Annotated in this window: 49 protein-coding genes and 2 pseudogenes; 26 read left to right on the plus strand and 25 right to left on the minus strand. The window is 66.5% G+C overall.

From position 1 onward, the window contains the following. Positions 1 to 77: 77 nt before the first annotated feature. Entirely contained in the window at positions 78 to 1289 is a 1212-nt protein-coding gene (chrA, locus tag ACV22W_RS26090) for a chromate efflux transporter (RefSeq protein WP_448022450.1), read from the minus strand. Positions 1290 to 1389: 100 nt separating this feature from the next. Further along, entirely contained in the window at positions 1390 to 2097 is a 708-nt protein-coding gene (locus tag ACV22W_RS26095; RefSeq protein ID WP_448022497.1) for a Crp/Fnr family transcriptional regulator, read from the minus strand. 81 nt (positions 2098 to 2178) lie between these two features. On the opposite strand from ACV22W_RS26095, the gene ACV22W_RS26100 reads away from it, so the two are divergent. Beyond that, a complete protein-coding gene (locus ACV22W_RS26100; RefSeq protein ID WP_448022451.1) occupies positions 2179 to 2703 on the plus strand; it encodes an Mpo1 family 2-hydroxy fatty acid dioxygenase in 525 nt (174 codons plus the stop codon). Positions 2704 to 2877: 174 nt separating this feature from the next. Beyond that, the gene (locus ACV22W_RS26105) at positions 2878 to 3492 is read left to right on the plus strand and encodes a class I SAM-dependent methyltransferase (RefSeq protein ID WP_448022452.1); all 615 of its coding nucleotides are present in this window, start codon (positions 2878 to 2880) and stop codon (positions 3490 to 3492) included. A gap of 15 nt (positions 3493 to 3507) precedes the next feature. Here ACV22W_RS26105 and ACV22W_RS26110 read toward each other — a convergent pair whose 3' ends face one another. Together ACV22W_RS26110 and mdtD are read right to left on the minus strand one after the other, a co-directional pair. Continuing rightward, on the minus strand, positions 3508 to 4782 hold the full coding sequence (locus tag ACV22W_RS26110; RefSeq protein ID WP_448022453.1) for an EAL domain-containing protein: 1275 nt from the start codon (positions 4780 to 4782) through the stop codon (positions 3508 to 3510). 183 nt (positions 4783 to 4965) lie between these two features. Continuing rightward, the gene (gene mdtD, locus ACV22W_RS26115) at positions 4966 to 6405 is read right to left on the minus strand and encodes a multidrug transporter subunit MdtD (RefSeq protein WP_448022454.1); all 1440 of its coding nucleotides are present in this window, start codon (positions 6403 to 6405) and stop codon (positions 4966 to 4968) included. Positions 6406 to 6600: 195 nt separating this feature from the next. Between mdtD and ACV22W_RS26120 the strand changes: the two genes are divergently transcribed. Continuing rightward, on the plus strand, positions 6601 to 6924 hold the full coding sequence (locus ACV22W_RS26120; RefSeq protein ID WP_448022455.1) for a DUF2917 domain-containing protein: 324 nt from the start codon (positions 6601 to 6603) through the stop codon (positions 6922 to 6924). On the opposite strand, the gene ACV22W_RS26125 is transcribed toward ACV22W_RS26120, so the two are convergent. Further along, entirely contained in the window at positions 6897 to 8129 is a 1233-nt protein-coding gene (locus tag ACV22W_RS26125) for a citrate/2-methylcitrate synthase (protein WP_448022456.1), read from the minus strand. The genes ACV22W_RS26120 and ACV22W_RS26125 overlap by 28 nt on opposite strands. A 139-nt stretch (positions 8130 to 8268) precedes the next feature. Between ACV22W_RS26125 and ACV22W_RS26130 the strand changes: the two genes are divergently transcribed. Beyond that, positions 8269 to 9660 carry a CoA transferase gene (locus ACV22W_RS26130; protein ID WP_448022457.1) on the plus strand — a complete coding sequence of 464 codons (1392 nt, stop codon included), beginning with the start codon at positions 8269 to 8271 and terminating at the stop codon, positions 9658 to 9660. Positions 9661 to 9681: 21 nt separating this feature from the next. On the opposite strand, the gene ACV22W_RS26135 is transcribed toward ACV22W_RS26130, so the two are convergent. After that, on the minus strand, positions 9682 to 10428 hold the full coding sequence (locus ACV22W_RS26135; protein ID WP_059528318.1) for a GntR family transcriptional regulator: 747 nt from the start codon (positions 10426 to 10428) through the stop codon (positions 9682 to 9684). Positions 10429 to 10596: 168 nt separating this feature from the next. Between ACV22W_RS26135 and ACV22W_RS26140 the strand changes: the two genes are divergently transcribed. Next, positions 10597 to 11442, plus strand: a complete 846-nt coding sequence (locus tag ACV22W_RS26140; RefSeq protein ID WP_448022458.1) for an aldo/keto reductase — start codon at positions 10597 to 10599, stop codon at positions 11440 to 11442. Between the two features lie 26 nt (positions 11443 to 11468). Here ACV22W_RS26140 and ACV22W_RS26145 read toward each other — a convergent pair whose 3' ends face one another. The 6 genes from ACV22W_RS26145 to ACV22W_RS26170 all read right to left on the minus strand — a co-directional run bounded on the left by ACV22W_RS26145 (position 11469) and on the right by ACV22W_RS26170 (position 18478). After that, the gene (locus tag ACV22W_RS26145; protein ID WP_448022459.1) at positions 11469 to 12923 is read right to left on the minus strand and encodes a hypothetical protein; all 1455 of its coding nucleotides are present in this window, start codon (positions 12921 to 12923) and stop codon (positions 11469 to 11471) included. A gap of 290 nt (positions 12924 to 13213) precedes the next feature. After that, entirely contained in the window at positions 13214 to 14224 is a 1011-nt protein-coding gene (locus ACV22W_RS26150) for a HoxN/HupN/NixA family nickel/cobalt transporter (protein WP_448022460.1), read from the minus strand. Between the two features lie 184 nt (positions 14225 to 14408). Further along, a complete protein-coding gene (fusA, locus tag ACV22W_RS26155; RefSeq protein WP_448022461.1) occupies positions 14409 to 16520 on the minus strand; it encodes an elongation factor G in 2112 nt (703 codons plus the stop codon). 225 nt (positions 16521 to 16745) lie between these two features. After that, positions 16746 to 17246, minus strand: coding sequence for a DUF192 domain-containing protein (locus ACV22W_RS26160; protein ID WP_059465624.1), 501 nt, complete (start codon positions 17244 to 17246; stop codon positions 16746 to 16748). 159 nt (positions 17247 to 17405) lie between these two features. Next, positions 17406 to 17618, minus strand: a complete 213-nt coding sequence (locus tag ACV22W_RS26165) for a hypothetical protein (RefSeq protein ID WP_006398520.1) — start codon at positions 17616 to 17618, stop codon at positions 17406 to 17408. A gap of 281 nt (positions 17619 to 17899) precedes the next feature. Beyond that, positions 17900 to 18478 (minus strand): pseudouridine synthase, encoded by a 579-nt coding sequence (locus ACV22W_RS26170; RefSeq protein WP_448022462.1) that lies wholly within the window; start codon positions 18476 to 18478, stop codon positions 17900 to 17902. 272 nt (positions 18479 to 18750) lie between these two features. On the opposite strand from ACV22W_RS26170, the gene icd reads away from it, so the two are divergent. Both icd and ACV22W_RS26180 read left to right on the plus strand, forming a co-directional pair. Continuing rightward, a complete protein-coding gene (gene icd / locus ACV22W_RS26175) occupies positions 18751 to 20007 on the plus strand; it encodes an NADP-dependent isocitrate dehydrogenase (RefSeq protein ID WP_044845581.1) in 1257 nt (418 codons plus the stop codon). 280 nt (positions 20008 to 20287) lie between these two features. Next, entirely contained in the window at positions 20288 to 22516 is a 2229-nt protein-coding gene (locus tag ACV22W_RS26180; RefSeq protein ID WP_448022463.1) for an NADP-dependent isocitrate dehydrogenase, read from the plus strand. A 128-nt stretch (positions 22517 to 22644) separates the two neighbouring features. Here the strand turns inward: ACV22W_RS26180 and ACV22W_RS26185 are convergent, their stop codons facing one another. Continuing rightward, positions 22645 to 22869: a hypothetical protein gene (locus tag ACV22W_RS26185; protein WP_006490888.1), complete on the minus strand. Its 225-nt coding sequence runs from the start codon at positions 22867 to 22869 to the stop codon at positions 22645 to 22647. 704 nt (positions 22870 to 23573) lie between these two features. Between ACV22W_RS26185 and ACV22W_RS26190 the strand changes: the two genes are divergently transcribed. Continuing rightward, the gene (locus tag ACV22W_RS26190) at positions 23574 to 25172 is read left to right on the plus strand and encodes a multicopper oxidase family protein (protein ID WP_448022464.1); all 1599 of its coding nucleotides are present in this window, start codon (positions 23574 to 23576) and stop codon (positions 25170 to 25172) included. A 179-nt stretch (positions 25173 to 25351) separates the two neighbouring features. Here ACV22W_RS26190 and ACV22W_RS26195 read toward each other — a convergent pair whose 3' ends face one another. Then, entirely contained in the window at positions 25352 to 25555 is a 204-nt protein-coding gene (locus ACV22W_RS26195; RefSeq protein WP_004196460.1) for a cold-shock protein, read from the minus strand. A gap of 547 nt (positions 25556 to 26102) precedes the next feature. On the opposite strand from ACV22W_RS26195, the gene clpS reads away from it, so the two are divergent. The 4 genes and pseudogenes from clpS to ACV22W_RS26215 all read left to right on the plus strand — a co-directional run bounded on the left by clpS (position 26103) and on the right by ACV22W_RS26215 (position 31109). Then, entirely contained in the window at positions 26103 to 26417 is a 315-nt protein-coding gene (gene clpS, locus ACV22W_RS26200) for an ATP-dependent Clp protease adapter ClpS (RefSeq protein WP_006398529.1), read from the plus strand. After that, a complete protein-coding gene (gene clpA, locus ACV22W_RS26205) occupies positions 26414 to 28714 on the plus strand; it encodes an ATP-dependent Clp protease ATP-binding subunit ClpA (RefSeq protein ID WP_124621538.1) in 2301 nt (766 codons plus the stop codon). Before clpS ends, clpA begins: the two co-directional genes overlap by 4 nt. A gap of 103 nt (positions 28715 to 28817) precedes the next feature. Then, positions 28818 to 30197, plus strand: coding sequence for an amino acid permease (locus tag ACV22W_RS26210; protein WP_448022465.1), 1380 nt, complete (start codon positions 28818 to 28820; stop codon positions 30195 to 30197). Positions 30198 to 30337: 140 nt separating this feature from the next. Further along, positions 30338 to 31109, plus strand: a pseudogene (locus ACV22W_RS26215) (COG4705 family protein). Positions 31110 to 31164: 55 nt separating this feature from the next. Here the strand turns inward: ACV22W_RS26215 and dut are convergent. From dut to ACV22W_RS26240, 5 genes are all read right to left on the minus strand, one after another. Next, positions 31165 to 31611, minus strand: a complete 447-nt coding sequence (gene dut, locus ACV22W_RS26220) for a dUTP diphosphatase (RefSeq protein WP_448022466.1) — start codon at positions 31609 to 31611, stop codon at positions 31165 to 31167. Between the two features lie 55 nt (positions 31612 to 31666). Beyond that, the gene (gene coaBC, locus ACV22W_RS26225; protein ID WP_448022467.1) at positions 31667 to 32878 is read right to left on the minus strand and encodes a bifunctional phosphopantothenoylcysteine decarboxylase/phosphopantothenate--cysteine ligase CoaBC; all 1212 of its coding nucleotides are present in this window, start codon (positions 32876 to 32878) and stop codon (positions 31667 to 31669) included. A gap of 67 nt (positions 32879 to 32945) precedes the next feature. Beyond that, positions 32946 to 33446, minus strand: coding sequence for a signal peptidase II (gene lspA / locus ACV22W_RS26230; protein ID WP_059527727.1), 501 nt, complete (start codon positions 33444 to 33446; stop codon positions 32946 to 32948). A gap of 2 nt (positions 33447 to 33448) precedes the next feature. Then, positions 33449 to 36286: an isoleucine--tRNA ligase gene (ileS, locus tag ACV22W_RS26235; protein WP_448022468.1), complete on the minus strand. Its 2838-nt coding sequence runs from the start codon at positions 36284 to 36286 to the stop codon at positions 33449 to 33451. A 102-nt stretch (positions 36287 to 36388) separates the two neighbouring features. Next, positions 36389 to 37381: a bifunctional riboflavin kinase/FAD synthetase gene (locus ACV22W_RS26240; protein ID WP_059527721.1), complete on the minus strand. Its 993-nt coding sequence runs from the start codon at positions 37379 to 37381 to the stop codon at positions 36389 to 36391. A 122-nt stretch (positions 37382 to 37503) separates the two neighbouring features. On the opposite strand from ACV22W_RS26240, the gene purN reads away from it, so the two are divergent. From purN to nadC, 6 genes are all read left to right on the plus strand, one after another. Next, positions 37504 to 38166 carry a phosphoribosylglycinamide formyltransferase gene (gene purN / locus ACV22W_RS26245; protein ID WP_448022469.1) on the plus strand — a complete coding sequence of 221 codons (663 nt, stop codon included), beginning with the start codon at positions 37504 to 37506 and terminating at the stop codon, positions 38164 to 38166. After that, on the plus strand, positions 38163 to 39425 hold the full coding sequence (locus tag ACV22W_RS26250) for an RsmB/NOP family class I SAM-dependent RNA methyltransferase (protein ID WP_223964995.1): 1263 nt from the start codon (positions 38163 to 38165) through the stop codon (positions 39423 to 39425). Before purN ends, ACV22W_RS26250 begins: the two co-directional genes overlap by 4 nt. A gap of 18 nt (positions 39426 to 39443) precedes the next feature. Continuing rightward, positions 39444 to 40829, plus strand: a complete 1386-nt coding sequence (locus ACV22W_RS26255; protein ID WP_448022470.1) for a mechanosensitive ion channel family protein — start codon at positions 39444 to 39446, stop codon at positions 40827 to 40829. 210 nt (positions 40830 to 41039) lie between these two features. After that, positions 41040 to 42236, plus strand: a complete 1197-nt coding sequence (locus ACV22W_RS26260; protein WP_059468287.1) for a DesA family fatty acid desaturase — start codon at positions 41040 to 41042, stop codon at positions 42234 to 42236. A 259-nt stretch (positions 42237 to 42495) separates the two neighbouring features. Then, positions 42496 to 43632, plus strand: coding sequence for a quinolinate synthase NadA (gene nadA, locus ACV22W_RS26265; RefSeq protein ID WP_448022471.1), 1137 nt, complete (start codon positions 42496 to 42498; stop codon positions 43630 to 43632). Further along, positions 43629 to 44510, plus strand: coding sequence for a carboxylating nicotinate-nucleotide diphosphorylase (gene nadC / locus ACV22W_RS26270; protein ID WP_448022472.1), 882 nt, complete (start codon positions 43629 to 43631; stop codon positions 44508 to 44510). Before nadA ends, nadC begins: the two co-directional genes overlap by 4 nt. Positions 44511 to 44602: 92 nt before the next feature. On the opposite strand, the gene nadB is transcribed toward nadC, so the two are convergent. From nadB to radC, 4 genes are all read right to left on the minus strand, one after another. After that, a complete protein-coding gene (gene nadB / locus ACV22W_RS26275; protein WP_448022473.1) occupies positions 44603 to 46189 on the minus strand; it encodes an L-aspartate oxidase in 1587 nt (528 codons plus the stop codon). A 160-nt stretch (positions 46190 to 46349) separates the two neighbouring features. Continuing rightward, positions 46350 to 46517: a 50S ribosomal protein L33 gene (gene rpmG / locus ACV22W_RS26280; protein ID WP_006478046.1), complete on the minus strand. Its 168-nt coding sequence runs from the start codon at positions 46515 to 46517 to the stop codon at positions 46350 to 46352. Positions 46518 to 46534: 17 nt separating this feature from the next. Then, positions 46535 to 46768, minus strand: coding sequence for a 50S ribosomal protein L28 (gene rpmB / locus ACV22W_RS26285; RefSeq protein WP_004186391.1), 234 nt, complete (start codon positions 46766 to 46768; stop codon positions 46535 to 46537). A 238-nt stretch (positions 46769 to 47006) separates the two neighbouring features. Then, positions 47007 to 47786 (minus strand): RadC family protein, encoded by a 780-nt coding sequence (radC, locus tag ACV22W_RS26290; RefSeq protein ID WP_448022474.1) that lies wholly within the window; start codon positions 47784 to 47786, stop codon positions 47007 to 47009. 135 nt (positions 47787 to 47921) lie between these two features. Between radC and ACV22W_RS26295 the strand changes: the two genes are divergently transcribed. The 8 genes and pseudogenes from ACV22W_RS26295 to ACV22W_RS26330 all read left to right on the plus strand — a co-directional run bounded on the left by ACV22W_RS26295 (position 47922) and on the right by ACV22W_RS26330 (position 55277). Continuing rightward, the gene (locus ACV22W_RS26295; RefSeq protein ID WP_448022498.1) at positions 47922 to 48377 is read left to right on the plus strand and encodes an FKBP-type peptidyl-prolyl cis-trans isomerase; all 456 of its coding nucleotides are present in this window, start codon (positions 47922 to 47924) and stop codon (positions 48375 to 48377) included. A 2-nt stretch (positions 48378 to 48379) separates the two neighbouring features. Next, entirely contained in the window at positions 48380 to 49360 is a 981-nt protein-coding gene (ispH, locus tag ACV22W_RS26300; protein WP_006488968.1) for a 4-hydroxy-3-methylbut-2-enyl diphosphate reductase, read from the plus strand. A 270-nt stretch (positions 49361 to 49630) separates the two neighbouring features. Beyond that, a pseudogene (locus ACV22W_RS26305) lies at positions 49631 to 50466 on the plus strand (branched-chain amino acid ABC transporter). A 211-nt stretch (positions 50467 to 50677) separates the two neighbouring features. Continuing rightward, positions 50678 to 51628 (plus strand): branched-chain amino acid ABC transporter permease, encoded by a 951-nt coding sequence (locus ACV22W_RS26310; RefSeq protein WP_059468282.1) that lies wholly within the window; start codon positions 50678 to 50680, stop codon positions 51626 to 51628. A gap of 19 nt (positions 51629 to 51647) precedes the next feature. Next, positions 51648 to 52817 (plus strand): ABC transporter permease subunit, encoded by a 1170-nt coding sequence (locus tag ACV22W_RS26315; protein WP_448022475.1) that lies wholly within the window; start codon positions 51648 to 51650, stop codon positions 52815 to 52817. 24 nt (positions 52818 to 52841) lie between these two features. Further along, a complete protein-coding gene (locus tag ACV22W_RS26320; protein WP_011352945.1) occupies positions 52842 to 53618 on the plus strand; it encodes an ABC transporter ATP-binding protein in 777 nt (258 codons plus the stop codon). Beyond that, positions 53618 to 54334 carry an ABC transporter ATP-binding protein gene (locus ACV22W_RS26325; protein ID WP_027785191.1) on the plus strand — a complete coding sequence of 239 codons (717 nt, stop codon included), beginning with the start codon at positions 53618 to 53620 and terminating at the stop codon, positions 54332 to 54334. The genes ACV22W_RS26320 and ACV22W_RS26325 overlap by 1 nt, the downstream gene beginning before the upstream one ends. A gap of 271 nt (positions 54335 to 54605) precedes the next feature. Next, positions 54606 to 55277 carry a DUF2278 family protein gene (locus tag ACV22W_RS26330; RefSeq protein WP_448022476.1) on the plus strand — a complete coding sequence of 224 codons (672 nt, stop codon included), beginning with the start codon at positions 54606 to 54608 and terminating at the stop codon, positions 55275 to 55277. 18 nt (positions 55278 to 55295) lie between these two features. Here ACV22W_RS26330 and ACV22W_RS26335 read toward each other — a convergent pair whose 3' ends face one another. Together ACV22W_RS26335 and ACV22W_RS26340 are read right to left on the minus strand one after the other, a co-directional pair. Then, a complete protein-coding gene (locus ACV22W_RS26335; RefSeq protein WP_021160763.1) occupies positions 55296 to 55751 on the minus strand; it encodes a GNAT family acetyltransferase in 456 nt (151 codons plus the stop codon). Between the two features lie 13 nt (positions 55752 to 55764). After that, positions 55765 to 56949 carry an acetylornithine transaminase gene (locus ACV22W_RS26340; RefSeq protein ID WP_059527689.1) on the minus strand — a complete coding sequence of 395 codons (1185 nt, stop codon included), beginning with the start codon at positions 56947 to 56949 and terminating at the stop codon, positions 55765 to 55767. Positions 56950 to 57054 lie beyond the last annotated feature (105 nt).

The following is a 57054-nucleotide window of genomic DNA, read 5'->3' on the forward strand; positions in this document are numbered from 1 at the left end:
CACATCCCAAAAAAGCCCTCGTCACGAGGGCTTTTTTGTTTTCGTCCGGCATGAGTCGACGCGCGGCATTCACCCGATCAGACGTTCATCCCCGACAACCAGCCGAGCGCCGCGCTCGCGATCACGACGGCCCACGGCGGCACGCGCCAGAACACGAGCGCGACGAATGCGACGAGCGCGGCCGCGAAGTCGCGCGACGACACGATCGTGTCGCTCCACACCGGGTGATAGAGCGCGGCGAGCAGCAGCCCGACGACCGCCGCGTTCACGCCCGCGAGCGCGGCCTGCATGTGCGTGCTGCGGCGCAGGCGTTCCCAGAACGGCGCCGTGCCCGCGACGAGCAGGAACGACGGCGCGAAGATCGACACCAGCGCGATCGTCCCGCCGAGCCAGCCGTTCGGGGCGTCGCGCAGCGATGCACCGAGGAAGGCCGAGAACGTGAAGAGCGGCCCCGGCACGGCCTGCGCGACGCCATAGCCGGCGAGAAATGCCGAATCGCCGACCCAGCCCGGCGCGACGACGGCCGCTTGCAGCAGCGGCAGCACCACGTGGCCGCCGCCGAACACCAGCGCGCCGGTGCGGAAGAATGCGTCGACGACGGCGACGGTGTTCGAATGGAGCGCGCTCGCCGCGACCGGCAACACGACGATCAGCGCGGCGAACAGTGCGAGCCACAGCACGCCCGCGCGGTGCGACACGTGCAGCGGCAACGGATCGTGGGCGCCGCGCTCAGGCTGCGGCAACAGCATGAGTCCGGCCGCGCCTGCCGCGACGATCACGACGACCTGCAGCCACGCGGCCGGGACGAGCAGCGCGATGCAGGCCGCGATCGCCATCAGCGTGACGCGGCGCGCATCCGGGCACAGCGTGCGCGCCATGCCCCACACCGCCTGCGCGATCACCGCGACCGACACGATGCGCAACCCGTGCAGCGCGCCTGCCGCGACCGGCATGCCCGTCGCGTGGACGCCGAGCGCGAACAGCATCATCAGCAGCGCGGACGGCAGCGTGAAGCCGAGCCATGCGGCAAACATCCCCGCATAGCCCGCGCGCGACAGGCCGATCGCCATCCCGACCTGGCTGCTCGCCGGCCCCGGCAGGAACTGGCACAGGCCGACGAGATCCGCATAGGCGCGCTCGGTCAGCCAGCCGCGCCGCGTGACGAACGCGTCGCGGAAGTAGCCGAGATGCGCGACGGGGCCGCCGAACGACGTGAGGCCGAGCCGCAGGAATGCGACGAATACGGGCCACGCATGGCGGGACGGAGTATTGACGGTGGATGTGTTCAAGAGCGGATGCGGGGAGGGCGAACGAGCCGCCACGATAGCGCAATGTCATGACGGCGGGAATGTGGCGCTGCGGCGATTGCGTGGCGGTGTCAGGACGGGGTCAGTGCGTACCGTGGGGCAGGCCGCTCGCGCGGCGCAGCGCGTCGACGTCGACGAGTTCGATTTCGCCGACATGCAGCCGCACGACGCCGTCGGCCTGCAGCGCCTTCAGCAGCTGGTTGGTGGTCTGCCGCGTGAGCGACAGCATCGCCGCGAGCTTTTCCTGCGACATCCGGATGCGCGTGCGGCCGGCGCTGATTCCGCCGTAGCCGTCGGCGATCATCAGCAGCCGCGCGGCAAGCCGCTGCGCGGCCGGCATCACGCTCATCGATTCGACGGTCAGGAAGCTCAGCCGGAGTTTTTGCGCCATCAACAGCGCGAACTGCCGCCAGTATTGCGGCGTCGCGTCGAGCATCGCGAGCAGCGCGGCCTGGGGGACGTGCAGCAGCAGCGTGTCGTCGAGCGCGATCGCGTCGTGCGTGCGCGGCTGGCCGTCGAACAGCGCGATCTCGCCGAACCATGTGACGGGTTCGGCGACCGTCAGCAGCGCTTCCTTGCCCTGCGGATCGACCGCGCCTATGGTGAGGGAACCGGCCAGCACTGCATACAGCCCGCACGGCGGGTCGCCGCGGCGGAACAGCGCCTGGCCGGCCGGCAGGTGCCGCAACGCGGCGCGGGCGGGCAACGCCTCGCGCAACGCGGGCGGCAGCGCGGCGAACCACGGGTGCGCTTCGAGCTGCGGCAGGTACGGGGCGAGCGGCGAGGGCATGGACACGCGATGTCGGGTAGCTGACAGAGGTTGTCGGGCGTGACGCGCATCATAGCGCCCAATGATCGTTCAGGAGACACCATGAAGACGCTCGAGGATCACCTTTCCCAGTATGCGGCCTACCATCGCGACGCGCGCAACATCGCGACGCATCTGGTCGGCATTCCGATGATCGTGTTCGCGGTCGAGGTGCTGCTGTCACGGCCGGCGATCGGCATGCTGGCGGGCGTCGCGCTGTCGCCGGCGCTGCTGCTTGCGGTGGCGTTCTCGGTGTTCTACCTGCGTCTCGACCTGCGCTTCGGCTTGGTGATGACCGCGCTGTTCGCGCTCGGCCTGTGGGCTGCGCAGACGCTCGCGTTGCTGCCGACCGCCCAATGGCTCGGGATCGGCGTCGGCGCGTTCGTGGTCGGCTGGATCGTGCAGTTCGTCGGGCACTGGTTCGAAGGGCGCAAGCCCGCGTTCGTCGACGACCTGGTCGGCCTGATGGTCGGGCCGCTGTTCGTCGTCGCCGAAGTCGCGTTCTTCGCGGGCCTGCGCGGCGACGTGCGCCGCGAAGTCGAGCGGCGCGCGGGCCCGGTTCACGGCGGCGTGCATTCGCATGTCTGACACGCCGGCCGCGCCGGTTTGCGGGTTCGGCGCATGCTCGACCGATCCGGCCGGCAGAGCCGCCGCGTGGCTCGTGCTCGCCGCATAGGACCCCCGCGCCACACCACGCGCGATGCGCAACGGCTAAGATGCGGGATACGTCGCACGACAGGACGCGTATGCGGAGCAATCGCCATGGTGGATCGCCCGACTCTCGATGCCTACGAAGCCCATGCCGCGCAATACGCGCAGGACTGGCTCGACCAGGCCGCCCCCGACGACATGTATGCGCTGCTCGAGCAGTATTTCTCGCCGGGGCCGACCGCCGACGTCGGCTGCGGCGCGGGGCGCGACACTGCGTGGCTCGCGTCGCAAGGATTCGACGTGCGCGGCTACGATGCGAGCGCGGCGCTGCTCGCCGAGGCACGCTTGCGTCACCCGTCGCTGACGTTCGAACTGGCTGCGCTGCCGGCGCTCGCGGGCGTGCCGTCCGGCGCGTTTCGAAACGTATTGTGCGAGACGGTCGTCATGCATCTCGAGCAGGCCGATGCCGCCGCGGCGGCCGCGCGGCTGGCCGCGTTGCTGATGCCCGGCGGCACGTTGTACCTGAGCTGGCGAGTGGCCGGCAACGGCGCGTTGCGCGACGAGCGCGGCCGCCTGTACACGCCGCTCGATTCGGCGCGCATGCACGCGGCGCTCGGGCCCGGCATGCATGTGATCGACGAGCACGAGGTGGTCAGCGCATCGTCCGGCAAGCGCGTGCATCGGCTGATCGCGCGCCGGGCCGACGACGTCGATGGCGCCGCATGAGCGCGGCGCGCGAACTCATTCGCGGTTGAGCGCCGCTTCCCAGTTGATGTCGACGCACAGCACCTGCATGCCGGTCGCGGCCGGCGCGGCGATCGATGCGGTCACGCACAGGTGCGCTTCGTTGATCGACAGGTACGGCGGCGTCAGATGCACTTGGCCCGGCGCGCGCGTCGCGTGGATGAAGTAGGGGCGGCGCTCCCAGCTCGCGCCTTCCGAATGCAGCAGCGGCCGGAAGCGTTTCGCCCGCTGCGACACGCTGCCGCGCGCGAGCACGTTGTCGCCGATCTGGCGGCCCGATGCATCGAGCAGGAAGCAGCGCGCGGTTTCCGGCAATCCGAGCACGGCGCCGGCGGCGTCGATCAGCGATTCGCCCGCAACGAGCTTCCGGCTCGCCTCCTCCAGCGCGGCGACATACGGCGCGAGGCGTTCGGCCTGCGTGCGCTCGCGTTGCGCGACGCGCAGCCGCAACGCGGCCGACAGCGTATCCATGCAGCCCGCGGCGGCCTGCGGTTGCACGGGGTCGACGCTCGGCCCCGCGAAGTATTGCCCTTGCACGAAATCGACATCGCATTCGAGCGCGATCAGCGCGTCGCGCTCGGTCGAGAGCCCGCCCATCAGCACGAGCTGGCCGGATTCGTGCAGCAGCGATACGAGTCCCGGCAGCACGCGTTCTAGATGCGAGTGTTCGCTTGCCTGAGCGAGAATCCCGCGGTCGAGCGTGACGATGTCGGGATGCAGGTGCCACACGCGGTCGATGTTCGAGTGTTTCGCACCGAAGCCGCCCAGCGCGATCAGGAAGCCGGCCTTGCGCAGGCCGTCGACGATCGCGGCATAGCGCGGCGTCTCGCCGCCAGCCTGCTCGGGCACTTCGAGCACCACGCGATGCGGCGGCAGGCCGAGCGCCTTCAGGTTCGCGAGCAGCGCGTCGCCGTAGACGGTGTCCATCAGCGCGGCCGGATGCAGGCTCAGGAAGAGCCATTCGTCGTGACTGTCGAACGCATGGAAGTTGCCGAGATGCAGCGATTCGGCGAGCCGGCCGAGCTCGAGCAGGTCGCCGCGCCGCGCCGCCTGCGTGAACACCTCGTGCGACGCGACCTGGCGGCTGTCCTCGTCGTGCGCGCGCAGCGACGCGTGGTAGCCGATCGCGCGGCGATGCGACACCGAGAAAACGGGCTGGAACACGCTGAATACGGTGTACGCACCGTACAGCACGGTGCGCCGCTTGCCGTCGTCGCCGGCGACGGGGCGGGGCGGCTGAAAGCCGGGGGGATCGATGTCGATCATGCTCATGATGTCGGCCGAAGGAAGGCTGCCAGTTTACCTACAGAATAGGCGAGCAAGAAGCATGCACGGCATCAGGCCCCGAGCGACGCCCCGTCACGGCCGTCCGGTGCCGCGCGGCGCAGCCGTGCTGCACCGACATGGTGCGCGGCGCGCCGTCGTGGGGTGTCCCGACACGACGCGCGCCGTGCGTCACGCGCGCTCGGAGGGATCGGTCTTGTGCTGCGCGCGGCCGCGGATTTCGGGCGCGAGCTGCGCGAAGATCCACGCGGACGCGGCCGTGATGATCCCGACGCAGACGAAGGTCGCATGGAACGCAGGCAGCGTGTTGCTCGGCGTCACCGTGCGCAGCATCCCGGTGAAGGTGGCCAGCAGCGCGCCCGCGACCGTGACGCCGAGGCTCATCGACAGCATCTGCACGAGCGAGAACAGGCTATTGCCGCTGCTCGCGCCGCCGGTGCCGAGATCCTTCAGCGTCAGCGTGTTCATCGCGGTGAACTGCATCGAGTTGAACCCGCCGAACAGCGCGAGATGAACGACCTTCACCCAAACGGGCACCGTGTCGCGCATCAGCGCGAAGCTCGCCATCATCACGCCGACCATGATCGTGTTCACGAGCAGTACCTTGCGGTAGCCGTGCTGCGTGATCAGCCGCGTGATGATCCGCTTCGAGAACATCCCGGCCGCCGCCACCGGCAGCATCATCAGCCCGGCCTCGAATGCCGAATAACCGAGGCTCACCTGCAGCAGCAGCGGGATCAGGTACGGCATCGCCCCGCTGCCGATTCGCGCGAACAGGTTGCCGAGCAGGCCCACGCTGAACGTGTGGATCTTGAACAGTTCGAGCGAGAAGATCGGCTGCGGCGCGCGCACCGCGTACAGCCCGTACGCGACGAAGCACGCGAGGCTCAGGATCAGCAGCACGAGCACGGCCGCGTGCTGCATGCCGAGATCGGCGAGCCCGTCGAGCGACAGCGAGATCGCGACCATCCCGATCGTCAGCAGCAGATAGCCCTTCAGGTCGAAGCGGCCGACGGCGGGGTTGCGCGAGTCGGGCATCGAGTAGAAGGTCGCGACGCAGCCGGCGATGCCGACCGGCACGTTGATCAGGAAGATCCAGTGCCACGACGCGATCTTCACGAGCCAGCCGCCGAGCGTTGGCCCGATCAGCGGACCGATCAGCCCGGGGATCGCGACGAACGACAGCGCGGCCAGGTAGCGTTCGGCCGGGAACGTGCGCAGCACGGCGAGCCGCCCGACCGGCAACAGCATCGCGCCGCCCACCCCCTGCACGACGCGGAACACGACGAGCTGCGACAGCGTATGCGCGTTCGCGCACAGCAACGAACCGAGCGAGAACACCAGGATCGCGCTGAAGAACACGCGCCGCGTGCCGAACGTGTCGGCAAGCCAGCCCGAGACGGGAATCATCACCGCCATCGTCAGCGAGTATGCGATCACGACCGACTGCATCCGCAACGGCGATTCGCCGAGGCTCGCGGCCATCGACGGCAGCGCCGTGTTGACGATCGTCGCATCGAGCGTCTGCATGAAGAAGCCCGTCGCAACGAGCCAGAGCATCACGGTGAGGTTTTTTTCGCCGGGAGCGGCGGCGGGCGGGCGTTGGAACATGGGGACGGACCGATGGCGCGGGACAGCCGCCATTGTAGGCAAAGCCGCCGTCCCACGCAGGATCGGCGCGGGTGGACGCCCGTCCGTCAGCCGACCGGTACAGTTCAGCCGAAAGTGTCAGCAGGCGTATCTGTCCGTGTGTTGCCGCTGTCAGAAATACTGGTGTCATCGAACCCACGCGACCCGGAGGTGGCCATGCGAGAACTGCGACTCTACGAGATGGACGGCAACGATCCGGCCGCGCGGTGGCGGATCGTCGATCGCACTGCGCTGCAGGTCGCGGACGGCGATCTGTGGGTGACGATCGAGGGCCGGCCCGACGATCACTGGCTGCGTGCCGGTGAGACGCTGGCGCTGCTGCCCGGCATGCGCGTATGGATCAGCGCGGCGGCGGGCGGCGCGGTGTTCGCGTTCGGCCCGCAGGCGGCGCCGGCCCCGCAGGCCGCGCCGATTGCGTGGCGACGGTTCGCCGCATGGCGCGGCGGCCGTGGTCAGGCAGCCACGTCGCTGCCGATGTAGCGCGCGCGGGGCCGGATCAGCTTGCCGTCCGCATATTGTTCGAGCGCGTGTGCGATCCAGCCCGCGGTGCGGCCGGCCGCGAACAGCGTGAACGCCGCGCCGTCGTGTAGCGCAAGTGTGCGTTCCAGCACCGCGAGCGCGAAATCGATCGACGGTCGCAGGCCGGTCGCTGCCTCGACGCGCGCGGCGAGCGCGCGGGCCAAGCGTAGCGGCGTCCGGTCGGGCAGCATCGCGTGCAGCGCGTCGAGCAATGCGCGGGCGCGTGGATCGCCGTCGGGATAGAGCGGGTGCGCGAAACCGGACAGCGCGGTGCGCGCACCGTGCGCCCGTTCGTCGTGCGCGACGCGCAGCGCGAGGTAGCGGTCGAGGTCGGCGGCGCGCGCCGCTTCGTCGAGCAGCGCGCCCGCGCGGAACGTCTCGCCGCCGTGGCGCGGGCCCGACAGCGCCGCGAGCCCGCCCGCGATCGCACCGAACAGGTGAGTGCCGGTCGACGCGATGCAGCGCACCGCAAAGGTCGACGGGTTCAATTCATGATCGGCGCACAGCACGAGCGCGCGGCGCAGCAGGTCGGCTTCGTCGCGTCGCCGCAGCCGCCATGCCGCGGCGAGCTGCCGATGCACGGGCGCGTCTCCCGGCGCGATGCCGGCCAGCGCGGCCGTCGTCACGCGCAGCAGCAGCGTGGCCGCGTCGAACTGCGCGTCGCGCCCCTGCGCCCACAGGCGCGGCAGCGAGGCGGCCGCGGCGGGGAGCAGCACCAGCGTGCGCTCGAGCGGCGCGAGATGTGCCCAGCGGCGAGCCCAGTCGTCCCACTGCGCGGTGTCGAATCCGGTCGACGCGAGCGATGCCGCGCCGAGCCGCGCGGGCGGACAATCCCACAGCAGTGCGGCCGTTTCCTCGAGCGTCGCGTCGTTCGCGAGTGCGATCGCATCGGCGCCGCGATAGTGCAGGCGGCCGTCGGCGATCTGCGTGATCCGCGATTCGAGCACGGGCACGCCCCAGTCGAGCGAGCGTTCGGCGACGCCGCCCGCGCGTTTCGCATCGGCGCGGCGGCGCGCGAGCAGGCGCACCTCGTCCGCGTCGTAGCGGCGGCGCTTGCTCGCGCCGTCGGGCAGCGAGCGCAACAGGCCGCGGCTCACATACGCGTAAAGGGTGCTCACGCTGACACCGAGGATGCCGGCGGCTTCCGGCGCACTGAGGGACGTCATGCCGATCGCTCCTGTCGGGGCGCATGAAGCGCGGCCCGGCTACAACTATTCGTTATGCATTGATTCGCGCAATCAAGATTGATCGCACCCGTCGCGAATTCTAGACTCGAATCCGTCTTCTCAACGGTTCGCTTCCACCATGACACCCGAACTCGCATTGACCCGCTTGTGGCAACTCGCGCACGGCGAGCCCGGCGCGCTGGCCCGCACGGCCGTGACGGGGCAGGACCCGACGCTGCCGTCGACGTTCCACGTCGGCACGCTCGCCGCGGCGACGATCGCGGCAGCCGGGCTCGCGGCGGCGGAATGCCACCGGCTGCGCACGGGCATCGCGCAGCGCGTCGACGTATCGATGCGCGACGCGCTCGTCGCCTTTCGGAGCGAACGCTACCTGCGCGTGGACGACGGCCTGCCGCCCGAGCCGCGCCATCCGGTGACGGGTTTCTACGACACGCGCGACGGACGCTGGATCCAGCTGCATGCGAACTTTCCGCATCACCTGCACGGGATTCTCGACGTGCTGGGCTGCGGCCCGCGGCGTGACGACGTTGCGGCCGCGATCCGCACGTGGGACGGCGCGGCGCTCGATACCGCGCTGGCCGAGGCCGGCCTGTGCGCGGCATTGATCAGAACCCCTGACGAATGGGCGGCGCACGACCAGGCACGCGCGCTCGCGTCGCTGCCGTTGTTCGAGATCGAGCGGATCGGCGACGCGCCCGTCGAGGCGATCGGCCGAGGCGAGCCCGACCAGCCGCTCGCGGGCGTGCGCGTGCTCGATCTCACGCGCATCATCGCGGGGCCGGTCGCGGGCCGCACGCTGGCATCGCACGGTGCGCAGACGCTGCTCGTCAACGGTCCGCACCTGCCGAACATCGCATCGCTCGTGATCGACAACGGGCGCGGCAAGCGCTCGACGTGGATCGACCTGCGCGAGGCGGCCGGCATTGCCACGCTGCGCGAACTCGCGCGCGACGCCGATGTATTCCTGCAGGCCTATCGCCCCGGCGCGCTCGCGGCGCGCGGGTTCTCACCGCGGGCGCTGGCGGAGTTGCGGCCCGGCATGGTGTGCGTGTCGGTGTCCGCGTATGGGCATGCGGGGCCGTGGTCGATGCGGCGCGGCTTCGACAGCCTCGTGCAGTCCGCGAGCGGTATCGCCTGGCACCAGCAGCATGCCGCGCACGCGGACGGCCCGCGCCATCTGCCATGCCAGGCGCTCGATCATGCGACGGGTTATCTCGCGGCGTTCGGCGCGATGATCGCGCTCGCGCGCCGTGCGACGGAAGGGGGGAGCTGGCACGTGCGGCTGTCGCTCGCGCAGACGGGGCGCTGGCTGCAATCGTTCGGCACGGTGCCGGACGGCCTGCATGCACCGGATTTCACGTTCGACGACGTGCGCGACCGGATCGACCGGACCGCTTCGCCGTTCGGCGTGATCGATGCCGTGCGTCCGGCCGAACGCCTGTCGGCGACACCGCCGCGATTCACGCGGCCGCCCGTGCCGCTCGGCACGGACGAAGCGCGCTGGCGCTGAGCGCCGGCGGCGCCGTGCGCATTACTTGCGCAGCTCGACGACGAAGTCGTAGTAGTCGTTGCGACAGTAGGTATCGGTGAGCTCGATCGCGCGCTGGTCGGCCGTATAGCCGATGCGCGTGATCAGCAGCAGCGCGTCGTGCGGCGCGATGCCCATCTGCTGCGCGATCTCGTCGGTCGCGTTGACCGCGCGGAAATGCTGCAGCGCGCGCACGATCGGCGTGCCGCGTGCTTCGAGATAGCTGTACAGCGAACCGCCGATCGCCTGTGGATCGGGAATCAGCGTGGCGGGGAACGTCGAGTTCTCGACGGCCATGACGATGCCGTCGGCGAGGCGCAGGCGTTTCAGCCGTGTAACCGATGCGGCCGGCGACAGGCCGAGCTGGATGACTTCGTCGCGGTTCGCCGGCTGAATCTCGCGTTCGAGCCACTGCGAGCTCGGCTTGAAGCCACGGCGCTCGAGCATCTCGCTGAAGCTCGACAGCCGAGACAGCGGATCCTCGTAGCGCGGCTGGATGAAGTTGCCGGCGCCTTGCGTGCGGCGGATCAAGCCCTGCTCGACGAGCAGCGCGATCGCCTTGCGCGCGGTGATGCGCGACACGCCGAGCGCTTCGGACAGCACGCGTTCGGACGGCAACGCTTCGCCGGCCGCCCAGCGATTGTCGTGGATCGCGTCGCCGAGCTTGCGGGCGAGCTGCAGGTAGAGCGGCGTATCGTTCTCGGGGTCGGGGCGCAGGTCCTGCCAGCGGTCGTCCGTGGGTGCCTTCATGGAATGGGTATCGATCAGATTGCCGGCCATTCTAAGTCATCATGCGGCGCCGTTATATCCGGTTTTTGCCGTGCAGCAGGTGGACGCCGCACCGATTGACTACACTGATGCGTCGTATTCGATGCTACGGCCGCGGGTGCGCGGCCACCAATCCGCAGCGAGGAGCGCATGACAGACACGATCGCCACGGTCGTCCTGCCGGACGGCGAGACCATTCCGAAGCTCGGCCTGGGCACGTGGGAAATGGGCGAGCGGCCCGCGCGTCGCGCGGACGAGATCGCCGCATTGCGCGAAGGTATCGCGCTCGGGATGACGCTGGTCGACACCGCGGAGATGTACGGCGACGGTGCGACCGAGGCGCTCGTCGGCGAGGCGCTGACCGGATTGCGCGACAGCGTGTTCCTTGTCAGCAAGGTGTATCCGCATCATGCGAGCCGGCGGGGCGTCGTCGCCGCGTGCGAAGCGAGCCTCAAGCGTTTGCGTACCGACCGTCTCGACCTGTACCTGCTGCACTGGCGTGGTTCGGTGCCGCTCGAGGAGACGGTCGAAGGATTCGAGGCGCTGCGGCGCGCGGGCAAGATCCGCCATTGGGGTGTCAGCAACTTCGATACGGCCGACATGGCGGAACTCGTCGACGAGGCGGGCGGCGGCGCGTGCGCGACCAACCAGATCCTCTACAACATCGCGCGGCGCGGCCCGGAATTCGACCTGCTGCCATGGCTCGTCGAGCATCGGATGCCGGCGATGGCATACAGCCCGGTCGATCACGGCCGGCTGCCGAAACGTTCGCCGCTCGACGAGATCGCGCGGCAACGCGGTGTGTCGGTGACGCGCGTCGCGCTTGCCTGGGTGCTCGCACGGCCGGGTGTATTCGCGATCCCGAAGGCATCGCGCATCGAACACGTTCGCGACAATCGCGCGGCGCTCGATCTCGTGTTGAGCGATGACGAGCGCGCGCAACTCGACGGCTATTTCCGTCCGCCGCGCAGCAAGCGCGCGCTCGAAATGCTCTGACCATACACGGTCAGGCGATGTGTCGGTCAGTGGCCATGGCCGCCGGCCGATCCGCCGTTGCCGCCGGCGCCGCCATTGCCGTTCCCGACACCGTTGGCACCGCCGTTGCCGGCGCCGCCGCTCCCGTTGCCATTACCGTTGCCGCCGCCGTTGCCGTGGCCGCCGTTGCTGCCGCCGTTGCCGTTGCCGCCGCCGCTGCCACCGCCGTTACCACCGCCGTTACCGTGACCGCCGTTGCCGCCGCCGCTGCCGCTGCCGCCGTTGCCGCCGCCGCCGCCGCTGCCACCGCCGTTACCGTGACCGCCGTTGCCGCCGTTGCCGCCGCTGCCACCGCTGCCACCGCTGCCACCGCCGTTGCCGCCGCCGTTACCACCGCCGTTACCGTGACCGCCGTTGCCGCCACCGTTGCCGCCACCGTTGCCGCCGCCGTTGCCGCCGCCGCTGCCACCGCCGTTGCCGCCGCCGTTGCCGCCGCCGTTGCCGCCACCGTTACCACCGCCGTTACCGTGACCGCCGTTGCCGCCGCCGTTACCACCGCCGTTACCGTGACCGCCGTTGCCGCCGCCGTTGCCGCCGCCGTTGCCGCCGCCGCTGCCACCGCCGTTGCCGCCGCCATTACCGCCGCCATTACCGCCGCCATTACCGCCGCCGCCGTGGCCACCATGCCCACCGGAGGTACCGCCACCCGAGGTACCGCCACCGGAGGTACCGCCACCGGAGGTACCGCCACCCGAGGTACCGCCACCGGAGGTACCGCCACCCGAGGTACCGCCACCGGAGGTACCGCCACCGGAGGTACCGCCACCCGAGGTACCGCCACCGGAGGTACCGCCACCGGAGGTACCGCCACCCGAGGTACCGCCACCCGAGGTACCGCCACCCGAGGTACCGCCACCCGAGGTACCGCCACCCGAGGTACCGCCACCCGAGGTACCACCACCGGAGGTACCGCCACCGGAGGTACCGCCACCGGAGGTACCGCCACCCGAGGTACCACCACCCGAGGTACCGCCACCCGAGGTACCGCCACCCGAGGTACCGCCACCCGAGGTACCGCCACCCGAGGTACCACCACCTTTACCCTCGTTGCCCGATGCACCGCCGCTTCGACCTGTTCCGCTCGTGCCACCGGATGTCGCCCCGGTCGATCCGCCGACGCCTGTGGGCCCGACAGCGCCGCTTCCGCCATTCCCGCTGTTACCCGGGCTACTACCGCCCGAGGTATTTCCGGCACCGTTGCCCACAGCGCCTCGGCCGGCATATATGTGCACCGCGCAAGCAGCCGGACTGGCGGCACAGGACGCCGTGTCCTCGGCGAGCATCATGACGGGGTCTGCGCTGGCGGTCGGGTCGGACGCGACGTCGGGCATCGAGTCCTGAGCAATCGCGTAAGAACAGCAGCACGCAAATGCGGCTGCGGCCAGCAAGGTCGTGCGATAGCACCGTCCCGCCGTGCGGGACCGTTGATTCGTTCTGCTCATTATTGATCTCCCCGATGCGCGCGATGCCTCGTCACGCGCGACCATCAACGTGTGATGCAGGGGACCAGCAACGATGCATTGTCGTATCGGCGGCCGATGCGTGTCGGACTGGCGTCAGAGGCCAGCCGGGAACACGAATCGGCACGCGGGCCCGCCGTGCGAATCCCTAACTGCGAGATTCGTGCCAACGGCCGGTCGTGTCCGTGGCGCAAGGCGCGCACGTACCGCGTGACAGCGCGTGATACGCCGTCATGAGCTTTTTGTTTCCGAAATGAAACGTCTGACTACGGCTATCGCGCCGTCGTGTCGGCAGCGCGCGGCCAGCGGTGGCAGAGGATCGACGCGATCCAGGCGACGAGAAACAGCGCGACGATGCCGTAACCGATCGCGCCGAAGCGCGCGCCAAGCGTGTCGAGCACATCGCGCACGGGGCCCGTCAGCGACAGCTTGTCGGCGAGCAGGCCGGCGGCCTCGATCACGCCGACCGCCAGCGCGACGGCTGCCGACAGCAGCGTGATGCTCGCGTTATAGAGCAGCTTGCGCCGCGGATCGTCCATCGCCCAGCCGTACGCATGGATCATCAGCACATTGTCGGTCGAGTCGATCAGCGTCATGCCGGCCGCGAACAGCGCGGGAAACAGCATGACCGAATGGATCGGCAGCGCGTGGCTCGCCTGCGTGGCCGCGATCGCGAGCAACGCGATTTCTGTTGCAGTATCGAAACCCAGGCCGAACAGCACGCCGACCGGATACATGTGCCCGCTTTTCGACACGAACCGGAACAGCGGGCGCAGCAGCCGCGACACGAGGCCGCTCGCGCGATGCGTGTGCGCGGCGCCGTGAGCTGCGTCCGGTGCGCCGCGATAGCGCCGCCACACGTCGCGCAGGATCACCAGGTTCATGCACGCGAGCACGAGCAGGAAGGTCGCGGACACCGCCGTGCCGATCGTGCCGCCGATCTCGCGGAATGCGTCGAAGCGGTCGCGCAGCGCGAACGCGCTCAGCGCGATGCCGAGCGTCGCGACGACCACGATCGTCGAATGGCCGAGCGAGAAGAACAGGCCGACCGTCACCGGACGCTGACCGTCCTGCATCAGCTTGCGCGTCGCGACGTCGATCGCGGCGATGTGATCGGCGTCGACCGCATGACGCAGCCCGAGCCCGTACGCGATCGCCGCGGTGCCCAGCAGCAGCGGATGGTCGTGCAGCACCGCGAGCGCCCACAGCCAGACGGCGACATTCGCGGCGATCAGGCCGGCATACAGCATCAGCAGGCGGCGCAGGGTAGGGGTGGGCGGCATCGGGGTGGTTCCATCGGACGAATCGCGATGCATTGTGGCACGCGCAAAAATGGCCCGGCGTGCCGATCAAAAACGGCGTCGGCGCATCGGCCACTCGCCGTGCCGCGTTGGACGGATGAAAAAAAGGCCCGTCCGGAACCGGACGGGCCTGAGGTCTGCGCGCAGCAGGGCGCGCACGCCGCGCTTACTTCACTTTCGCGTTGATCACGCCTTCCGACACGTTCGCCGGCGTTTCCGCGTAGTGCTTGAACTCCATCGTGTACGTCGCGCGACCTTGCGTCGCCGAGCGCAGCGACGTCGAATAGCCGAACATCTCCGCGAGCGGCACCTCGGCACGCACCAGCTTGCCGCCACCGCCCGCGATGTCCTCCATCCCCTGCACGATGCCGCGCCGGCTGGACAGGTCGCCCATCACGTTGCCCATGAAGTCCTCGGGCGTCTCGACCTCGACGGCCATCATCGGCTCGAGCAGCACCGGCTTTGCCTTGCGCATCGCTTCCTTGAAAGCCATCGAGCCGGCCATCCGGAACGCGTTTTCGTTCGAGTCGACGTCGTGGTACGAGCCGAACGTCAAGTGCACCTTCACGTCGACGACCGGGTAGCCCGCGAGCACGCCGCTCTTCAGCGTCTCGATGATGCCCTTGTCGACGGCCGGGATGAATTCGCGCGGAATCACGCCGCCCTTGATCTCGTCGAGGAACTCATAGCCCTTGCCGGGGTTCGGCTCCAGCGTGATCACCGCATGTCCGTACTGGCCGCGACCACCCGACTGCTTGACGAACTTGCCTTCGACATCGGCCGCCGTCGTGCGCACCGTTTCGCGATACGCGACCTGCGGCTTGCCGACCGTCGCTTCGACGCCGAACTCGCGCTTCATCCGGTCGACCAGGATTTCGAGGTGCAGTTCGCCCATCCCCGAGATGATCGTCTGGCCGGATTCCTCGTCGGTCTGCACGCGGAACGACGGATCTTCCTGCGCGAGACGATTCAGCGCGAGGCCCATCTTTTCCTGGTCGGCCTTCGTCTTCGGCTCGACCGCCTGCGAGATCACCGGCTCCGGGAATTCCATCTTCTCGAGGATGATCGGCTTGGCCGGATCGCACAGCGTGTCGCCCGTCGTCGCTTCCTTCAGGCCGACCGCAGCAGCGATGTCGCCGGCGCGGACCTCCTTGATTTCCTTGCGCTCGTTCGCGTGCATCTGCAGGATCCGGCCGAGCCGCTCCTTCTTGTCCTTCGTCGCGTTCAGGACCGTGTCGCCCGATTCGACGACGCCCGAATACACGCGGAAGAAGATCAGCTGGCCGACGAACGGGTCGGTCATGATCTTGAACGCGAGCGACGAGAACGGCTCGTCGTCGCTCGGGTGACGTTCCGCCGGCTTCTCCGGATCGTGGAAGTCGTGGCCGAGGATCGCGGGCACGTCGACCGGCGACGGCAGGTAGTCGATCACCGCGTCGAGCATCGCCTGCACGCCCTTGTTCTTGAACGCGCTGCCGCACAGCATCGGCACGATCTCGTTCGCGATGGTGCGCTGGCGCAGCGCGGCCTTGATCTCGTCCTCGGTCAGCGATTCATGGTCGTGCAGGTACTTCTCGAGCAGCTCCTCGCTCGCTTCCGCGGCGGCTTCGACCATCTTCTCGCGCCATTCGTGCGCGAGCTCGACGAGGTTCGCCGGGATGTCCTCATACGTGAATTTCACGCCCTGGCTTTCGTCGTCCCAGACGATCGCCTTCATCTTCACGAGATCGACGACGCCCTGGAAATGATCTTCCGCGCCGATCGGAATCTGGATCGGCACGGCGACGCCCTTCAGGCGCTCGCCGATCTGGCGCTGCACGCGGAAGAAGTCCGCGCCGATGCGGTCCATCTTGTTGACGAACGCGATGCGCGGCACCTTGTACTTGTTCGCCTGGCGCCACACGGTCTCGGATTGCGGCTGCACGCCGCCGACCGAGTCGTAGACCATGCACGCACCGTCGAGCACGCGCATCGAGCGCTCGACCTCGATCGTGAAGTCGACGTGCCCGGGGGTGTCGATGATGTTGATCCGGTGTTCCGGATAGTTGCCGGCCATGCCCTTCCAGAAGGCCGTGGTCGCGGCCGACGTGATCGTGATGCCGCGTTCCTGCTCCTGCTCCATCCAGTCCATCGTGGCCGCGCCGTCGTGCACTTCACCGATCTTGTGGCTCACACCGGTGTAAAACAGGATGCGCTCGGTCGTCGTGGTCTTGCCGGCATCGATGTGAGCGCTGATCCCGATATTGCGATAGCGCTCGATGGGGGTTTTGCGGGGCACGTGAACCTCCTGGTGGTTCGGATCGTAAGCGGGCCGGCTGCACCGGCCCGGGCTGGAACTAGCGAGATTTAAAGCATAGCGCTTGTCCGTGGCTTTTGCAGATGCGGGCACCATTGGCCGAATCAAGGCACGCGTCGCCGTCGGCCGGCGAAAAAAAACCGGCGCCCAACACAAGAATGGGCGGCCGGCTTCGGTCGACGTGCGGCGGCGCCGCGGCAATGGCCGTTACTGGGCCTTGGGCAGGCCTTCGAGCTTCATGCCAGGCTTGATGCCCTTCGCCGCGAACCAGCCCTTGCTCATTTCGAGCGCATAGACGCCGTTGTTGCGCGGGCAGTGGTTGTCGGTCGTCTCGGCCTTCATTTCATCGATGTCGGTGATCGTGCCGTCCGCGCGGATGAACGCGATCGACAGCGGAATCAGCGTGTTCTTCATCCAGAAGCAGTGCACGGCGTTCTCGTTGAACACGAACAGCATGCCTTCGTTCGGCGCGAGCTGCGACCTGTACATCAGCCCCTGTTCGCGGTCGGCGTCGTTCGCGGCGACGGCCGCGTCGATCACGTACATGCCGGCGCGCAGCTTCGCGCGCGGGAACTCGCTCGGCTGTTTGGCGCCGGGCGGCATCTGCGCGTGGGCGGTCTGCATGCCGAGTGCGAGGACGGCAAGCGCGGCGGGAAACACGGCGGCGCGCGCAAGGCGGCCGAGCGACGAGCGCAGGGAGAATCGCACAGCAGGGCTCCTATCGGGAAAACGAGACCCGCATGGTACGCGAAGCGCGCCGGCGGGCACAAAAAGAAAAAGGCAGATCGCCTTGCGGTGATCTGCCTTTCAACGCCGTAAGAACGGCAAGACTGCGTGTTCTTGACTGCGTTATTACAGCTTGCTTACTTAGTTCGAAGCAGCTGCCGGTGCTTCGGCTTCGCTAGCTGCCTTCTTTGCTGCGTGGTGCTTCTTTGCGTGGTGCTTCTTGGCAGCCTTGTGCTTTGCCGGTGCCGAAGCAGCTGCCGGAGCAGCAGCCGAAGCAGCTTCCGGAGCCGAAGCTTGTGCGAAAGCAGCCGTTGCGAAGAGGCCAGCGACCAGAGCGGCGATCAGTTTGTTCATGTTGTGTTCCTCAGCTTTAGTTAATTAACCAAATGACCCGGCAATAGGAGTCATGTCGTCTAACGGTGCCATCCACCTTTCGGTTGACAGACGCTTCGAGAAATTTCTCATTGCGCTGCGGGCGCCGAATCGTATTCGATGAAAACGTCGCTTTCGTGACGCAAACACGGATTCGGCTGCCAATGCCGGATAGCTAAGGTTGGCATCTGCGTGGTTTAACGCGCGATCTTCGCGGGCGGTTGACGAAAAAGACGACGAAAAATTCGCGCGGCGCGAATGCGTCATTCGGCGCGTGCGAAACCGTCCCACGGGGCCCGCGGCGGCAGCGCGATTGTTTCGCCTGGTGCAATTCCGAGCGCGAATATGTCGAGCGCGCCGATGCCGACGCGCACGAGACGCAACGTCGGGAAGCCGATCGCGGCCGTCATCCGCCGCACCTGCCGATTCTTGCCTTCGGTGATCGCGAGTTCGATCCACGTGGTCGGGATCGCGGCGCGATAGCGGATCGGCGGATTGCGCGGCCAAAGCGTGTCGGGCGGCTCGATGAATTCGGCGCGGCACGGGCGCGTCACGTAGTCGCCGAGGTCGACACCGCGCGCGAGCGCCTTCAGGTCGGCCTGGCCCGGCGCGCCGTCGACCTGCGCCCAGTAGCGCTTGACGAGCTTGTGGCGCGGCTCGGCGATGCGCGCCTGCAGCGCGCCGTCGTCGGTGAGCAGCAGCAGGCCCTCGCTGTCCGCGTCGAGCCGGCCGGCCGGGTAGACGCCGGGTGCTTTTACCCAGTCGCCGAGCGACGGCCGCGTCTCGTGCGCGGAAAACTGGCAAATCGTGCCGAACGGCTTGTTGAGGGCGATCAGGGTCATGGCGGGCGCCCGCCCGGCGTGCCGCGGGAAGCGGGACGGGCGGTCTATGGCAAATGGCGGAATCTTAATGCATAATACGGAACGGCAAGTCCTCTGTCTTATATAAGACATAAGGGAAGACTTGATACGCAGCTTCGCGCTTCGTGCCGCCGGCCCCGATTGGGGCGCTAGAATAGCGCTCGCTGTTGCCGTCACGAGGGTGGCAGGGCCACCTCGCCGCGCGCGCAGTTTCGACCAGCATCACCTGCTCAGCCACGTCACTGGAGTCGATCATGCCGTATCAGCACATCAAGGTTCCGGAGGGCGGTGACAAGATCACCGTCAACAAGGACTTCTCGCTCAACGTTTCCGATCAGCCGATCATTCCCTATATCGAAGGCGACGGTACGGGCTTCGACATCACGCCGGTGATGATCAAGGTCGTCGACGCGGCGGTCGCGCATGCGTACAAGGGCAAGCGCAAGATCCACTGGATGGAGATCTTCGCGGGCGAGAAGGCGACGAAGGTGTACGGTCCGGACGTGTGGCTGCCGGACGAAACGCTGCAGGTGCTGAAGGAATACGTGGTGTCGATCAAGGGGCCGCTCACGACCCCGGTCGGCGGCGGCATCCGTTCGCTGAACGTCGCGCTGCGCCAGGAGCTCGACCTCTACGTGTGCCTGCGCCCGGTCCAGTATTTCAAGGGCGTGCCGTCGCCGGTGCGCGAGCCGCAAAAGATCGACATGGTGATCTTCCGCGAGAACTCGGAAGACATCTACGCGGGCATCGAATGGGCCGCGGGCTCCGAGCAGGCGAAGAAGGTCATCAAGTTCCTGCAGGAAGAAATGGGCGTGAAGAAGATTCGCTTCCCGGAAACCTCGGGGATCGGCGTCAAGCCCGTGTCGACGGAAGGCACCGAACGTCTCGTGCGCAAGGCGATCCAGTATGCGATCGACAACGATCGCAAGTCGGTCACGCTGGTGCACAAGGGCAACATCATGAAGTTCACGGAAGGCCTGTTCCGTGACGCCGGCTATGCGCTCGCGCAGAAGGAGTTCGGCGGCGAGCTGATCGACGGCGGCCCGTGGATGCGCGTGAAGAACCCGAAGACGGGCAACGAGATCGTCATCAAGGATTCGATCGCCGACGCGTTCCTGCAGCAGATCCTGCTGCGTCCGGCCGAATACGACGTGATCGCGACGCTGAACCTGAACGGCGACTACATCTCCGACGCGCTGGCCGCTCAGGTCGGCGGCATCGGGATCGCGCCGGGCGCGAACCTGTCGGATTCGGTCGCGATGTTCGAGGCGACCCACGGCACGGCGCCGAAGTACGCGGGCAAGGATTACGTGAACCCCGGTTCCGAGATCCTGTCGGCGGAAATGATGCTGCGTCATCTCGGCTGGACGGAAGCGGCCGATACGATCATCGCCGCGATGGAGAAGTCGATCCTGCAGAAGCGCGTCACGTACGACTTCGCGCGCCTGATGGAGGGCGCGACGCAGGTGTCGTGCTCCGGCTTCGGCGAAGTGCTGATCGAGAACATGTAAGTCCCCTTCCGGGGCAGGCCGGCGGAACGCCGGCAGCCCCGGCGCCTACTGCCGGCGCCGGGGCATTTCATGAACGGCAGGTTTGTTGGCAGGGCGGTCCGGCATGCGGGCCGCGGCGCCGCGACGCGGCCCGCATGCCCTGCAAGGTAGAACATGACGGCCCTTGCAACACCACCGTCCGGCTAGCCGGCACGCCCCTTTCGCGATCGACCCGGTCGCTCCCCGCCGATTACCGTCGGCGCTCCTCAGTCCCAAATTTTCACGTAGCAACGCATCGACCATGTCCACTTCGCCCAAGATCATCTACACGCTCACCGACGAAGCGCCGGCGCTCGCGACCTATTCGCTGCTGCCGATCGTCAAGGCCTTCACGCGCTCGTCGGGCGTCGCCGTCGAAACGCGCGACATCTCGCTCGCTGGCCGCATCATCGCGGCATTCGCCGACATCCTGCCGCCGGAGCAGAAGGGTTCCGACGATCTGGCCGAACTGGGCCAGCTCACGCTGAAGCCGGAAGCGAACATCATCAAGCTGCCGAACATCAGCGCATCGGTGCCGCAACTCAAGGCCGCGATCGCCGAACTGCAGGCGCAAGGCTACAAGCTGCCGGCATACCCGGAAGAGCCGTCGACCGACGAAGAGAAGGCCGTCAAGGCCCGCTACGACAAGATCAAGGGCAGCGCGGTGAACCCGGTGCTGCGCGAAGGCAACTCCGACCGTCGCGCGCCGCTGTCGGTCAAGAACTACGCACGCAAGCACCCGCACAAGATGGGCGCATGGAAGGCGACGTCGAAGGCGCACGTCGCGCACATGAGCGAAGGCGACTTCTACGGCAGCGAGAAGTCGGCGCTGATCGCCGATGCCGGCAGCGTGAAGATCGAACTCACGACGGCCGACGGCGTGAAGAGGGTGCTGAAGGAAAAGACGGCCGTGAAGGCCGGTGAAGTCATCGATGCATCGGTGATGAGCCGCAAGGCGCTGCGCAGCTTCATCGAAGCGCAGATCGCCGACGCGAAGGCACAGGACGTGCTGTTCTCGGTGCACCTGAAGGCGACCATGATGAAGGTCTCGGACCCGATCCTGTTCGGTCACTTCGTGTCGGTGTTCTACCGCGACGCGCTCGCGAAGCACGCGGACGTGCTGGCGCAGGCCGGCTTCAACCCGAACAACGGCATCGGCGACCTGTACGCGCGCCTGAAGGACCTGCCGGCCGACACGCGCGAAGCGATCGAAGCCGACATCAAGGCCGAATACGCAGCGCGTCCGCGCCTCGCGATGGTCAACTCGGACAAGGGCATCACGAACCTGCACGTGCCGAGCGACGTGATCGTCGACGCATCGATGCCGGCGATGATCCGCGAGTCGGGCTGCATGTGGGGCCCGGACGGCGAACTGTACGACGCGAAGGCCGTGATTCCGGACCGCTGCTACGCGGGTGTCTACCAGGCCGTGATCGAGGACTGCAAGCAGCACGGCGCATTCGACCCGGTCACGATGGGCAGCGTGCCGAACGTCGGCCTGATGGCACAGGCGGCCGAGGAATACGGTTCGCACGACAAGACGTTCCAGATCCCGGCCGACGGTGTCGTGCGCGTCACGGACGAAGCCGGCAACGTGCTGCTCGAGCACGCGGTCGAGTCGGGCGACATCTGGCGCATGTGCCAGACGAAGGACGCTCCGGTGCAGGACTGGGTCAAGCTCGCGGTGAACCGCGCCCGCGCGACCGGCGCGCCGGCCGTGTTCTGGCTCGATCCGGCACGTGCGCACGACGCGCAGATCATCGCGAAGGTCGAACGCTACCTGAAGGATCACGACACGAACGGCCTCGACATCCGCATCATGACGCCGGAAGACGCCACGCGCTTCTCGCTCGAGCGCATCCGCGCCGGCAAGGACACGATCTCGGTCACGGGCAACGTGCTGCGCGACTACCTGACCGACCTGTTCCCGATCATGGAACTCGGCACCAGCGCGAAGATGCTGTCGATCGTGCCGCTGATGGCCGGCGGCGGGATGTTCGAAACGGGCGCGGGCGGCTCGGCACCGAAGCACGTGCAGCAGTTCGTCGAGGAAGGCTTCCTGCGCTGGGATTCGCTCGGCGAATTCCTCGCACTGGCTGCGTCGCTCGAACACCTCGGCAACGCGTACCAGAACCCGAAGGCGCTCGTGCTCGCGAAGACACTCGACCAGGCGACCGGCAAGTTCCTGGACGAGAACAAATCGCCGGCGCGCAAGGTCGGCGGTCTCGACAACCGCGGCAGCCACTTCTATCTGTGCCTCTACTGGGCGCAGGCGCTGGCCGAGCAGACCGAGGACGCTGCGCTGAAGGCGCAGTTCGAAGGTGTTGCGAAGGCGCTGTCCGACAGCGAAACGCGCATCCTGGAAGAACTGTCGGCGGCGCAGGGCAATGCGCAGGCAATCGGCGGCTACTATCGTCCGAACGTCGAGCTGACGAGCCGGGCGATGCGCCCGAGCGCAACGCTGAACGGCATCGTCGACGCGGTCGCCTGACGCAGGCCGCGCTCCCGCGCGCGCCACGGCAGCGGCGGCAGCCGATGCGCTGGCCTGGCGGCTCGCCGTTCCGCCGAACATGAAAACGCCCCGGTCACCCGGGGCGTTTTTCGTTGCCGGCATGCCATTCAGACGTGGACGATTTCCCACTCGGCGATTTCGTGCGGCACTTCGAGCGTGGCCGTATCCAGTTCGGACAGTTGCTCGCAGTCGCCGCGGGAGATGTGGTCGGCCGCCACTTCCGGGCACGAGAACGCGCCGAGCAGGGCGTTGCCGAACGTCGCTTCCCAGCCGCCGTTACCCGGCAGGATGTAGAACGACCCGAGCGCTGAACCAAAGCGAAATCCCTTCATTTCCGTTCTCCCTTTCTGATCACAAGCGATTCTGTTGTGCCGCCCGCCGGTTCGTCCGGCTGTGGCCCGACTGGCTGCTTGCGCCGGATTCAGTATCGAACGTCTTGGCGAAGCGTCAGTGCATGGAACAAAGTCTACGTCCGGGGCCGCGCCCGATGGTGCGCGTAGAGCGCTTTCTCGAAACAAAAATTCGGTAGTAAAAACAGTGGCTTATTTCGCGTGTTTTGTATTGCGGAACGTTTTTTGGCATCGCGAAACAGCAAATTTGTGCCGTGCACCACGAATTTTTATAACGCAGGGACTTGTTCCGCATCGTGAAAAATCAGTGGGTTCGTGCACGGGTGGCGCCCGGCACGCCGATCGCGGGACGAGCGGCACGGGCGAATCGTCTCGACGGGACGTGGCGAAAGCGGGCGGCGAAGGCCGCCCGTCGGTGACGATTGCGGTGAATGCGGTGAGGTGCCGCAGCATCCGGCGACGATCGAAAACGCTCGACGATCCCGGTCCGGTCCGGTCCGTTCGTCCGAGCGGCCGCGCGCTGCGTCGTATCGACGCTCGCTCGCCGTCGCCGCGCCTCGGCCGGGGGCTGCGGTTATGATGACGCGGGCATCAGGATTCGCGTCGCGCACGAGCGCGTCTCCGTGCCAGCCGGCGCGAGTGTCACGACGGCCGCGCGACGCAGCACGAATAACGAGGAACGATTGATGATACGGAGAACCTTCCTGTCGCACGCCATCGGCGTCGCGGCCGCATCGCTGTTTGCGCGCACCGCCTGGGCGCAGCATGCCGGGCATACGGGCATGGCCGGCATGGATCAGATGGACGGCATGCCGGGCATGTCAGGGATGGCGGACCAAGCGCAGCACGCGAAGCGGGCGCCGGCCGCGCTCGCGGCCGCCGATGCGCTGCCAGCCGGCGCGCCGCTCGCATCGCTGCGCACGCTTGCGAACGAAAGCCGCGAGCCCGGCACGTTCCGTGCGACGCTGGTCGCCCAGCCGGCCGCGCGTCCGATGTTGCATGGTGCGCGTCCGACGACGTTCTGGCAGTTCGGCGCGGGCACGCAAGGGCCGGTGGTCGGCCCGCTGATCGACGTGCGCGAGGGCGACACGGTCGAAATCCGCTTCGTGAACAAGCTGCCGCAGCCATCGACGATCCACTGGCACGGCCTGCCGGTGCCGCCGGACCAGGACGGCAACCCGTCCGATCCGGTCGCGCCGGGCGGGTCGCGCGTGTATCGCTTCACGCTGCCGAAGGGGAGCGCCGGCACATACTGGTATCACCCACATCCACACATGATGACCGCCGAGCAGGTGTTCCGCGGACTGGCGGGCCCGTTCGTCGTGCGTGCCGCGGACGATCCGCTCGCCGGCTGGCCCGAGCGCAACCTGTTCGTGTCCGACCTGAAGCTCGCGCGCGACGGCACGATTCCGCCGAACGACATGATGGACTGGATGAACGGCCGCGAAGGCCAGTTCGTGCTGGTCAACGGTGCGCGCCGGCCGCGGATCGACGTCGCCGGCGACGAGCGCTGGCGCGTGTGGAACGCGTGCAGCGCGCGCTACCTGCGCGTTGCGTTCGACGACGGCCGAGCGTTCGAGCAGGTCGGCACCGACGGCGGGTTGTTCGATGCACCGCGCCGCGTGACGTCGCTGCTGCTCGCGCCGGGCGAGCGCGCGGAACTGCTGGTGCGCGCGGGCGATCGCGCGTCACGCACGGTGCTGCAGGCGGCCGAATACGACCGCCGCAAGATGGCAATGTCGCACGACGGCGGCCACGGCAGTCTGCCGCCCGATCCGGCTCTGCCGCTCGCCGACGTCGCGTTCGCGCCGGCCGCCGCCCGTGCGCTGCCGGCCACGCTGCGCGCGGTGCCGGCCCTCGGCGAACCGGTCGCGCACAAGGAAGTCGCGTTCGGCGAGGAGATGGACATGGATGCGATGATGAACAGCCCGGCGCATGGCCGCCCGGCCGGGATGCGCTTCACGATCAACGGCGCGACCTACGCGCCGCACCGTGCGACGCTGACGAGCCGCCGCGGCGAGGTCGAACGCTGGGCGATTCGCAACGCCACCGACATGGACCACCCGTTCCATTTGCACGGCACGCAATTCCAGGTGATCGAGCGCGCATCGAACGGCACGCGCACGAGCGAACCGTTCCGCGCGTGGCGCGACACCGTGAACGTGCGCAGCGGCGAGACCGTGACGATACTCGTCATGCAGGACATGCCCGGCGAGCGCATGTTTCATTGCCATATTCTCGAACACGAGGATCTCGGCATGATGGGCACGCTGAACGTCGTGTAACGAGTATTGAATATGTTTCACGCGTATGACGGCATTCGATCTGCGCGTGCGACAAGACAATACGTGTTCAATTATCGGGATTGAACGAAAAGGCCGGCCAATCGAATTAACGCGTGGCCGGCCTGAAAAAAAAGAAACCCGGCGCAATGCCGGGTTTCTTCGTCTGATATCCGGTGCCTTTACGCGGCCTGGATGTTCGACGCTTGCTTGCCCTTCGGCCCTTGAACGACCTCGAAGCTCACCTTCTGGCCTTCCTTCAGGGTCTTGAAGCCCTGCATGTTGATGGCCGAGAAGTGCGCAAACAGATCTTCACCGCCCTCGTCGGGAGTGATGAAACCGAAGCCCTTCGCGTCGTTGAACCACTTAACGATACCAGTTGCCATTTTCCTACTTCCCCTGTCACACAGTCGCTGCTACTTACCACGAGCACGCTCGAAAAGCTAAACGACCGGAAAATACAGCCGTTCCCCCCTCACAAGCTCACCTTCGGCCTCTTTCATTTCGCCAACCGACGAGTTGAAAAAAGTGCCAGCTTGATTGTTGGCGCTCTTTATTTGAGTGTCAAGCGGAATTTTTAGACGGTTAGAGGGCCGTTGTAAAGAACCCATTTTCAGGGTTTTTCCGGCTTTGCTTTGCAGCATGCCGCCGAGCGCGCGGACTTGAAAAGTCGCATAATCGGCTCATATACCAGGCTCGAGTGACACGCGATCGAGTCGTCCCGGCTTGTGGGATACTGGATGCGGATGCGACGTCCGGTGCGGTTTCCCCCTGACGGTTCGTGTTCCGCGCCACGCGTGAAAGCCGGCACCGCAGCCGGCTTTCGTATGGCACGAAGACGATCGCGAGTCGTCGGGAACCAGGGAGGGCGCCGGCCGGTCGGTCGGGTAATGGCAGGATTGCGGGCCTGTCCGAGTTGTTTAGAATGGGTGTATGGCGATTATCCCGGACAAGCAGGACAGCACCGTCCTGGAACGCAAGCAGCAGAAGCTCAAGCCGCCTTCGATGTACAAGGTGGTGCTGCTGAACGACGACTTCACGCCGATGGAGTTCGTCGTGATGGTCGTACAGGAGTATTTCAAGAAGGATCGCGAGACGGCCACGCAGATCATGCTGAAGGTCCATCGCGAAGGGCGAGGGGTTTGTGGGGTCTATACGCGGGACATCGCGTCGACCAAGGTTGAGCAAGTCGTTACCCATGCGCGGCAGGCCGGGCATCCGCTGCAGTGCGTGATGGAGGAAGCATGATTGCCCAGGAATTGGAAGTCAGCCTGCACATGGCGTTCATGGAAGCACGCCAGGCGCGCCATGAGTTCATTACGGTCGAGCATCTGCTGCTGGCCCTGCTGGATAATCCGACGGCAGCCGAAGTGTTGCGCGCGTGTGCGGCCAACATCGAGGACTTGCGTCAGAACCTGCGCAATTTCATCCACGACAACACACCTACCGTCCCGGGCACCGACGATGTCGATACCCAGCCGACGCTCGGTTTCCAGCGCGTGATCCAGCGCGCGATCATGCACGTCCAGTCCACGTCGAACGGCAAGAAGGAAGTCACCGGCGCGAACGTGCTGGTCGCGATCTTCGGCGAGAAGGACTCGCACGCCGTCTATTACCTGCAGCAGCAGGGCGTCACGCGTCTGGACGTGGTGAACTTCATTTCGCATGGCATCGCGAAGACGAACGGCGGCGAGGCCGCGAAGTCGACCGACGCGAACGCCGAAAGCGAAGATGCGAACGCGCAGAAGGAAACGCCGCTCGCGCAGTTCACGCAGAACCTGAACCAGATGGCGAAGGACGGCCGCATCGACCCGCTGATCGGCCGCGAGCCGGAAGTCGAGCGCGTCGTGCAGGTGCTGTGCCGCCGCCGCAAGAACAATCCGCTGCTCGTCGGCGAAGCCGGCGTCGGCAAGACCGCGATCGCCGAAGGGCTCGCGTATCGCATCACGCGCGGCGAAGTGCCCGACATCCTCGCGAACGCGCAGGTGTATTCGCTCGACATGGGTGCGCTGCTCGCGGGCACCAAGTATCGCGGCGACTTCGAGCAGCGTCTGAAGACGGTGCTGAAGGAACTGAAGGAACGGCCGCACGCGATCCTGTTCATCGACGAAATTCACACGCTGATCGGCGCGGGTGCCGCTTCGGGCGGCACGCTCGACGCATCGAACCTGCTGAAGCCGGCGCTGTCGTCGGGCACGCTCAAGTGCATCGGCGCGACCACGTTCACCGAATATCGCGGCATCTTCGAAAAGGACGCGGCGCTGTCGCGGCGCTTCCAGAAGGTCGACGTGACGGAGCCGACCGTCGAGCAGACGGTCGCGATCCTGCGCGGGCTGAAGTCGCGCTTCGAGGAGCATCACGGCGTCAAGTATTCGTCGGGTGCGCTGTCGGCCGCGGCCGAGTTGTCGGCACGCTTCATCACCGACCGTCACCTGCCGGACAAGGCGATCGACGTGATCGACGAAGCGGGCGCCGCGCAGCGCATCCTGCCGAAGTCGAAGCAGAAGAAGACGATCGGCAAGAGCGAGATCGAGGAAATCATCTCGAAGATCGCGCGCGTGCCGGCGCAGAGCGTGTCGCAGGACGATCGCAGCAAGCTGCAAACGCTCGATCGCGACCTGAAGAGCGTCGTGTTCGGCCAGGATCCGGCGATCGACGCACTCGCTGCGTCGATCAAGATGGCGCGCGCGGGTCTCGGCAAGATGGACAAGCCGATCGGCGCGTTCCTGTTCTCCGGCCCGACGGGCGTCGGCAAGACCGAAGTGGCGCGCCAGCTCGCGTTCACGCTCGGCATCGAGCTGATCCGCTTCGACATGTCGGAATACATGGAGCGTCACGCGGTGAGCCGCCTGATCGGCGCGCCGCCGGGCTACGTCGGGTTCGACCAGGGCGGCCTCCTGACGGAAGCCGTCACGAAGAAGCCGCACTGCGTGCTGCTGCTCGATGAAATCGAGAAGGCGCATCCGGATATCTTCAACGTGCTGCTGCAGGTGATGGATCACGGCACGCTGACGGACAACAACGGCCGCAAGGCGGATTTCCGCAACGTCATCATCATCATGACGACGAACGCGGGCGCCGAGTCGATGCAGAAGGCGACGATCGGCTTCACGACGCGCCGCGAGACGGGCGACGAGATGACCGACATCAAGCGCCTGTTCACGCCGGAGTTCCGCAACCGTCTGGATGCGATCATCAGCTTCCGCTCGCTCGATGAGGAAATCATCATGCGCGTGGTCGACAAGTTCCTGATCCAGCTCGAGGAGCAATTGCACGAGAAGAAGGTCGACGCGCTCTTCACCGACGCGTTGCGCAAGCATCTCGCGAAGCACGGCTTCGACCCGCTGATGGGCGCGCGGCCGATGCAGCGGCTGATCCAGGACACGATCCGTCGCGCGCTGGCCGATGAACTGCTGTTCGGCAAGCTCGTCAATGGTGGTCACGTGACGGTCGACGTCGACGAAAACGACAAGGTGCAGTTGTCGTTCGACAAGCTGGCGAATCCGCCGCACAAGCCGAACGAAGAGACGGTCGAAGTCGAGTAAGCGATAATTCGTTGTTCATGCGAACGGCGCGGGAAGTTTTCCGCGCCGTTTCGCTTTGTCTGGCGCCGGTGGCGCGATGGTGGTGCAGGGGAGTGGTAACGCGGTGACACAACAACAACGGTCGTTCGACAACATCGTCGCGCGCGAACAAGGGTTGCGCCATGCGCTGACGTCGGGGCAGATGGCGATGATCGCGATCGGCGGCGCGATCGGCACGGGGCTGTTCCTCGGCAGCGGGTTCGCGATCGGGCTCGCGGGCCCGAGCGTGCTGGTTTCGTACGCGATCGGCGCGCTGATCGCGCTGCTGCTGATGGGCGCGCTCGCGGAAATGACGGTCGCGCATCCGACGGCCGGCTCGTTCGGTGCGTACGCTGAGCATTATGTCGGCCCGCTCGCGGGCTTTCTCGTGCGCTATGCGTACTGGTTCGCGGTCGTGTTCGCGATCGGCACCGAGATCAGCGCGATCGCCGTCTTCATGAAGTACTGGTTCCCGGCCGTGCCCGGCTGGTACTGGGTGATCGGCTTCTCTGCGTTGCTGATCGCGGTGAACCTCGCGAGCGTCACGCTGTACGGGTCGGTCGAATACGCGTTTTCGTTGCTGAAGATCGCGGCGATCGTCGTGTTCATCGTGCTCGGCGCGTATCTCGTGTGGTCGGCGCCGGCGGCTTCGGGCATCGGCTTCGCGAACTACACCGCGCACGACGGCTTCATGCCGAAAGGGCCGTGGGGCACTTGGGTCGCGGTGATCGTCGCGATCTTCAGCTACATGAGCATCGAGGCGGTCGCGATCGCGGCCGGCGAGGCGCGTGATCCGCAGCATGCGGTCACGCGCGCGTTCCGCTCGACGGTATTCCGGCTCGTGCTGTTCTACCTGCTCACGCTGTCGCTGATGCTCGCGATCGTGCCCTGGACGCAAGCCGGCACCAACGAAAGCCCGTTCGTGAAGGTGATGGCTGCAACGCACGTGCCGTATGCGGCCGGCGTGATCAACTTCGTGTTGCTGATCGCGGCGCTGTCGGCGATGAACAGCCAGCTCTACGTGACGACGCGGATGATGTTCAGCCTGTCGCGCGCGCGGCTCGCGCCGGCCGTGTTCGGCCGGCTCGGCAACAACGGCGTGCCGCGTGCGGCGCTGTGGATCTCGACCAGCGGCGTCGCGGTTGCGGCCGTGCTGGTCGCGCTGTCGCCGGATACCGCGTTCACCGTGATGATGGCGATCGCGATGTTCGGCGCGCTGTTCACGTGGCTGATGATTTTCGTTACGCACCTGCGGTTTCGCGCGCAGTATCGCGGCCCCGCGCTCGCGTTCCGGATGTGGGGGCACCCGTTCGGCAGCCTGCTCGGTGCGGGGCTCGTCGGCGCGATCCTGCTCACGACCGCGTTCACGCGCGAATTCAGGATGACGATGGTGGTCGGCGTCGTGTTCGCCGTGCTGCTCACGCTTGCGTACGCACTGCACTATCGGCACCAGCACGCGCGTTGACGCGTGGCGTCGCGCACCGCCGGCTACACGGTGCTGCCACGCCGCTAAGGTCCCGTTAAGCCGGGGGCGACTACATTCGAACCTGTCCGCGACCCGGGCTGGCGCACGCCGGCCCGCCGCTCTCTGCAAAAAAGGTTCGAATGAACAAGCTTCCCGAAATCACACTCGCGTTCTGGATCATGAAGATCTGCGCGACGACGCTCGGCGAGACCGGCGGTGACTTGCTGTCGATGACGCTGAACGTCGGCTATGCGGTGAGTTCGATCCTGCTGTTCGGTTTCTTTCTCGTGACGCTGGGCGCACAGCTCCGAACGACGCAGTATCGCCCGGCGATCTACTGGGCGGTGATCGTCGCGACGAGCACCGCCGGCACGACGATGTCCGATTTCATGGACCGGACGCTCGGCCTCGGCTACGCCGCCGGCTCGTCGATTCTCGTCGCGATCCTGCTGGCGATCTTCACGGTATGGCGCCGGAGCGGCGAATCGCTGTCGGTCGACCTGATCCGCACGCGCAAGGTCGAACTGCTGTACTGGATCGCCATCCTGTTCTCGAACACGCTCGGCACCGCGCTCGGCGATTTTCTCGCGGACAGCTCGGGCCTCGGCTTCGGCGGCGGCGCGCTGCTGATCGGCGGGCTGCTCACTCTGATCGTTCTGGCCCACTATTTCACGCGCATGTCAGGCGTGCTGCTGTTCTGGGCCGCATTCGTGCTCACGCGCCCGTTCGGGGCGACGGTCGGCGACCTGCTGACGAAACCGGCTGCCAAGGGTGGGGCTCGCGCTCGGCACCGTCGGATCGTCGGCGGTGCTGCTCGGCGTACTCGTCGCGATGGTGATCTACGCAAGCATCGTGCAGGCACGGCGACGCGAGCTCGTGCCCGCGCGGATCGCGCAGACGGCCGATCGGTGAACGGTCACGGAAAAAGGAAAGGGCCGCGAGGCCCCGTTTTTTTGCATGGCGTCGTTCAGTGTCGGCCGGTGCTGCCGAAGCCGCCTTCGCCGCGATCGCTTTGCGCGAAGTCGTCGACGATGTTGAATTGCGCCTGCACGACCGGCACGATCACGAGCTGCGCGAGCCGCTCGAACGGGTTCAGCACGAACTCGGTCTGGCCGCGGTTCCACGTCGAGATCATCAGCTGACCCTGGTAGTCGGAATCGATCAGGCCGACGAGGTTGCCGAGCACGATGCCATGCTTGTGGCCGAGGCCCGAGCGCGGCAGGATCAGCGCCGCGTAGCCGGGATCCGCGAGGTGGATCGCGAGGCCGGTCGGCACGAGCGTCGTTTCGCCAGGCTGCAGCGTGACGGGCGCGTCGATGCACGCGCGCAGGTCGAGGCCCGCGCTGCCGGTGGTGGCGTAGGCGGGCAGGTAGTCGCGCATGCGCGCGTCGAGAATCTTCAGATCGAGTTTCATGCGGTCGTCGAATCGGTCGGGAAGGGCGCGGCGGCGCGGGCCGCCGCGCGGGTGATCAGATCAGGCGGTTGTCCGGCAGGCGCTTCGCGATTTCCGCGACGAGCACGTGCGCGAGTTCGTCCTTCGGGGCGCGCGGCAGGCGCGTGAGGCCGGCCGCCTCGAACAGCACGACTTCGTTGTCGTCGCGGCCGAACGTCAGCGGGCCGAGATTGCCGACCAGGAGCGGCACGTTCTTGCGCTTGCGCTTCTCGTCGCCGTGCACGTCGAGGTCGCCGCTTTCGGCCGCGAACCCGACGCAATACGGCGGATCGGGCAGCGCCGCGACCGACGCGAGGATGTCCGGGTTCTCGACGAACGCGAGCGCCGGCATCTTGCGGTCGGCCGTCTTCTTCATCTTGTGCTCGGCCGGATGATCGACGCGCCAGTCGGCGACCGCGGCCACCGCGATGAAGATGTCGGCGTCGGACACGGCTTGCATCACCGCGTCGTACATCTGCTGTGCCGTCTGCACGTCCTGGCGGTATACGCCCCACGGCGTGTCGAGCGCAACCGGCCCCGCGACGAGATGCACGTCGGCGCCGGCCTGCTGCGCGGCGCGCGCGAGCGCGAAGCCCATCTTGCCGCTCGAGCGGTTCGTGAGGCCGCGCACCGGATCGAGCGGCTCGAACGTCGGGCCGGCCGTGATCAGCACGCGACGGTGCGCGAGCACCTTCGGCGCGAAGTGCGCGACGATCGCTTCATAGATCGCCTCGGGTTCGAGCATGCGGCCGTCGCCGACTTCGCCGCACGCCTGCGCGCCCGAATCGGGGCCGAGCACCGACACGCCGTCGGCGCGCAGTTGCGCGGCGTTGCGCTGCGTGGCCGGGTTCTGCCACATCTGGCGGTTCATCGCAGGCACGACGAGCAGCGGGCAGTCGCGCGCGATGCACAGCGTCGACAGCAGGTCGTCAGCGAACCCGTGCGCGAGCTTCGCGAGGAAATCCGTCGATGCGGGCGCGATCACGATCGCGTCGGCTTCGCGCGACAGGTCGATGTGCGCCATGTTGTTGTCGATGCGCGCATCCCACTGGCTCGTGTAGACGGGCCGGCCGGACAGTGCCTGCATCGTCACGGGCGTGATGAACTGCGTGGCGGCTTCGGTCATCGCGACCTGCACGGTCGCGCCCGCCTTCGTCAGCAGCCGGGTGAGCTCGGCGATCTTGTAGCAGGCGATGCCGCCCGTCAGGCCGAGAACGAGGTGTTTTCCTGCGAGTTCTGCGTGTGCCAACTCAGGCCTCCAAGGGTCAAACGGAACGGCCGGCGCGAAGCCGGCCGTCGACACCGAGTATGCGCGCTCAGCGCGAGCCGCGCACGCGACGCAGTTCGTCGTAGATCAGCAGCACCGCACCGATCGTGATCGCGGAATCGGCGAGGTTGAACGCCGGGAAGTGCCAAGCGCCGAGATGGAAATCGAGAAAGTCGATCACGTGGCCGTAGATCAGCCGGTCGATCACGTTGCCGAGCGCGCCGCCGAGGATCAGCGCGAGCGACAGGCTGAACAGCCGCTGCTGGCCGTGACGGCGCAGCAGGAAGCAGATCACGAGCGTCGCGCCGATGCCGAGCGCGGTGAACGCCCAGCGCTGCCAGCCGCTCGCGGTCGACAGGAAGCCGAACGCGGCGCCGCGGTTGTATACCAGCACGAGGTTGAAGAACGACGTCAGCGCATGCTGCGCGCCGTACGCGAACGTTTTCAGGATCGCGATCTTCGACAGCTGGTCGAACAGAATCACGATCAGCGAAATGCCGAGCCAGGGCGCGAGCGCGCCGCTGGCCGGTTTCGACACAGTCTTCGCCATATTCAAGCAGCGCTCCGGTTTTCGCCGTTTTCAAACAGGTTGGAGAAGCAGCGGCCGCACAGCGTCGGATGATCGGCGTGCGCGCCGACGTCCTCGCGGTAGTGCCAGCAGCGTTCGCACTTCTGGTACTTCGACGCCGCGACGTCGACGCTTTCCTGCGCTTCGTCGTCGACCTTCACGACCGTTGCCGCCGACGTGATCAGCACGAACTTCAGGTCTTCGCCGAGGCTCGTGAGTGCGTCGTAGCGCGCGCCGCTCGCATGCACGGCCACTTCCGCCTGCAGCGACGAACCGATGCGGTTCGCGGTGCGTGCTTCCTCGAGCGCCTTGGTCACGTTGCCGCGTACGTCGCGCAGCAGTGCCCACTTCTCGATCAGCGCGGGCGCGCCGGCGACTTCCGGATACGCGTAGTAGGTTTCCGTGAACACGGTGTCACTGGCCGGCTGGAACACCTTCCACGCTTCTTCCGCGGTGAACGACAGGAACGGCGCGAGCACGCGCAGCAGACCGTGCGTCAGGTGGTACAGCGCGGTCTGCGCGGAGCGGCGCGCGTGCGAATCGGGTGCGCTCGTGTACAGACGGTCCTTCAGCACGTCGAGGTAGAAGCCGCCGAGGTCTTCCGAGCAGTACGTCTGCAGCTTCGCGACGACCGGGTGGAACTCGTACTTCTCGTAGTGGCCGAGCAGTTCCGTCTGCAGTTGCGCGGAGAACGCGACCGCGTAGCGGTCGATCTCGAGCCATTCGCCGACCGGCACCGCGTGCTGCGCATAGTCGAAGTCCGACAGGTTCGCGAGGAGGAAGCGCAACGTGTTGCGGATGCGGCGATAGCCTTCGGTCACGCGCTTCAGGATTTCCTCGGAGATCGCGAGCTCGCCCGAATAGTCGGTCGACGCGATCCACAGGCGGATGATTTCCGCGCCGAGACGGTTCGCGACTTCATGCGGGTCGATGCCGTTGCCGAGCGACTTGCTCATCTTGCGGCCTTCGCCGTCGACCGTGAAGCCATGCGTGAGCAGGCCCTTGTACGGTGCGCGGCCGTCGATCATCGACGCGGTCAGCAACGACGAGTGGAACCAGCCGCGGTGCTGGTCCGAGCCTTCGAGGTACAGGTCGGCCGGGAACTGCAGCTGATCCTTGTGCGAGCCGCGCAGCACGTGCCAGTGCGTCGTGCCCGAATCGAACCACACGTCGAGCGTGTCGCGGTTCTTTTCGTACAGGTTCGCGTCGTCGCCGATCAGCTCGCGCGGGTCGAGCGTCTGCCATGCCTCGATACCCGACTGCTCGACGCGTTTCGCGACTTCCTCGAGCAGCTCGAGCGTGCGCGGGTGCAGCTCGCCGGTTTCCTTGTGCACGAAGAACGCCATCGGCACGCCCCATTGGCGCTGGCGCGACAGCGTCCAGTCGGGACGGTTCGCGATCATGCTGAACAGCCGCTGCTTGCCCCACGACGGGTAGAACGCGGTCGCCTCGACGCCTTCGAGCGCGGTTTCGCGCAGCGTCTTGCCATCGTCGCGCGGCGTGACGTCCATGCCGGCGAACCACTGCGAAGTCGCGCGGTAGATGATCGGCGTCTTGTGGCGCCAGCAGTGCATGTAGCTGTGCGTGTACTTCTCGCTGCGCAGCAGCGAGCCGGCCGCGTTCAGCGCGTCGACGATCTTCGGGTTCGCGTCCCAGATCGACAGGCCGCCGAACAGCGGCAGCGATTCGATGTAGCGACCGTCGCCCATCACCGGGTTGATGAAGTCCGAATCGGTCATCCCGTGCGCCTTGCACGACTGGAAGTCCTCGATGCCGTAGGCCGGCGACGAGTGCACGACGCCGGTACCCGTGTCGGTCGTCACGTAGTCGCCGAGGTAGACGGGCGCGGTGCGCTTGTAGCCGGGGTGGGCCGATGCGAGCGGGTGGTGGAAGCGCAGGTTCGCGAGTTTCACGCCGGGCGCGGTCGCGACGACGCGGCCCGTCAGCTTGAAGTCGGTCATGCAGGCTTCGACGCGTTCTTCCGCGATGATCAGCAGCCCGCGCTCGGTGTCGACCAGCGCGTAGACGATTTCCGGATGGAGGTTCAGCGCTTGGTTGGCGGGGATCGTCCACGGCGTGGTGGTCCAGATCACGATGCCGCCCTCGGCGCGCGGCAGCGCCGGCAGGCCGAACGCCTGCGCGGTCTTTTCCGGTTCCGCGAACGCGAACATCACGTCGATCGTCGGGTCGGTGCGGTCCTTGTACTCGACTTCCGCCTCGGCGAGTGCCGAGCCGCAGTCGAAGCACCAGTTCACCGGCTTCAGCCCGCGATACACGTAGCCCTTCTCGATGATCTTGCCGAGCGCGCGGATCTCTTCCGCCTCGTTGACGAAGTTCATCGTCTTGTACGGGTTCGACCAGTCGCCGAGCACGCCGAGGCGCTTGAAGCCGACCTTCTGCTTCTCGATCTGCTCGGTCGCGTACGCGCGCGCCTTGCTCATCACTTCGGCCGCCGGCAGCGACTTGCCGAACTGCTTCTCGATCTGGATCTCGATCGGCATCCCGTGGCAATCCCAGCCCGGCACGTACGGCGCGTCGAAGCCGGCCATGTTGCGCGACTTCACGACGATGTCCTTCAGGATCTTGTTGACCGCGTGACCGAGGTGGATGTCGCCGTTCGCATACGGGGGGCCGTCGTGCAGGATGAACTTCGGCCGGCCCTGGCTGGCCGCGCGGATCTTGTCGTAGATCCCGCGCTCTTCCCATTCCTTGACCCACTGCGGTTCGCGCTTGGGCAGGTCGCCGCGCATCGGGAACGGCGTGTCGAGCAGGTTGACCGGATACTTGGCCTGCGGTTTCGAATCGGCTTTCTTGTTGCTCATGATGGGATCGCTATCTAAATCGGGGGACGCTCGTGCGTCGTGAATCGGGGATGCGCGCGTGTCGGCGGCGCGAAGGTGCGGCGCGGGGCGCCGCCGGCCGGATCAGCTAATTCGGTCGGTCGCCGATGTCGCGAAGCCGGTCGCGCGGCTGCCCGGCGCGCGGTCGCGCTCGATGAAGTACGCGCGCGCGTTCGCGACGTCCAGCGCGATCGCGCGCGACAGCGCCTCGAGATCGTCGAACTTCGCCTCGTCGCGCAGCTTCTTCAGGAATTCGACGCGGATGAGCTTGCCGTACGCGTCGCCGTGCCAGTCGAGCAGGTGGACTTCGAGCAGCACGCGGCCGGAATCGTCGACGGTCGGGCGCAGCCCGAGGCTCGCGACGCCCGGCAGCGGGGCGGGGCCCAGGCCGTGCACCTGCACGACGAAGATGCCCGCGAGCGCCGGCCGCTTGTGTGCAATCGGCAGGTTCAGGGTCGGGAAGCCGAGGTCGCGGCCGAGCTTCAGCCCGTGCGCGACGTGGCCGCTGATCGCGTAGCCGTGGCCGAGCGCCTGCGCGGCCGCGTCGAGATCGCCCGCGGCGAGCGCCGCGCGCACGCCCGAGCTGGAGATGCGCGTGCCGTCGCTGCCGGCGACCGTGCCCATCTGCTCGACCTCGAAGCCGTACTGCTCGCCGGCCGCCTTCAGCGTGTCGAAGGTGCCCGCGCGCTTCGCGCCGTAACAGAAGTCGTCGCCCACCATCATCCAGCGCGTGTGCAGCCCGCCGACCAGCGTGCGTTCGACGAACGCCTGCGGCGACTGGCTCGCGAAGGTATGGTTGAAGTGCTCGACGACGACGCGGTCGACGCCGTGTTCGCGCAGCGCTTCCAGCTTGTCGCGCAGCATCGCGATGCGCGGCGGCGCGCCGGCCGGGTTGAAGAATTCGCGCGGATGCGGCTCGAAGGTCATCACGCACACGGGCAGGCCGCGCGCGTCCGCTGCCGCGCGCACGCGCGCGAGCAGGGCCTGGTGGCCGCGATGGACACCGTCGAAGTTGCCGATCGTCAGCGCGCACGGCGCGCGGCTCTCGGCGTTGGGCAGGCCGCGGAAGACTTTCACGATAGCGGATGCAGCGTCGGGGAATGGGCGGTGGAATGCCGCAAAGCAGAAGATTATAAACGTTCGGGCGGCCCGGCGGCCGAGAAGGGGGGAAACGCGGGGGCGAATGGTAAAATTCGCGGATGAAAAAACTCGTGATCCTGATTTCCGGTCGCGGCAGCAACATGGAGGCCATCGTCCGCGCGTGCGCGCAGGAGCGCTGGCCGGCCGAGGTCGCCGCCGTGATCGCCAACCGGCCCGACGCGGCCGGCCTGGCTTTTGCCGCGTCGCACGGGGTGGCGACCGCTGTGGTCGACCACCGGTCGTTCGACAGCCGCGACAGCTTCGACGCCGCGCTCGCCACCGAGATCGACCGCTTCGCGCCCGATCTCGTCGTGCTCGCCGGCTTCATGCGCATCCTCACGCCCGATTTCGTCAGACGATATGAAGGCCGGCTGCTGAACATCCACCCGTCGCTGCTGCCGAGCTTCAAGGGCATCCACACGCACCAGCAGGCGCTGGATGCCGGCGTCGCGCTGCATGGCGCGAGCGTGCATTTCGTGATTCCCGAACTCGACAGCGGCGCGATCGTCGCGCAGGGCGCGGTGCCCGTGCGCGCCGGCGACGACGCGGCCGCGCTCGCGCAGCGCGTGCTGACGGTCGAGCACGTGCTGTATCCGCGTGCGGTGCGCTGGTTCGTCGAGGGGCGCCTGCGCCTCGAGAACGGCCGGGCAGTGGTGGCGCCGGAAGAGGCGCGCTGGATTTTCGCGGATCAACCGCATACCGAAACGAGCGAGGGCGTATGAAGCTGCACGGATTCCTGATTGGCCAGACCGAGACCTTGCTGGCCGAGGTGCTGAAGTTCACCGGCCCCGCCGACGCGACCACGAGCCGGTTCTTTCGCGCGCACCCGAAGCTCGGCCATGCCGAGCGTGGCGTGATCGCCGAGGCGGTGTTCGCGGTGCTGCGCCGGAAGATGGAGTTTTCGCACCTGGCCGAGAGCGGCACGGGCAGCCCCGCGCGGCGCCTGACGCTGCTCGGCCTGATGCAGACGCTCGGCCGCAATGCGCTCAAGCCGTTCGTGTCCGACACCGAGGCCGCGTGGCTCGAGCACGTGTCGAAGATCGATCCGGCGAGCCTGCCGGTGCGCGTGCGCACGAACCTGCCGGACTGGATCTACCAGGCGCTGTCGGCCCGTTTCGACGCCGAGGAGCTCGCGCAGCTCGCCGCGGCGCTGAACTACCCGGCGCCGCTGGACCTGCGCGCCAACGCGCAGAAGGCGACGCGCGAACAGGTGATCGACGCGCTGCGCGCGAACGGTATCGACGCGGGCGAGACGCCGTTCGCGCCGCAGGGCGTGCGCGTCGTCGGCAAGCCGGCGCTCACGCGCCTGAAGCTGTTCGAGGAAGGCCAGATCGAGGTGCAGGACGAGGGCAGCCAGCTGCTGTGCTCGCTGGTCGCGCCGCGCCGCGGCGAGATGGTCGTCGATTTCTGCGCGGGCGCCGGCGGCAAGACGCTCGCGCTCGGCGCGATGATGCGCTCGACGGGGCGCCTGTATGCGTTCGACGTGTCGGAAAAGCGCCTCACGAAGCTGAAGCCGCGCCTCGCACGTAGCGGGCTGTCGAACGTGAATCCGGTGCTGATCGACAGCGAGCACGACGCGAAGATCAAGCGGCTCGCCGGCAAGATCGACCGCGTGCTGGTCGACGCGCCGTGCAGCGGCCTCGGCACGCTGCGCCGCAACCCCGATCTCAAGTGGCGCCAGACGCGCACGTCGATCGAGGAGCTCACGCCGAAGCAGGCGTCGATCCTCGCGAGCGCCGCGCGTCTCGTGAAGAAGGGCGGCCGGCTCGTATATGCGACCTGCAGCGTGCTCGACGCGGAGAACGAAGCGATCGTCGAGCAGTTCCTGGCCGACCATCCGGACTTCGTGCTGGTGCCCGCGCAGAAGGTGCTGGCCGACCAGCGCATCGCGCTCGAGACCGGCGACTACCTGTCGCTGTGGCCGCACCGCCATGCGACCGACGGCTTCTTCGCCGCGGTCCTCGAACGGCGCGCTCAGTAACGGCAGCCCGGACGGACGATGGAGAATCTGCAGAGCCGCCTGTTGTCGCACCGGTTGGCGTCGGTGATTCGGGATTTCCACCAGCCGGTCATGATCTGGCAGGCGGCGATCCTGGTCGGCGCATTGTGCTTCGCGTGGGTTGCCGCGCGCTTCGTTCATGGCCGCATCGATGCGCGCCGTCGGGCGGCGGGGCGCGCGCCCGGCGCTGGTGCGCAAAGCCTGAAGCGTGCGTTGTTTCCGCTGTTCGGCGGCGTCTTCGTGGGGATCTCGCAGCTCGCGTTCGATCCGTTCATGTCGACGTCGCTGCTGTCGCTCGCGCTCGTGCCGTTGTTCGGCATCGGGCTCATCTACGTGCTGTTCTTCTTCGCGCGACGCGTATTCGCGCGCGGCGGGCACACGCATGCGTGGCTGTCGATCGTTGAGAAGATCGTGTCGACCGTCGTGTGGGTCGCGATGGTGCTGACGGTTCTCGGAATCCAGCGCGACGTGCTCGGCTGGCTCGACAGCGTGCAGTTCCGCGTCGCGAATGCGCACCTGACGCTGCTGTCGGTGATTTCCGGTGCGCTGTGGGTGTGTGTGACGCTGATGGTCGCGATGTGGCTCGGCTCGGTGCTGGAGGAGCGCCTCGCGCGCGCCACCACGCTCGACGCGAACCTGAAGGTCGTGATGTCGCGGGTCGGCCGTGCGCTGCTCGTGTTCGCAGCGATCCTGATCGGGCTGTCGCTCGTCGGCATCGACGTGACGGTGCTCGGCGTGTTCGGCGGCGCAGTGGGCGTCGGCCTCGGCTTCGGGTTGCAGAAGATCGCCAGCAATTACGTGTCGGGGTTCATCATCCTGCTCGATCGCTCGCTGCGGCTCGGCGACGCGATCAGCGTCGGCGGGCTGCAGGGCGTCGTCACGCAGATCCGGACGCGCTATACGGTCGTGCGCGGCCTCGACGGCAACGAGACGCTGATCCCGAACGAGAAGCTGATCACCGACGTCGTGCAGAACCAGTCGTCGTACCTGACGCGCGGCTACGCGAAGGTCGCCGTGCAGGTTGCCTATACCAGCGACGTCGAGCAGGCGCTCGCGGTGCTCGCGGAAGCCGCGAAGGACGTGCCGCGCGTGCTCGCGGAGCCGGCGCCGGCCCCGTACCTGGTGAGCTTCGGTGCGGACGGGATCGATCTGGAGCTCGGCTTCTGGATCGAGGATTCGGCGAAAGGCACGTCGGGCGTGCGCTCGTCCGTGAATCGCAACATCTGGCGGCTTTTCGGCGAGCACGGAATTTCGATTCCGTTCCCGCAGCGCGAAGTGCGCGTGGTCGGCCTGCCGGACGGTCTGGCCGCGACCGGCGCGGTGGCGGAGGCCGTTCCCGTGGCGGTGGTCGGCGGCGCGGTTGACGGGCGGGCGTCGGCGGCTTAGGCGCAAATTGGGCGAATCGGGCGGTCGGAACCGGATCGCGGGGCTTTCCCGGTCCGCCGATGGACTGTCCGCGTTGCGTCAAGACAAGAAAATATTCATTTTTTACAAAGACTTGGAACGGTTGAAGTAAAATTCCGGTCTACACGCGGTATGCTTTCATTTTTATGACGTCGGCTTGCGCCGGCATCGCTCTCACCACAGGTAACTGCCTTGTTGAATTCCCTGCTCGATTTTCTTTCCCACGGGCTCCTGCGCTTTTCGTGGTGGCAGGTCGCGCTGTTCGCGCTCGCCGTCACGCATGTCACGATCATCGGTGTGACGGTCTACCTGCACCGTTGTCAGGCGCACCGCGCGCTGGAGCTGCACCCGATCGCGAGTCACTTCTTCCGTGTCTGGCTGTGGATGACGACGGGCATGCTGACGGGCCAGTGGGCCGCGATCCATCGCAAGCACCACGCGAAGTGCGAAACCGAGGAAGATCCGCACAGCCCGCAGACGCGCGGCATCTGGAAGGTGTTCCTCGAAGGCGCGGAGCTGTATCGCGCGGAAGCGAAGAACGAAGAAACGATGCGCAAGTTCAGCCACGGCACGCCGAATGACTGGATCGAGCGCAATCTGTACTCGAAGTACCCGATCCTCGGCGTGAGCCTGATGATGGTGATCGACGTCGCGCTGTTCGGGGTGCTCGGCCTGACCGTGTGGGCCGTGCAGATGGTCTGGATTCCGTTCTGGGCCGCGGGTGTCGTGAACGGCTTCGGCCACTTCTGGGGCTACCGCAACTTCAACTCGGCCGATGCGAGCACGAACCTGTTCCCGTGGGGCATCGTGATCGGCGGCGAAGAGCTGCACAACAACCACCACACGTTCGCGACGTCGGCGAAGCTGTCGAACAAGTGGTACGAGTTCGATATCGGCTGGATGTACATCCGCATCATGTCGGCGTTCGGTCTCGCGAAGGTGAAGAAGGTCGCGCCGACGCCGCGTCTGAACAAGCCGAAGACGGTGCTCGACCAGGAAACGCTGCAGGCGGTGCTGTCGAACCGCTACGAGGTGATGGCGCGCTACGGCAAGGCCGTGAAGCGTGCGTACCGCCAGGAACTCGCGCACCTGAAGGAGCTCGGTTCGAGCGAGAAGTACCAGCTGATGCGCGGCGCGCGCAAGTGGTTCCACAAGGACGCCGACGGCCTCGACGAGCCGCAGAAGAAGCTGCTGCCGGAGATCTTCGCGAATAGCCAGAAGCTGCATACGTACTTCCAGCTGCGCCAGGATCTGGCCGCGATCTGGGATCGTTCGACCGCCTCGCGCGAACAGCTGCTCGCGCAATTGCAGGATTGGTGCCATCGTGCGGAACAAAGCGGCATCAAGGCGCTGCAGGAATTCGCGACACGCCTGCGTCGCTACGCCTGATTCGAAATCGATTAGAATCTCAGGACGTCACAAACCCCGCGTTGGCGGGGTTTTTTCATTTGGGCGGCCGGTTTTTGAAGGACGACCGGAAGTGCCGGAATTCGTATGAGGCTCGGGGCCGCGCTGACGTGGTGTCCCCGGGGGCAAGCGTAGAGGTTGGGGCCAGAGTGGGTGCTGGTGTGCTAACTCGGGCCGACCGCGAAGCATGGGACCAGAGTAAGTGCTAAAGCACTAACTCTGGTCGACAGGAGATATGGAGATGCAATCGACGATCAAACCCGTCGAGTACGACCGGCCGGTCTCGGCAGGAACCGTCTGCGGCGTGGGTCAGGCGTGGGCCAAGGTGCCCGATGCGCCGTCCGCCGAAGAACGCACCGCGCTGAAGGCGCGCATCAAGGCGCTGCTCGCTCGTGAAAAGGCCGTGCTCGTTGCTCATTACTACGTGGATGCCGAGCTGCAGGAACTGGCCGACGAAACCGGTGGCTGTGTCGCCGATTCGCTCGAAATGGCCCGTTTCGGCCGCGACCATGACGCACAGACGCTCGTCGTCGCCGGCGTGCGCTTCATGGGGGAAACCGCGAAGATCCTGAGCCCCGGCAAGCGCGTGCTGATGCCCGATCTCGACGCGACCTGCTCGCTCGATCTCGGCTGCCCGGTCGACGAATTCACCGCGTTCTGCGATGCGCATCCCGACCGTACCGTCGTCGTCTACGCGAACACCAGCGCCGCCGTGAAGGCGCGCGCCGACTGGATGGTCACGTCGTCGATCGGCCTCGAGATCGTCGCCGACCTGCACGCGCGGGGCGAGAAGATCATCTGGGCACCCGATCGTCATCTCGGCAGCTACATCCAGAAGAAGACCGGCGCGGACATGCTGTTGTGGCAGGGTTCGTGCCTCGTCCACGACGAATTCAAGGGCATCGAGCTCGACCTGCTGCGCGCCGAGTATCCGGATGCGAAGGTGCTCGTGCATCCCGAGTCGCCGGAAAACGTCGTCGCGCAGGCGGACGTTGTCGGCTCGACGACGCAGCTGATCGACGCTGCAGTGAAGTTCGACGCGACGCATTTCATCGTTGCGACCGACCTCGGCATCCTGCACAAGATGCAGCTCGCGGCGCCCGGCAAGACCTTCATCGCCGCGCCGACGGCCGGCAACAGCGCGACTTGCAAGAGCTGCGCCCATTGCCCATGGATGGCGATGAACGGCCTCGCGAACCTCGCCGACGTGCTCGAGCGCGGTCACAACGAGATCTTCGTCGATCCCGCCATCGGTGCGCGCGCGCGTCTGCCGATCGACCGGATGCTCGATTTCGCAGCAGCGCACAAGAAGCGTGTGCAGGCGAGCGGCGATCTTCAGCGCGATCAGCAATTGTTTGCGAACGTGGGGGCTGCATGACCAGCGCGGTTTCTCCGTTGTTCGAAGCCGTGCGCGCACAATACGGCGCGGCATTCGACGAAGCGATCGCGCGCAACGTCGCCGATGCGATCGCCGAAGACGTCGGCACCGGCGACCAGACCGGGCGGCTCGTGCCGGCCGGCGAGCGGCGCCGTGCGCGCATCATCGTGCGCGAGGAGGCGGTGTTGTGCGGCGTACCGTGGTTCGAGGCGGTCGTCGCGCGGATCGATCCGTCGATCGTCGTGCAGTGGCGGTATCGCGAAGGCGACCGGATGGCGCCGGATTCGACGGTCTGCGAACTCGAAGGGCCGGCGCGCGCGCTGTTGACGGCCGAGCGCAACGGGCTGAACTTCCTGCAACTGCTGTCGGGCGTCGCGAGCGCGACGCGTCGTTACGTTGATCGCGTCGAAGGTACGCGCGCGAAGATCCTCGATACGCGCAAGACCCTGCCGGGCCTGCGACTCGCGCAGAAGTACGCAGTGCGGGTCGGCGGCGGCGAGAACCAGCGTCTCGCGCTGTACGACGGCATCCTGATCAAGGAAAACCATATCGCGGCAGCCGGCGGTGTCGGCGAGGCGCTCGATGCGGCGTTCGCGCTCGATGCCGGCGTGCCGGTGCAGGTCGAAGTCGAGACGCTCGCGCAGCTCGACACGGCGCTTGTGCATGGCGCGCAGTCGGTGCTGCTCGACAACTTCACGCTCGACATGATGGGCGAGGCGGTGCGCGTTGCGTCCGGCAAGGCCGTGCTCGAGGTGTCGGGCGGTGTCAATTTCGATACGGTGCGCACGTTCGCGGAGACGGGCGTCGACCGCATCTCGATCGGCGCGCTGACGAAGGACGTGCGCGCGACCGACTATTCGATGCGGATCGTCGACTGATCGCGCGATATACCGCCTGACGAAAAAAAGCCGCTGGCGTTTGCGCGCCAGCGGCTTTTTTCGTGGGCCTCAAGCCCTGAAGGTCGTGCCGCTCAACGGCGCGAGCGGGGCGTGAGCACGCTCGGCAGCGCCTTCGGCAACGTGTGCGGCCAGTCGCGGCTGTAGTGCAGCCCGCGGCTTTCGCGGCGCGAATGCGCGCTCTTCACGATCAGTGTCGCGACGTCGACGAGATTGCGCAGTTCGAGCAGGTCGCGCGTCACGCGGAAGTTCGCGTAGTACTCGTGGATCTCGTCGCGCAGCAGCGACAACCGGTGCTTTGCACGCTCGAGACGCTTGTCGGTACGCACGATGCCGACGTAGTTCCACATCAGCCGGCGCAGTTCGTCCCAGTTGTGCGCGACGACGACTTCCTCGTCCGCATCCGACACTCGGCTTTCGTCCCATGCGGGCAGCGTGCCCGGCGTTTCGGCGTCGAAGCCGGTCGCCTCGATCGCCTCGGCCGCCGCGCGGCCGATCACGAGGCATTCGAGCAGCGAGTTGCTCGCGAGCCGGTTCGCGCCGTGCAGCCCCGTGTACGACGTCTCGCCGACCGCATACAGGCCCGCCAGATCGGTGCGTCCCGCGAGGTCGGTGACGACGCCGCCGCACGTGTAGTGCGCGGCCGGCACGACCGGGATCGGCTGCTTCGCGATGTCGATGCCGAATTCGAGGCAGCGCGCGTGGATCGTCGGGAAGTGTTCGCGCAGGAATGCTTCCGGCTGATGGCTGATGTCGAGATACACGCAGTCGATCCCGCGCTTCTTGATTTCGAAGTCGATCGCGCGCGCGACGATGTCGCGCGGCGCCAGTTCCGCGCGCGGATCGTGCGCGGGCATGAAGCGCGTGCCATCCGGCAGCTTCAGCAGGCCGCCTTCGCCGCGCACGGCTTCCGAAATCAGGAACGATTTCGCGTACGGATGGAACAGGCAGGTCGGGTGGAACTGGATGAACTCCATGTTCGACACGCGGCAGCCCGCGCGCCACGCCATCGCGATGCCGTCGCCGGTCGCGGTGTCGGGGTTCGTCGTGTACAGGTAGACCTTGCCGGCACCGCCGGTCGCGAGCACCGTGTGCGGTGCCTCGATCGTGATCGTGCGATCGTTGTCGACGTCGAGCGCATACAGCCCGTGACAGCGGCGGCCGGGCAGCCCGAGCCGGTCCGACGTGATCAGGTCGATCGCATGGTGGTTTTCGAAGAACGTGATGTTCGGATGCTGGCGCGCGCGGTCGGACAGCGTTGCGAGCACCGCATGGCCGGTCGCGTCGGCCGCGTGGATGATTCGGCGGTGACTGTGGCCGCCTTCGCGTGTCAGATGGAAACCGAGTTCGGCCGCATCGTCCTTCGTGAACGGCACGCCCTGCGAGATCAGCCATTCGATGGCTTCGCGGCCGTGCTCGACGATGTAGCGCGTCGCGCCTTCGTCGCACAGCCCGCCGCCGGCGACCAGTGTGTCGTCGACGTGGTTCTCGATGCTGTCCGCCGAATCTAGGACGGCCGCGATGCCGCCTTGCGCGTTATCGCTTGCCCCCTCCATCATCGAACGTTTCGCGATCAGCGCGACACGTCGCGTGCTGGCCAGGTTGAGTGCGACCGACAGTCCTGCCAGGCCGCTGCCGACGATCGCCACGTCGAATTTCATGCTGCATCTCCATCGTTACGCTTTAGCTCTTGTGCGTTCCGTCGGCCGTGGCCGCGGAAAGGGGAGAGCATACCGCGTCGGGCCCGCGCGTGCGCGCAAAACAAAAAGCCCCGCATGTGCGGGGCTTTTTGGTCGCCGTCAGGCTGGCAGAAACCGGAGATTACTTGATCTTGGTTTCTTTGTATTCCACATGCTTGCGGACGACGGGATCGAACTTCTTGATCGCCATCTTTTCCGGCATGTTGCGCTTGTTCTTCGTGGTCGTGTAGAAGTGACCCGTACCAGCGGTCGACTCGAGCTTGATCTTGTCGCGTGCGCCTTTTGCCATGATTGTGCTCCTTGGGCTTAGGCTTCGCCGCGTGCGCGCAGGTCAGCGAGCACGGAATCGATGCCGTTCTTGTCGATCAGGCGCAGGCCGGCGTTCGAGACGCGCAGGCGCACCCAGCGGTTTTCGCTCTCCACCCAGAACCGGCGGTTTTGCAGGTTCGGCAGGAAGCGGCGCTTCGTCTTGTTGTTTGCGTGGGAAACATTGTTGCCGCTCATCGGCGCTTTCCCAGTTACTTGGCATACGCGTGCCATGAGAGCACTCCTAATACGCTAAATTCGGGGTTCGATCGCCGATGAAGGTTCCATCGCACCGCCACGTGATCCATGGCTGCACTCAGAACGCCGAAGCCTTTACAGACAAGGCCCTTCGATGGCTAGAACTGGTTGGAAAAAAGACAGACGACGATTCTAGCAGAAAAAGTTCAGAAAAATCAAACCCAATTTCGCTTCGTCGTTGCGGCCACCCCGGGGCGGGTCGCCGGGCCACAGTCTACAGCCAACCGGCGCGTGCGAACGAAAATGTATCGGCGGTGCCGACGACCACGTGATCGAGCAGCTTCGCGTCGACGAGCGTGAGGGCTTCGTGCAGCATGCGCGTCAGGCGGCGATCCTCCGCGCTCGGCTGCACCGCGCCGGACGGGTGATTGTGCGCGATGATCAGCGCGGCGGCATTCAGCATGAGCGCGCGCCGCACGATCTCGCGTGGATAGACGACCATCCGCGTCAGCGAGCCGCGGGCGCTCTCTTCCACGTCGATGAGGCCGTGACGGGCGTCCAGATACAGCGTGACGAACACCTCGTGCGGACGCGTGCCGATCCTGAGCCGCAGATAATCCTCGACCGCGGCCGGCGAGCCGATCTGCATCCGCTCGCGGGCCTTCTCGGCCAGCGCACGCCGCACGATCTCGGTCACCGCGATCAGCACCGCCGAGCGAGCGGGGCCGATGCCGGGGTGCACGGCGAACGCACCGGGCTCCGCGTCGAGCATGTCGCGCAGCGAATCGCCGAAACGTGCGAGCAGTGCGCGGGCGCTGGCGAACACGTCGCGGCCGCCGCCGCCCGTGCCGAGCAGCAGTGCGATCAGCTCCGCGTCGGTCAGCGCGGCCGGCCCGCGTTCCAGCAACCGCTCGCGCGGCAGATGGGGTTTCCAGTTTCGCGGGCGGCGCTTGCGCGGCGGCCTGGCTGTGTCGACGCGGCTGCCCGTAGCGGCTGGGGCATCGCGGGTGTCGCGACATTCGGTCGCCGGGGCGGCGGAACAGGGTGACAGCATGATCCAAACTCCATTGGCGGCGGGCGCGGGCGCGATGTCGTCGCACTTTCAGCCTTGAGCGCTCAGGTGACTTACAATATTGGCTTTGCGCCGGGCCTTTCGGCCAGTTCGGGCGCCGACGAACACGAGTCATTCATGAGCATCATCGATCTATCCGAAGTGAAGCCCGGTTCCCATGTCACGCTGCATTACCGGCTTGCGTTGGCCGACGGCGCCGACATCGTCAACACCTTCTCCGACAAGCCCGCCACGCTGCTGCTCGGCGCCGGGCAACTGGCGCCCTCGCTGGAACAGATTCTGATCGGGCTCAGGGTGGGCGACCATTCGACTTATCGGCTAACGCCCGAGCAGGGGTTCGGTCCCCGCAATCCCGACATGCTCCAGCGCGTGACGCTGTCGACGCTGCGCGAGAACGGGATGGTCGGCGACGACTTCACGCCGGGCGACCTGATCGAGTTCAACGCGCCGGACGGCGGCCGCTATGCAGGGGTGCTGAAGGAAATCAGCGAAACCTCTGCGCTGTTCGACTTCAATCATCCGCTCGCGGGCCAAGCGCTCACGTTCGAAGTGAAAATCATCGGAATCCTGTAATCATGAGCACCACCGATACGCTGTCCGGGCAGACCGTCGCCGCCGATGCCGAAATCCTGCTGGCCCAACCGCGTGGCTTTTGCGCAGGGGTCGATCGTGCGATCGAGATCGTCGAGCGCGCGATCGCGATGCACGGTGCGCCGATCTACGTCCGTCACGAGATCGTCCACAACAAGTACGTGGTCGAGGATCTGAAGAAGAAAGGCGCGATCTTCGTCGAGGAACTCGAGGAAGTGCCGGCCGGCAATACCGTGATCTTCAGTGCGCATGGCGTGTCGAAGGCCGTGCGCGACGAGGCGGACGTGCGCGGGTTGCGCATTTACGACGCAACCTGCCCGCTCGTCACGAAGGTGCACGTCGAAGTGGCGAAGATGCGCCAGGACGGCGTGGACATCGTGATGATCGGCCACAAGGGCCATCCGGAAGTCGAAGGTACGATGGGGCAGGTCGAGCGCGGCATGCATCTCGTCGAAAGCGTCGAGGACGTGCAGAAGCTCGAGCTCGCCGATCCCGAGCGCATCGCACTCGTCACGCAGACGACGCTGTCCGTCGACGACGCCGCCGAAATCATCGGCGCGTTGAAGGCGAAGTATCCGAAGATTCGCGAGCCGAAGAAGCAGGACATCTGCTATGCGACGCAGAACCGCCAGGATGCGGTGAAGTTCATGGCGCCGCAGTGCGACGTCGTGATCGTCGTCGGCAGCCCGAACAGCTCGAATTCGAGCCGCCTGCGTGAAGTGGCCGAGAAGCGCGGCGTGGCCGCGTACATGGTCGACGCACCCGACCAGATCGATCCGGCATGGGTCGCCGGCAAGCGCCGCATCGGCGTGACGGCTGGCGCATCGGCGCCGGAAGTGCTCGCCCAGGCCGTGATCGCGCGGCTGCGCGAACTCGGCGTGCGCAACGTTCGCGCACTCGACGGCATCGAGGAAAACGTGTCGTTTCCGCTCCCGCGCGGGCTGAACCTGCCGCCTGCCGCCTGATTGCCGCATCGCACCCGCGATACCCCGAAGCGCGCCTCCCGGCGCGCTTTTTTTTGCGCTGCGAAAACGCGATCGCAACCGTTATTCACATCAATGGTGCAACCGGGTTGCTATCGCCGCGCTCAACCGTCTCTCAAAATTGGTTGCAATGCAGGAAAACCCCATCGAATCAGGATTATTGGCGGCCTATAAATGGAGTTACAATGCGCCCGTTTTCAGGCCGGAATGGCTTTGAAATCGGGTTTTGGCAAGGCGCGGGAGACCTACTCGATGCATGTGAAGTTGGCTTACGCCATGTCCGTCGCCGCACCGGTTGCAATGCTTGCCGGCTGCAGCAAAAAGAGCGACGACGAGGCGAGCAGGGACGCGGCAGGACGCGCAGTACCGGCAGCCAGCGACGTGCGCGCTGCCGGAACCGGTCGTGCGGTGCCGTTGGCGTGCCGCGTTGCGCAATCGGACAGTGACAAGGACAACGGGGCACGTTTGGCGATCGAGGAAATCAACGCGCAGGGCTCGAAGATCGGCATGCATGCGGCACGGCGGGCAGCACGCGCCGGCGGCGCTGCCGTCGACCGGGCGACGGGCATGCAGAGTGTCCGGCAACGAGCCGCGGACCATGATGCGGCAACAGCAGGGCGCGTCGAACGACGGACGCCCGGGTTTCGGGGCAAAGCAGGCGACGTGCAGATGTCACTGATCCCCTTTCATTTCGATTCGACGAAACAGCGTGTCGCCGCGACCCATCGCGTCGCGGCGGGCGGTCTGCTTCGTTTCACGGATTCCGACGCAGTCCTGACGAAAGTCGGGCGCCACCTTCGCGATGCCGGTTCGGGCGCCGCGCGGGCGGCGGCGGACGGCCCGCTTGCAAAGCAGGCGACGGCGTCCGGCATCGGAGCGCAAACCCTTGGCGACAACGGCATGTGCGCCGCCAAGGTGGTCGAGCCCGCGGGCGACGCGGCGCGGAACCTGATCTGCCCGGATGCGGGGTTCGCCCCGGCCCGGACGGAAAAAGGCACGGCGTTCGGGCAACCGGACACCGTTGCGGCACGCTGCCCTACGACTTCAAGGAGGCCAAGTACACCGTCCTCGATGTCGTGACGATTTAGCGACGGGACTCATGATGGCACCGGAACAGTGCGGTGCCGTTTCTGTATCCGCTCCGGCGGCAGGTCCGGCCGTACAGGCCGGGCGGCGCGCGCCGGGACGATCCACCCTTACCGGTATCGACTAGTACCCGCAGTGTCGCCGAGAAGGCGCGATTCCTCGCTTACCCGCGGGGCGCAACGTCCTCCGGCAGCATGGGCCAAGGAGCTTTAAATGGATATTTTCATCCAGCAGATCCTCAACGGGCTGGTGCTCGGCAGTGTGTACGCCATCATCGCGTTGGGTTACACGATGGTGTACGGCATTCTCGGCATCATCAACTTCGCGCACGGCGACGTGCTGATGATCGGCGCGATGGTCGCCCTGTCGGCGATCACCGTGCTGCAGAACCACTTCCCCGGACTCGGCAACGTCGCGACGCTGACGATCGGCCTTGGCATCGCCGCCGTCGTCTGCGCGTGCGTGGGCTACACGATCGAACGTGTCGCGTACCGGCCGCTGCGCCGTGCGCCGCGTCTCGCCCCGCTGATCACCGCGATCGGCGTGTCGATCCTGCTGCAGACGGCCGCGATGATCATCTGGTCGCGCAACCCGCTGCCGTTCCCGCAATTGCTGCCGACCGATCCGATCAACGTGATCAAGGCGACCGACACGACGCCCGGCGCCGTGATCTCGGTGACTGAAATCGTGATCATCGCGGTGGCGTTCATCGTGATGGCGGGCCTCCTGCTGCTCGTGCACAAGACCAAGCTCGGCCGCGCGATGCGTGCGATCGCCGAAAGCCCGAACACCGCGAGCCTGATGGGCGTGAACCCGAACTTCGTGATTTCGGCAACGTTCATGATCGGCTCCGCGCTCGCCGCGCTGGCCGGCGTGATGATCGCGTCCGAATACGGCAACGTGCACTTCTACATGGGCTTCATTCCCGGCATGAAGGCGTTCACGGCGGCGGTGCTCGGCGGGATCGGCAACCTCGGCGGCGCGATGGTCGGCGGCGTGGTGCTCGGCCTGATCGAGCAGCTCGGCGCGGGCTACATCGGCAACCTCACCGGCGGCGTATTCGGCAGTAACTACCAGGACGTTTTCGCATTCATCGTGCTGATCATCGTGCTGGTGTTCCGTCCGTCGGGCCTGCTGGGTGAACGTGTCGCGGACCGCGCGTAACGGAAGGGGAGCAAACAACATGACATCCATTCAACCGATCGAATCCTCGACGTCGCTCGTCGAAGAGCGCAACACGGCCAAGACCGTCATCATCGGCATCCTGACCGCGGCCTTCGTGATCGCGGCGCCGATCATCATCGGCTCGGCAGGCGGCAACTACTGGGTCCGCGTGCTCGACTTCGCGATGCTGTACGTGATGCTCGCGCTTGGCCTGAACGTGGTGGTCGGCTTCGCCGGCCTGCTCGACCTCGGCTACATCGCGTTCTACGCGGTGGGCGCGTACACGGCGGCGCTGCTGAGCTCGCCGCACCTGAGCTCGCAGTTCGAGTGGATCGCGGCGCTCGCGCCGAACGGCCTGCACATCCCGTTCCTGATCATCGTGCCGATCGCGATGGCGCTGGCGGCGACCTTCGGGATCCTGCTCGGCGCGCCGACGCTGCGTCTGCGCGGCGACTACCTGGCGATCGTGACGCTCGGCTTCGGTGAAATCGTCCGGATCTTCATGAACAACCTCGACCGTCCGGTGAACATCACCAACGGCCCGAAGGGGATCACGGGCATCGATCCGGTGCACGTCGGCGGCTTCAACCTGTCGCAGACGCACTCGCTGTTCGGCTTCCAGCTGCCGTCGGTGTACATGTACTACTACCTGTTCGTGCTGTGCTCGCTGCTGGTGATCTGGACCTGTACGCGCCTGCAGCACTCGCGTATCGGCCGTGCCTGGGCCGCGATCCGCGAGGACGAAATCGCCGCGAAGGCGATGGGCATCAACACCCGTAACGTGAAGCTGCTCGCGTTCGCGATGGGCGCGTCGTTCGGCGGCCTGTCGGGCGCGATGTTCGGTTCGTTCCAGGGCTTCGTGTCGCCGGAATCGTTCACGTTCTGGGAATCCATCGTCGTGCTCGCCTGCGTGGTGCTCGGCGGCATGGGCCACATCCCCGGCGTGATCCTGGGCGCGGTGCTGCTCGCGATCTTCCCGGAATTCCTGCGCTCGACGATGAGCCCGCTGCAGCATGCGATCTTCGGTCACGACATCGTCGATACCGAAGTGATCCGTCAGGCGCTGTACGGCCTCGCGATGGTGATCATCATGCTGTATCGCTCGGAAGGCCTGTGGCCGGCGCCGAAGCATGAGGACAAGATCGCGAAACTGGCGAAGCGCAACAGCAAGAAGCCGGTGCGCGCTTAACCAACGGACAAGGGGATATCACACATGAGCGACAAGCAAATCCGACTGTCCGTCAAAGGCGTGAACAAGCGCTTCGGCGGCTTGCAGGCACTGTCCGACGTCGGCCTCGAGATCAAGGAAGGCGAGATCTACGGCCTGATCGGCCCGAACGGCGCCGGCAAGACCACGTTCTTCAACGTGATCACGGGCCTGTACACGCCGGACTCCGGCGAGTTCAAGCTCGACGGCACGGAATACAAGCCGACCGCGGTGCACCAGGTCGCGAAGACGGGCATCGCGCGCACGTTCCAGAACATTCGCCTGTTCGGCGGAATGACCGCGCTCGAGAACGTGATGGTGGGCCGCCACGTGCGCACCAAGCACGGGCTGCTCGGCGCGGTGTTCCAGACGCCGGCCGAACGCCAGGAAGAGCGCGAGATCAAGGAACGCGCGATCGAGTTGCTCGAATACGTCGGCGTGCTGCAGTACGCGGACTACACGTCGCGCAACCTGTCGTACGGCCACCAGCGCCGGCTGGAAATCGCCCGCGCGCTGGCGACCGACCCGAAGCTGCTCGCGCTCGACGAGCCGGCGGCCGGGATGAACGCGACCGAGAAGGTCGAACTCACGCGCCTGCTCGACAAGATTCGCTCGGACGGCCGCACGATTCTCCTGATCGAGCACGACGTGAAGCTCGTGATGGGGCTGTGCAACCGGATGACGGTGCTCGATTACGGCAAGGTGATCGCCGAGGGTCTGCCGCAGGACGTGCAGAAGAATCCGAAGGTGATTGAGGCATATCTCGGCGCAGGGGTGCACTGATGGCAGCGGCAATGTTGAAAATCAAGGGCTTGCAGGTCAACTACGGCGGCATTCAGGCCGTCAAGGGCGTTGACATGGAAGTCCGCCAGGGCGAGCTCGTGACGCTGATCGGCGCGAACGGTGCCGGCAAGACCACGACGATGAAGGCGATCACGGGTCTCAAGCCGTATTCGGCGGGCGACATCGAGTACGACGGCAAGTCGATCAAGGGCGTGCCGTCGCACGAACTGCTCAAGCGCGGCCTCGCGATGGTGCCGGAAGGCCGCGGGATCTTCGCGCGGATGTCGATCATCGAGAACATGCAGATGGGCGCGTATCTGCGCAACGACAAGGAGCAGATCAAGAAGGACGTCGACCGGATGTTCGGCTTCTTCCCGCGTCTGAAGGAGCGTGCGACGCAGCTCGCGGGCACGCTGTCGGGCGGCGAGCAGCAGATGCTGGCGATGTCGCGCGCGATCCTGTCGAAGCCGAAGCTGCTGCTGCTCGACGAGCCGTCGATGGGGCTGTCGCCGATCATGGTCGAGAAGATCTTCGAAGTGGTGCGCGAGATCTCGAAGGAGGGCATCACGGTGCTGCTGGTCGAGCAGAATGCCCGCCTCGCGCTGCAGGCGGCCGACCGCGGCTATGTGATGGACTCGGGCACGGTCACGATGGAAGGCGACGCGAAGCAGATGCTCGACGATCCGAAGGTGCGGGCCGCGTATCTGGGTGAATGACCGGGCGCGGCGCGGCGGCGGATGCCGGCGCGCCGCGCAAGTGCTTTCGAAAAGCTGTCATGGGATGCCGTGACAGCTTTTTTTTCGTGCGGCGCACCCGGCGACGAACTGTGCGTGCGGATGCGACTCCATTCATTCGGCGGTGACGCGAACCATGCGGCACGGGACTCGGTAAACGGCCGTCCGCAACCGGCCGTCCGCAACCGGCCGTCCGCAAACCGACACGCGGGCTGCGTAGCATGGTCGATCGATCGGGACACGGAGAGCACGCATGAGTCTGGACTACGGTTTCGTGAAGGCGAAGGTGACGTCGGTGGCGCAGCTGAAGGGCTCGCCGCACGGCAGCGAGATCCAGTATCACATCCACCTGACACTCGCATTGCCGACGGGCGACTGGGACGTCGCGATCAACGTCGGCACCAACGACGCGGACGACTTGCTGAACTACAAGCTCGTCTACGATTTCCATCATCCGGTCACGGCGACGCTCGCGGCCGCGGCCGAAGGCTACACCGATCTCACCGGGCAAACCGCGCTGCCGGCGCTCGACTATCTGCGCAGCGACATCCTGAACGAGACGGGCGCATGGCGCGCCAGCGCGGTGATGGACGGTACCGAGAACGCGGAGCCGATCCCGTCGCTGCTGCGGCTCGTCAACGCCGCGCAATCGCAGGGGCTCGACGTCGTCGTGTTCGGCCGCACGTATTCGGAAGGCAACGGCATCCACGACACGCACATGAACCAGGGGTCGACGGGCTCGCACTACCTGCACCGCGCGGGCGACGACCACAGGGATCACAACGACGTCTGGCAGGACGGCGCGCTGATCGTGCGCGTGAGCGAGTCGCAGTGGGCCGCGTATTTCGCGGCGTTCGAGCAGCAGGCCGTGCCGACCGACGCGCTCGGCAATCCGCTGCCGGACGCGGGGCCGATCACGCGCTGATGGGGGCTGCCGGCGGCGTCAGGCGGCCGGCAGCGTCTTGCCGAACGAGATGCGTTCCTCGACGCGATAGCCGAGCGCTGCATAGAAGCGGCACGCATCATCGTTGCCGGGCAGCACCTGCAGATTGATCTTCAGGCAGCCGCGCGCGGCGAGCGCGCGTTCCGCATGCGCGATCAGCGCGCGGCCGATGCCGAGTCGCCTTGCGTCGTTCGACACGCCGAACGAGTAGAGCCAGCCGCGATGTCCGTCGAAACCCGCCATCAGCGTGCCGACGACCCGCGCGCCGCTGGTCGCGACGAAGAACAGTTCCGGCTGCGTCGCAAGCTTCAGCTCGATCGATCGCAGCGGATCGCGGTGCGGCGGCGCGCCGGCTTCGTCGTACTGCGGGAACGCGTCGCGCCAGACGGCCAGCACGGCATCGGTGTCGGCGCGCTCGAACGGGCGGATAGCGACAGCATCGGCGGCGGCATCCATCGCGGCGGTCTCCTCAGAGCGTGTCGAGGATCGACCGCAGCATCGCCATCATCTGGTCGATTTCCTCGGTCGTGACGTTCAGCGCGGGCATGAAGCGCAGCAGGTTCGGGCGCGCCGCGTTCAACAGCAGGCCATCGGGCTGCATGTCACGCGCCTTCTCGACGATCTGCGGGCCGATGTCCTTGCCGAGCAGCAGCGCGCGCAGCAGGCCTTCGCCGCGTTCGCCCTCGAAGCCGCGCTCCTCCGACAGCTCGAGCAGCTTGCGCTTCAGATATTCGCCGCGCGCGCGCACGCCTTCGAGGAAGCCGGGCGCGACGAGCTGCGAGATCACCGAATGGCCGACCGCCGTCATCAGCGGGTTGCCGTTGTACGTGCCGCCCTGGTCGCCGGCCTCGAACACCGCGACGTCAGCCTTCGACAGCAGCGCGCCGAGCGGTGCGCCGCCGCCGATGCCCTTCGCGAGCGTCATGATGTCCGGCTCGATGCCGGACAGCTCGTACGCGAACAGCGTGCCCGCGCGGCCGCAACCGCTTTGCACTTCGTCGACGATCAGCAGCAGGTCGTGCTGCTTCGTCAGCGCGCGCAGCGCCTGCATGAATTCACGCGTCGCCGGAATCACGCCGCCTTCGCCCTGGATCGGCTCGAGCATCACCGCGACGGTCTTGTCGGTGATCAGCTTCTCGACCGAATTGATGTCGTTCAGCTCGGCCTTCGGGAAGCCCGGCACCTGCGGTGCGTAGATCGTGTCCCAGCCTGGCTTGCCGCTGGCCGACATCGTCGCGAGCGTGCGGCCGTGGAAGCTGTGGTCGAACGTGATGATCTCGTACGCGCCGTTCTTGAACTTGCGGCCCCACTTGCGCGCGAGCTTGATCGCGCCTTCGTTCGCTTCCGCGCCGCTGTTCGTGAAGAACACCTTGTCGAACACGCTGTGCTGCGTGAGCAGCCCCGCAAGCTTCGCCATCGGTTCGTTGTAGAACGCGGGCGACGGGTTCAGCAGCTTCTCGGCCTGCGTCTTCAGCGCTTCGACGATGCCGTCGTTGCAGTGGCCGAGACTGTTGACGGCCCAGCCCTGAATGAAGTCCAGATAGCGCTTGCCGGTGTGATCGTAGAGCCACGAGCCCTTGCCGTGCGTAAACACGATGTCGGGGCGGTTCGTGATGTACATCAGCGAGTCGATCGGGTAATCGTTCAGGGACATGACAGCGGACTCCAGCGGACGTTGAAAGGGAAACGGGCAATAAAAAAGCCACGGAAGGCCGTGGCTGGTAGGTCGAACAGCTTGTGCGTAACCGGTGAAGCGGAG

The sequence above is a fragment of the Burkholderia sp. AW49-1 genome (assembly GCF_053427845.1).

Bases quoted from the DNA above. Each gene is read 5' to 3' on its own strand.
- ACV22W_RS26095 (WP_448022497.1), bottom strand. From the start codon at position 2,097: ATGCCCTCGCCGCTCGCCCCGTACCTGCCGCAGCTCGAAGCGCACCCG.
- ACV22W_RS26100 (WP_448022451.1), top strand. From the start codon at position 2,179: ATGAAGACGCTCGAGGATCACCTTTCCCAGTATGCGGCCTACCATCGC.
- ACV22W_RS26105 (WP_448022452.1), top strand. From the start codon at position 2,878: ATGGTGGATCGCCCGACTCTCGATGCCTACGAAGCCCATGCCGCGCAA.
- ACV22W_RS26110 (WP_448022453.1), bottom strand. From the start codon at position 4,782: ATGAGCATGATCGACATCGATCCCCCCGGCTTTCAGCCGCCCCGCCCC.
- mdtD (WP_448022454.1), bottom strand. From the start codon at position 6,405: ATGTTCCAACGCCCGCCCGCCGCCGCTCCCGGCGAAAAAAACCTCACC.
- ACV22W_RS26120 (WP_448022455.1), top strand. From the start codon at position 6,601: ATGCGAGAACTGCGACTCTACGAGATGGACGGCAACGATCCGGCCGCG.
- ACV22W_RS26125 (WP_448022456.1), bottom strand. From the start codon at position 8,129: ATGACGTCCCTCAGTGCGCCGGAAGCCGCCGGCATCCTCGGTGTCAGC.
- ACV22W_RS26130 (WP_448022457.1), top strand. From the start codon at position 8,269: ATGACACCCGAACTCGCATTGACCCGCTTGTGGCAACTCGCGCACGGC.
- ACV22W_RS26135 (WP_059528318.1), bottom strand. From the start codon at position 10,428: ATGAAGGCACCCACGGACGACCGCTGGCAGGACCTGCGCCCCGACCCC.
- ACV22W_RS26140 (WP_448022458.1), top strand. From the start codon at position 10,597: ATGACAGACACGATCGCCACGGTCGTCCTGCCGGACGGCGAGACCATT.
- ACV22W_RS26145 (WP_448022459.1), bottom strand. From the start codon at position 12,923: ATGAGCAGAACGAATCAACGGTCCCGCACGGCGGGACGGTGCTATCGC.
- ACV22W_RS26150 (WP_448022460.1), bottom strand. From the start codon at position 14,224: ATGCCGCCCACCCCTACCCTGCGCCGCCTGCTGATGCTGTATGCCGGC.
- ACV22W_RS26165 (WP_006398520.1), bottom strand. From the start codon at position 17,618: ATGAACAAACTGATCGCCGCTCTGGTCGCTGGCCTCTTCGCAACGGCT.
- ACV22W_RS26170 (WP_448022462.1), bottom strand. From the start codon at position 18,478: ATGACCCTGATCGCCCTCAACAAGCCGTTCGGCACGATTTGCCAGTTT.
- icd (WP_044845581.1), top strand. From the start codon at position 18,751: ATGCCGTATCAGCACATCAAGGTTCCGGAGGGCGGTGACAAGATCACC.
- ACV22W_RS26180 (WP_448022463.1), top strand. From the start codon at position 20,288: ATGTCCACTTCGCCCAAGATCATCTACACGCTCACCGACGAAGCGCCG.
- ACV22W_RS26185 (WP_006490888.1), bottom strand. From the start codon at position 22,869: ATGAAGGGATTTCGCTTTGGTTCAGCGCTCGGGTCGTTCTACATCCTG.
- ACV22W_RS26190 (WP_448022464.1), top strand. From the start codon at position 23,574: ATGATACGGAGAACCTTCCTGTCGCACGCCATCGGCGTCGCGGCCGCA.
- ACV22W_RS26195 (WP_004196460.1), bottom strand. From the start codon at position 25,555: ATGGCAACTGGTATCGTTAAGTGGTTCAACGACGCGAAGGGCTTCGGT.
- clpS (WP_006398529.1), top strand. From the start codon at position 26,103: ATGGCGATTATCCCGGACAAGCAGGACAGCACCGTCCTGGAACGCAAG.
- clpA (WP_124621538.1), top strand. From the start codon at position 26,414: ATGATTGCCCAGGAATTGGAAGTCAGCCTGCACATGGCGTTCATGGAA.
- dut (WP_448022466.1), bottom strand. From the start codon at position 31,611: ATGAAACTCGATCTGAAGATTCTCGACGCGCGCATGCGCGACTACCTG.
- lspA (WP_059527727.1), bottom strand. From the start codon at position 33,446: ATGGCGAAGACTGTGTCGAAACCGGCCAGCGGCGCGCTCGCGCCCTGG.
- ileS (WP_448022468.1), bottom strand. From the start codon at position 36,286: ATGAGCAACAAGAAAGCCGATTCGAAACCGCAGGCCAAGTATCCGGTC.
- purN (WP_448022469.1), top strand. From the start codon at position 37,504: ATGAAAAAACTCGTGATCCTGATTTCCGGTCGCGGCAGCAACATGGAG.
- ACV22W_RS26250 (WP_223964995.1), top strand. From the start codon at position 38,163: ATGAAGCTGCACGGATTCCTGATTGGCCAGACCGAGACCTTGCTGGCC.
- ACV22W_RS26255 (WP_448022470.1), top strand. From the start codon at position 39,444: ATGGAGAATCTGCAGAGCCGCCTGTTGTCGCACCGGTTGGCGTCGGTG.
- nadA (WP_448022471.1), top strand. From the start codon at position 42,496: ATGCAATCGACGATCAAACCCGTCGAGTACGACCGGCCGGTCTCGGCA.
- nadC (WP_448022472.1), top strand. From the start codon at position 43,629: ATGACCAGCGCGGTTTCTCCGTTGTTCGAAGCCGTGCGCGCACAATAC.
- nadB (WP_448022473.1), bottom strand. From the start codon at position 46,189: ATGAAATTCGACGTGGCGATCGTCGGCAGCGGCCTGGCAGGACTGTCG.
- rpmG (WP_006478046.1), bottom strand. From the start codon at position 46,517: ATGGCAAAAGGCGCACGCGACAAGATCAAGCTCGAGTCGACCGCTGGT.
- rpmB (WP_004186391.1), bottom strand. From the start codon at position 46,768: ATGGCACGCGTATGCCAAGTAACTGGGAAAGCGCCGATGAGCGGCAAC.
- radC (WP_448022474.1), bottom strand. From the start codon at position 47,786: ATGCTGTCACCCTGTTCCGCCGCCCCGGCGACCGAATGTCGCGACACC.
- ACV22W_RS26295 (WP_448022498.1), top strand. From the start codon at position 47,922: ATGAGCATCATCGATCTATCCGAAGTGAAGCCCGGTTCCCATGTCACG.
- ispH (WP_006488968.1), top strand. From the start codon at position 48,380: ATGAGCACCACCGATACGCTGTCCGGGCAGACCGTCGCCGCCGATGCC.
- ACV22W_RS26310 (WP_059468282.1), top strand. From the start codon at position 50,678: ATGGATATTTTCATCCAGCAGATCCTCAACGGGCTGGTGCTCGGCAGT.
- ACV22W_RS26315 (WP_448022475.1), top strand. From the start codon at position 51,648: ATGACATCCATTCAACCGATCGAATCCTCGACGTCGCTCGTCGAAGAG.
- ACV22W_RS26320 (WP_011352945.1), top strand. From the start codon at position 52,842: ATGAGCGACAAGCAAATCCGACTGTCCGTCAAAGGCGTGAACAAGCGC.
- ACV22W_RS26325 (WP_027785191.1), top strand. From the start codon at position 53,618: ATGGCAGCGGCAATGTTGAAAATCAAGGGCTTGCAGGTCAACTACGGC.
- ACV22W_RS26330 (WP_448022476.1), top strand. From the start codon at position 54,606: ATGAGTCTGGACTACGGTTTCGTGAAGGCGAAGGTGACGTCGGTGGCG.
- ACV22W_RS26335 (WP_021160763.1), bottom strand. From the start codon at position 55,751: ATGGATGCCGCCGCCGATGCTGTCGCTATCCGCCCGTTCGAGCGCGCC.
- ACV22W_RS26340 (WP_059527689.1), bottom strand. From the start codon at position 56,949: ATGTCCCTGAACGATTACCCGATCGACTCGCTGATGTACATCACGAAC.